This is a genomic window from Methanohalophilus halophilus, assembly GCF_001889405.1.
Classification (GTDB): Archaea; Halobacteriota; Methanosarcinia; order Methanosarcinales; family Methanosarcinaceae; genus Methanohalophilus; species Methanohalophilus halophilus.
The window spans coordinates 1,321,402-1,377,168 of the sequence record NZ_CP017921.1; the positions used below are offsets into that span (position 1 = coordinate 1,321,402).

At 42.6% G+C, this 55,767-nt stretch carries 69 protein-coding genes and 1 tRNA gene (2 of these 70 cut by a window edge); 58 read left to right on the forward strand and 12 right to left on the reverse strand.

Going from position 1 to position 55,767, the window contains the following annotated elements; all coding sequences use genetic code 11:
* Together budA and BHR79_RS06800 are read left to right on the forward strand one after the other, a co-directional pair.
* On the forward strand, positions 1-437 hold the 3' portion of the coding sequence (gene budA / locus BHR79_RS06795) for an acetolactate decarboxylase (protein WP_072561642.1). 361 nt of this gene lie to the left of the window's left edge; only the last 437 of its 798 coding nucleotides appear in the window; its start codon lies off the left edge, out of view; it ends in the stop codon at positions 435-437.
* A gap of 105 nt (positions 438-542) precedes the next feature.
* Complete coding sequence (locus BHR79_RS06800; protein WP_072561643.1) at positions 543-1,700, forward strand: LL-diaminopimelate aminotransferase; 1,158 nt, start codon at positions 543-545, stop codon at positions 1,698-1,700.
* 16 nt (positions 1,701-1,716) lie between these two features.
* Here the strand turns inward: BHR79_RS06800 and aroC are convergent, their stop codons facing one another.
* The gene (gene aroC, locus BHR79_RS06805; protein ID WP_072561644.1) at positions 1,717-2,817 is read right to left on the reverse strand and encodes a chorismate synthase; all 1,101 of its coding nucleotides are present in this window, start codon (positions 2,815-2,817) and stop codon (positions 1,717-1,719) included.
* A gap of 38 nt (positions 2,818-2,855) precedes the next feature.
* The gene (locus BHR79_RS06810) at positions 2,856-3,737 is read right to left on the reverse strand and encodes a cation diffusion facilitator family transporter (RefSeq protein WP_072561645.1); all 882 of its coding nucleotides are present in this window, start codon (positions 3,735-3,737) and stop codon (positions 2,856-2,858) included.
* 92 nt (positions 3,738-3,829) lie between these two features.
* On the opposite strand from BHR79_RS06810, the gene BHR79_RS06815 reads away from it, so the two are divergent.
* Entirely contained in the window at positions 3,830-4,597 is a 768-nt protein-coding gene (locus tag BHR79_RS06815) for an ATP-binding protein (RefSeq protein ID WP_072561646.1), read from the forward strand.
* Here BHR79_RS06815 and BHR79_RS06820 read toward each other — a convergent pair.
* Complete coding sequence (locus tag BHR79_RS06820; RefSeq protein WP_072561647.1) at positions 4,594-5,910, reverse strand: tripartite tricarboxylate transporter permease; 1,317 nt, start codon at positions 5,908-5,910, stop codon at positions 4,594-4,596. The genes BHR79_RS06815 and BHR79_RS06820 overlap by 4 nt on opposite strands.
* A 130-nt stretch (positions 5,911-6,040) precedes the next feature.
* On the opposite strand from BHR79_RS06820, the gene BHR79_RS06825 reads away from it, so the two are divergent.
* A complete protein-coding gene (locus BHR79_RS06825; protein ID WP_072561648.1) occupies positions 6,041-6,958 on the forward strand; it encodes a TIGR00269 family protein in 918 nt (305 codons plus the stop codon).
* On the opposite strand, the gene BHR79_RS06830 is transcribed toward BHR79_RS06825, so the two are convergent.
* The gene (locus BHR79_RS06830; protein WP_072561649.1) at positions 6,959-7,867 is read right to left on the reverse strand and encodes a DUF7847 domain-containing protein; all 909 of its coding nucleotides are present in this window, start codon (positions 7,865-7,867) and stop codon (positions 6,959-6,961) included.
* Between the two features lie 115 nt (positions 7,868-7,982).
* On the opposite strand from BHR79_RS06830, the gene BHR79_RS06835 reads away from it, so the two are divergent.
* Positions 7,983-8,444 (forward strand): DUF523 domain-containing protein, encoded by a 462-nt coding sequence (locus tag BHR79_RS06835; RefSeq protein ID WP_072561650.1) that lies wholly within the window; start codon positions 7,983-7,985, stop codon positions 8,442-8,444.
* Between the two features lie 223 nt (positions 8,445-8,667).
* Here BHR79_RS06835 and BHR79_RS06840 read toward each other — a convergent pair whose 3' ends face one another.
* The gene (locus tag BHR79_RS06840) at positions 8,668-10,701 is read right to left on the reverse strand and encodes a sodium-translocating pyrophosphatase (RefSeq protein ID WP_072561651.1); all 2,034 of its coding nucleotides are present in this window, start codon (positions 10,699-10,701) and stop codon (positions 8,668-8,670) included.
* A gap of 289 nt (positions 10,702-10,990) precedes the next feature.
* Here BHR79_RS06840 and BHR79_RS06845 point away from each other — a divergent pair, with 289 nt between their 5' ends.
* The 13 genes from BHR79_RS06845 to BHR79_RS06900 all read left to right on the forward strand — a co-directional run bounded on the left by BHR79_RS06845 (position 10,991) and on the right by BHR79_RS06900 (position 20,454).
* Positions 10,991-11,434 carry a hypothetical protein gene (locus BHR79_RS06845; RefSeq protein WP_143743575.1) on the forward strand — a complete coding sequence of 148 codons (444 nt, stop codon included), beginning with the start codon at positions 10,991-10,993 and terminating at the stop codon, positions 11,432-11,434.
* 109 nt (positions 11,435-11,543) lie between these two features.
* Positions 11,544-12,041, forward strand: a complete 498-nt coding sequence (locus BHR79_RS06850) for a DUF134 domain-containing protein (RefSeq protein ID WP_072561653.1) — start codon at positions 11,544-11,546, stop codon at positions 12,039-12,041.
* A gap of 49 nt (positions 12,042-12,090) precedes the next feature.
* On the forward strand, positions 12,091-12,171 hold the full coding sequence (locus BHR79_RS10885) for a DUF5320 domain-containing protein (protein ID WP_159429235.1): 81 nt from the start codon (positions 12,091-12,093) through the stop codon (positions 12,169-12,171).
* A gap of 88 nt (positions 12,172-12,259) precedes the next feature.
* Positions 12,260-12,451, forward strand: coding sequence for a hypothetical protein (locus BHR79_RS06855; RefSeq protein WP_143743573.1), 192 nt, complete (start codon positions 12,260-12,262; stop codon positions 12,449-12,451).
* 32 nt (positions 12,452-12,483) lie between these two features.
* Positions 12,484-13,470: a radical SAM protein gene (locus BHR79_RS06860; RefSeq protein WP_072561655.1), complete on the forward strand. Its 987-nt coding sequence runs from the start codon at positions 12,484-12,486 to the stop codon at positions 13,468-13,470.
* Positions 13,471-13,549: 79 nt separating this feature from the next.
* Complete coding sequence (acs, locus tag BHR79_RS06865; RefSeq protein WP_072561656.1) at positions 13,550-15,490, forward strand: acetate--CoA ligase; 1,941 nt, start codon at positions 13,550-13,552, stop codon at positions 15,488-15,490.
* Between the two features lie 28 nt (positions 15,491-15,518).
* A complete protein-coding gene (gene pyrF / locus BHR79_RS06870) occupies positions 15,519-16,166 on the forward strand; it encodes an orotidine-5'-phosphate decarboxylase (protein ID WP_072561657.1) in 648 nt (215 codons plus the stop codon).
* Between the two features lie 114 nt (positions 16,167-16,280).
* Positions 16,281-17,417 (forward strand): adenosylcobinamide amidohydrolase, encoded by a 1,137-nt coding sequence (locus tag BHR79_RS06875; RefSeq protein WP_072561658.1) that lies wholly within the window; start codon positions 16,281-16,283, stop codon positions 17,415-17,417.
* Positions 17,418-17,456: 39 nt separating this feature from the next.
* Positions 17,457-18,344, forward strand: coding sequence for an HD domain-containing protein (locus BHR79_RS06880; protein ID WP_072561659.1), 888 nt, complete (start codon positions 17,457-17,459; stop codon positions 18,342-18,344).
* Between the two features lie 25 nt (positions 18,345-18,369).
* The gene (locus BHR79_RS06885) at positions 18,370-19,149 is read left to right on the forward strand and encodes a helix-turn-helix transcriptional regulator (RefSeq protein ID WP_072561660.1); all 780 of its coding nucleotides are present in this window, start codon (positions 18,370-18,372) and stop codon (positions 19,147-19,149) included.
* Between the two features lie 92 nt (positions 19,150-19,241).
* The gene (locus tag BHR79_RS06890; protein WP_072561661.1) at positions 19,242-19,445 is read left to right on the forward strand and encodes a hypothetical protein; all 204 of its coding nucleotides are present in this window, start codon (positions 19,242-19,244) and stop codon (positions 19,443-19,445) included.
* A 59-nt stretch (positions 19,446-19,504) separates the two neighbouring features.
* Positions 19,505-20,053 (forward strand): Hsp20/alpha crystallin family protein, encoded by a 549-nt coding sequence (locus BHR79_RS06895; protein WP_234970437.1) that lies wholly within the window; start codon positions 19,505-19,507, stop codon positions 20,051-20,053.
* Between the two features lie 29 nt (positions 20,054-20,082).
* Positions 20,083-20,454: a response regulator transcription factor gene (locus BHR79_RS06900; protein ID WP_072561663.1), complete on the forward strand. Its 372-nt coding sequence runs from the start codon at positions 20,083-20,085 to the stop codon at positions 20,452-20,454.
* On the opposite strand, the gene BHR79_RS06905 is transcribed toward BHR79_RS06900, so the two are convergent.
* Entirely contained in the window at positions 20,451-21,476 is a 1,026-nt protein-coding gene (locus tag BHR79_RS06905) for a methyltransferase domain-containing protein (RefSeq protein WP_072561664.1), read from the reverse strand. The two genes, BHR79_RS06900 and BHR79_RS06905, sit on opposite strands and share 4 nt — an antisense overlap.
* Before the next feature lie 116 nt (positions 21,477-21,592).
* Here BHR79_RS06905 and BHR79_RS10520 point away from each other — a divergent pair, with 116 nt between their 5' ends.
* The 30 genes from BHR79_RS10520 to BHR79_RS07050 all read left to right on the forward strand — a co-directional run bounded on the left by BHR79_RS10520 (position 21,593) and on the right by BHR79_RS07050 (position 37,931).
* Entirely contained in the window at positions 21,593-21,790 is a 198-nt protein-coding gene (locus tag BHR79_RS10520; RefSeq protein WP_143743571.1) for a hypothetical protein, read from the forward strand.
* 90 nt (positions 21,791-21,880) lie between these two features.
* Positions 21,881-22,894, forward strand: coding sequence for a 50S ribosomal protein L3 (locus tag BHR79_RS06910; protein WP_072561665.1), 1,014 nt, complete (start codon positions 21,881-21,883; stop codon positions 22,892-22,894).
* A gap of 5 nt (positions 22,895-22,899) precedes the next feature.
* The gene (gene rpl4p / locus BHR79_RS06915) at positions 22,900-23,661 is read left to right on the forward strand and encodes a 50S ribosomal protein L4 (RefSeq protein WP_072561666.1); all 762 of its coding nucleotides are present in this window, start codon (positions 22,900-22,902) and stop codon (positions 23,659-23,661) included.
* Positions 23,658-23,906: a 50S ribosomal protein L23 gene (locus tag BHR79_RS06920; protein WP_013037805.1), complete on the forward strand. Its 249-nt coding sequence runs from the start codon at positions 23,658-23,660 to the stop codon at positions 23,904-23,906. Before rpl4p ends, BHR79_RS06920 begins: the two co-directional genes overlap by 4 nt.
* An 11-nt stretch (positions 23,907-23,917) precedes the next feature.
* Positions 23,918-24,631, forward strand: a complete 714-nt coding sequence (locus BHR79_RS06925; RefSeq protein WP_072360003.1) for a 50S ribosomal protein L2 — start codon at positions 23,918-23,920, stop codon at positions 24,629-24,631.
* A gap of 13 nt (positions 24,632-24,644) precedes the next feature.
* Positions 24,645-25,058, forward strand: coding sequence for a 30S ribosomal protein S19 (locus BHR79_RS06930; protein WP_072561667.1), 414 nt, complete (start codon positions 24,645-24,647; stop codon positions 25,056-25,058).
* 11 nt (positions 25,059-25,069) lie between these two features.
* On the forward strand, positions 25,070-25,525 hold the full coding sequence (locus BHR79_RS06935; protein ID WP_072561668.1) for a 50S ribosomal protein L22: 456 nt from the start codon (positions 25,070-25,072) through the stop codon (positions 25,523-25,525).
* Between the two features lies 1 nt (position 25,526).
* A complete protein-coding gene (locus BHR79_RS06940; RefSeq protein WP_072561669.1) occupies positions 25,527-26,471 on the forward strand; it encodes a 30S ribosomal protein S3 in 945 nt (314 codons plus the stop codon).
* Complete coding sequence (gene rpmC / locus BHR79_RS06945) at positions 26,471-26,674, forward strand: 50S ribosomal protein L29 (RefSeq protein WP_072561670.1); 204 nt, start codon at positions 26,471-26,473, stop codon at positions 26,672-26,674. The genes BHR79_RS06940 and rpmC overlap by 1 nt, the downstream gene beginning before the upstream one ends.
* A gap of 1 nt (position 26,675) precedes the next feature.
* The gene (gene rnp1 / locus BHR79_RS06950) at positions 26,676-26,984 is read left to right on the forward strand and encodes a ribonuclease P protein component 1 (protein WP_072561671.1); all 309 of its coding nucleotides are present in this window, start codon (positions 26,676-26,678) and stop codon (positions 26,982-26,984) included.
* Between the two features lie 5 nt (positions 26,985-26,989).
* On the forward strand, positions 26,990-27,319 hold the full coding sequence (locus BHR79_RS06955; RefSeq protein ID WP_072561672.1) for a 30S ribosomal protein S17: 330 nt from the start codon (positions 26,990-26,992) through the stop codon (positions 27,317-27,319).
* On the forward strand, positions 27,316-27,714 hold the full coding sequence (locus tag BHR79_RS06960; protein WP_072561673.1) for a 50S ribosomal protein L14: 399 nt from the start codon (positions 27,316-27,318) through the stop codon (positions 27,712-27,714). Before BHR79_RS06955 ends, BHR79_RS06960 begins: the two co-directional genes overlap by 4 nt.
* A 10-nt stretch (positions 27,715-27,724) precedes the next feature.
* Positions 27,725-28,078: a 50S ribosomal protein L24 gene (rplX, locus tag BHR79_RS06965; protein WP_072561674.1), complete on the forward strand. Its 354-nt coding sequence runs from the start codon at positions 27,725-27,727 to the stop codon at positions 28,076-28,078.
* 4 nt (positions 28,079-28,082) lie between these two features.
* Positions 28,083-28,793: a 30S ribosomal protein S4e gene (locus BHR79_RS06970; protein ID WP_072561675.1), complete on the forward strand. Its 711-nt coding sequence runs from the start codon at positions 28,083-28,085 to the stop codon at positions 28,791-28,793.
* A gap of 4 nt (positions 28,794-28,797) precedes the next feature.
* Positions 28,798-29,295 carry a 50S ribosomal protein L5 gene (locus BHR79_RS06975; protein WP_072562333.1) on the forward strand — a complete coding sequence of 166 codons (498 nt, stop codon included), beginning with the start codon at positions 28,798-28,800 and terminating at the stop codon, positions 29,293-29,295.
* On the forward strand, positions 29,295-29,447 hold the full coding sequence (locus tag BHR79_RS06980; RefSeq protein ID WP_013037793.1) for a 30S ribosomal protein S14: 153 nt from the start codon (positions 29,295-29,297) through the stop codon (positions 29,445-29,447). Before BHR79_RS06975 ends, BHR79_RS06980 begins: the two co-directional genes overlap by 1 nt.
* Before the next feature lie 11 nt (positions 29,448-29,458).
* A complete protein-coding gene (locus BHR79_RS06985) occupies positions 29,459-29,851 on the forward strand; it encodes a 30S ribosomal protein S8 (RefSeq protein ID WP_013037792.1) in 393 nt (130 codons plus the stop codon).
* Positions 29,852-29,869: 18 nt separating this feature from the next.
* The gene (locus BHR79_RS06990) at positions 29,870-30,400 is read left to right on the forward strand and encodes a 50S ribosomal protein L6 (RefSeq protein WP_072561676.1); all 531 of its coding nucleotides are present in this window, start codon (positions 29,870-29,872) and stop codon (positions 30,398-30,400) included.
* A gap of 14 nt (positions 30,401-30,414) precedes the next feature.
* A complete protein-coding gene (locus BHR79_RS06995; RefSeq protein ID WP_072561677.1) occupies positions 30,415-30,840 on the forward strand; it encodes a 50S ribosomal protein L32e in 426 nt (141 codons plus the stop codon).
* Between the two features lies 1 nt (position 30,841).
* A complete protein-coding gene (locus BHR79_RS07000) occupies positions 30,842-31,288 on the forward strand; it encodes a 50S ribosomal protein L19e (RefSeq protein WP_072561678.1) in 447 nt (148 codons plus the stop codon).
* 46 nt (positions 31,289-31,334) lie between these two features.
* On the forward strand, positions 31,335-31,856 hold the full coding sequence (locus BHR79_RS07005; protein WP_072561679.1) for a 50S ribosomal protein L18: 522 nt from the start codon (positions 31,335-31,337) through the stop codon (positions 31,854-31,856).
* Positions 31,857-31,865: 9 nt separating this feature from the next.
* Positions 31,866-32,501, forward strand: a complete 636-nt coding sequence (locus BHR79_RS07010) for a 30S ribosomal protein S5 (RefSeq protein ID WP_013037787.1) — start codon at positions 31,866-31,868, stop codon at positions 32,499-32,501.
* A gap of 2 nt (positions 32,502-32,503) precedes the next feature.
* On the forward strand, positions 32,504-32,965 hold the full coding sequence (locus BHR79_RS07015) for a 50S ribosomal protein L30 (RefSeq protein ID WP_072561680.1): 462 nt from the start codon (positions 32,504-32,506) through the stop codon (positions 32,963-32,965).
* Positions 32,966-32,969: 4 nt separating this feature from the next.
* Positions 32,970-33,404, forward strand: a complete 435-nt coding sequence (locus BHR79_RS07020; RefSeq protein WP_072561681.1) for an uL15m family ribosomal protein — start codon at positions 32,970-32,972, stop codon at positions 33,402-33,404.
* 87 nt (positions 33,405-33,491) lie between these two features.
* Positions 33,492-34,970 (forward strand): preprotein translocase subunit SecY, encoded by a 1,479-nt coding sequence (gene secY / locus BHR79_RS07025; protein WP_072561682.1) that lies wholly within the window; start codon positions 33,492-33,494, stop codon positions 34,968-34,970.
* Between the two features lie 17 nt (positions 34,971-34,987).
* Positions 34,988-35,638, forward strand: coding sequence for an adenylate kinase (locus tag BHR79_RS07030; RefSeq protein WP_072561683.1), 651 nt, complete (start codon positions 34,988-34,990; stop codon positions 35,636-35,638).
* Between the two features lie 21 nt (positions 35,639-35,659).
* Positions 35,660-36,289, forward strand: coding sequence for a DUF106 domain-containing protein (locus BHR79_RS07035; protein WP_072561684.1), 630 nt, complete (start codon positions 35,660-35,662; stop codon positions 36,287-36,289).
* Positions 36,290-36,829: a (d)CMP kinase gene (gene cmk / locus BHR79_RS07040; RefSeq protein WP_072561685.1), complete on the forward strand. Its 540-nt coding sequence runs from the start codon at positions 36,290-36,292 to the stop codon at positions 36,827-36,829. It abuts the gene before it with no gap.
* Positions 36,810-37,838 carry an RNA-guided pseudouridylation complex pseudouridine synthase subunit Cbf5 gene (locus tag BHR79_RS07045; RefSeq protein ID WP_083433126.1) on the forward strand — a complete coding sequence of 343 codons (1,029 nt, stop codon included), beginning with the start codon at positions 36,810-36,812 and terminating at the stop codon, positions 37,836-37,838. The genes cmk and BHR79_RS07045 overlap by 20 nt, the downstream gene beginning before the upstream one ends.
* Positions 37,839-37,848: 10 nt before the next feature.
* Positions 37,849-37,931, forward strand: a tRNA-Ser gene (locus tag BHR79_RS07050).
* Between the two features lie 51 nt (positions 37,932-37,982).
* Here the strand turns inward: BHR79_RS07050 and BHR79_RS07055 are convergent.
* Entirely contained in the window at positions 37,983-38,477 is a 495-nt protein-coding gene (locus BHR79_RS07055; protein WP_072561686.1) for an inorganic diphosphatase, read from the reverse strand.
* Between the two features lie 178 nt (positions 38,478-38,655).
* On the opposite strand from BHR79_RS07055, the gene BHR79_RS07060 reads away from it, so the two are divergent.
* The gene (locus BHR79_RS07060; RefSeq protein ID WP_072561687.1) at positions 38,656-41,313 is read left to right on the forward strand and encodes a cation-translocating P-type ATPase; all 2,658 of its coding nucleotides are present in this window, start codon (positions 38,656-38,658) and stop codon (positions 41,311-41,313) included.
* On the opposite strand, the gene BHR79_RS07065 is transcribed toward BHR79_RS07060, so the two are convergent.
* A complete protein-coding gene (locus BHR79_RS07065; RefSeq protein ID WP_072561688.1) occupies positions 41,303-42,448 on the reverse strand; it encodes a pyridoxal phosphate-dependent aminotransferase in 1,146 nt (381 codons plus the stop codon). The genes BHR79_RS07060 and BHR79_RS07065 overlap by 11 nt on opposite strands.
* 370 nt (positions 42,449-42,818) lie before the next feature.
* On the opposite strand from BHR79_RS07065, the gene modA reads away from it, so the two are divergent.
* The 3 genes from modA to BHR79_RS07080 are packed head-to-tail and all read left to right on the forward strand — an operon-like array spanning position 42,819 to position 45,572.
* Positions 42,819-43,670 carry a molybdate ABC transporter substrate-binding protein gene (modA, locus tag BHR79_RS07070; RefSeq protein ID WP_072561689.1) on the forward strand — a complete coding sequence of 284 codons (852 nt, stop codon included), beginning with the start codon at positions 42,819-42,821 and terminating at the stop codon, positions 43,668-43,670.
* Positions 43,671-43,718: 48 nt separating this feature from the next.
* Complete coding sequence (locus BHR79_RS07075) at positions 43,719-44,507, forward strand: ABC transporter permease (RefSeq protein WP_072561690.1); 789 nt, start codon at positions 43,719-43,721, stop codon at positions 44,505-44,507.
* A 21-nt stretch (positions 44,508-44,528) separates the two neighbouring features.
* Positions 44,529-45,572, forward strand: a complete 1,044-nt coding sequence (locus BHR79_RS07080) for an ABC transporter ATP-binding protein (RefSeq protein WP_072561691.1) — start codon at positions 44,529-44,531, stop codon at positions 45,570-45,572.
* Positions 45,573-45,668: 96 nt separating this feature from the next.
* On the opposite strand, the gene gpgS is transcribed toward BHR79_RS07080, so the two are convergent.
* Positions 45,669-46,901, reverse strand: a complete 1,233-nt coding sequence (gene gpgS, locus BHR79_RS07085) for a glucosyl-3-phosphoglycerate synthase (protein WP_072561692.1) — start codon at positions 46,899-46,901, stop codon at positions 45,669-45,671.
* A gap of 398 nt (positions 46,902-47,299) precedes the next feature.
* Between gpgS and BHR79_RS07090 the strand changes: the two genes are divergently transcribed.
* The 5 genes from BHR79_RS07090 to purQ all read left to right on the forward strand — a co-directional run bounded on the left by BHR79_RS07090 (position 47,300) and on the right by purQ (position 49,601).
* Positions 47,300-47,572, forward strand: coding sequence for a tetratricopeptide repeat protein (locus BHR79_RS07090; protein WP_072561693.1), 273 nt, complete (start codon positions 47,300-47,302; stop codon positions 47,570-47,572).
* Between the two features lie 102 nt (positions 47,573-47,674).
* Positions 47,675-47,926 carry a tetratricopeptide repeat protein gene (locus tag BHR79_RS07095; protein WP_072561694.1) on the forward strand — a complete coding sequence of 84 codons (252 nt, stop codon included), beginning with the start codon at positions 47,675-47,677 and terminating at the stop codon, positions 47,924-47,926.
* A gap of 79 nt (positions 47,927-48,005) precedes the next feature.
* On the forward strand, positions 48,006-48,593 hold the full coding sequence (locus BHR79_RS07100) for a CDP-alcohol phosphatidyltransferase family protein (protein WP_200796366.1): 588 nt from the start codon (positions 48,006-48,008) through the stop codon (positions 48,591-48,593).
* Positions 48,594-48,660: 67 nt separating this feature from the next.
* A complete protein-coding gene (gene purS / locus BHR79_RS07105; RefSeq protein ID WP_072359950.1) occupies positions 48,661-48,912 on the forward strand; it encodes a phosphoribosylformylglycinamidine synthase subunit PurS in 252 nt (83 codons plus the stop codon).
* Complete coding sequence (gene purQ / locus BHR79_RS07110; protein ID WP_072561695.1) at positions 48,909-49,601, forward strand: phosphoribosylformylglycinamidine synthase I; 693 nt, start codon at positions 48,909-48,911, stop codon at positions 49,599-49,601. Before purS ends, purQ begins: the two co-directional genes overlap by 4 nt.
* On the opposite strand, the gene rnhB is transcribed toward purQ, so the two are convergent.
* From rnhB to BHR79_RS07125, 3 genes are read right to left on the reverse strand one after another with little or no spacing between them, the layout of a single operon-like run.
* Positions 49,602-50,249 carry a ribonuclease HII gene (gene rnhB, locus BHR79_RS07115; protein WP_072561696.1) on the reverse strand — a complete coding sequence of 216 codons (648 nt, stop codon included), beginning with the start codon at positions 50,247-50,249 and terminating at the stop codon, positions 49,602-49,604.
* A gap of 14 nt (positions 50,250-50,263) precedes the next feature.
* Positions 50,264-52,468, reverse strand: coding sequence for a type II secretion system F family protein (locus tag BHR79_RS07120; protein WP_234970436.1), 2,205 nt, complete (start codon positions 52,466-52,468; stop codon positions 50,264-50,266).
* A 16-nt stretch (positions 52,469-52,484) separates the two neighbouring features.
* The gene (locus tag BHR79_RS07125; RefSeq protein WP_072561697.1) at positions 52,485-54,638 is read right to left on the reverse strand and encodes a type II/IV secretion system ATPase subunit; all 2,154 of its coding nucleotides are present in this window, start codon (positions 54,636-54,638) and stop codon (positions 52,485-52,487) included.
* A 192-nt stretch (positions 54,639-54,830) separates the two neighbouring features.
* Between BHR79_RS07125 and pheT the strand changes: the two genes are divergently transcribed.
* Positions 54,831-55,767 carry the 5' portion of a phenylalanine--tRNA ligase subunit beta gene (gene pheT / locus BHR79_RS07130; RefSeq protein WP_072561698.1) on the forward strand. It continues 683 nt past the right edge of the window, so 937 of the gene's 1,620 nt are visible here — the first part of the coding sequence; it begins with the start codon at positions 54,831-54,833; its stop codon lies beyond the right edge, outside the window.

The following is a 55,767-nucleotide window of genomic DNA, read 5'->3' on the forward strand; positions in this document are numbered from 1 at the left end:
CAGGTAAAGATTATGCGTCTCTCCAAGCCACCATTAAAGAAACGGTTCCCGGCCCAAATCTCATGTATGCACTGAAAATAGAGGGGACATTTGAAAATATAAGTATACGAAGCGTACCTGCCCAAAGTAAGCCATATCGGCCTCTACTGGATGTGGTGGCAGAAGAGGAAGCTGTGTATAATCATGAAAATATAAATGGTACTATGGTTGGTTTTCTTCTCCCTTATTATATTGAAAATATCAATGTGCCGGGCTATCATTTCCACTTCATAGATGCAAACAGAACAATCGGAGGCCATGTGCTTGCATGTAATCTAACCTCTGGTTCAGTTGAACTGGACTATACATACGATTTCACCCTGTCCATTCCTGAATCATCATCGTTCTCTGATGCATCACCCGGGGATAAAGATGCCCTTGAAGCCATTGAGCAATAAATACCTTTTTTCTTTTTTACCACCCATGATTCTTAAATAGCTTCATTACAATATGACTACCGATATTGATATATCGAAATTTTTGATTGTAATTCAGGTGAAGCAATGTACTCAGACAGAATAAATGCACTACCACCGTATTTGTTTGCAACGATAGATGAAGCCAAAGCCAAGGTCAAAGAAAGAGGTGTGGATGTAATAGACCTTGGTGTGGGTGACCCTGATCAACCTACTCATCAGCATATCGTCGATTCCATGTGTGAGGCTGTCCGCGATCCCTCAACCCACAGGTATCCATCCTACTCTGGTATGCCGGCTTTCAGGGAGGCAGCAGCCCGTTGGTGCAAGGAGACAAAGGGAATCGATATTGATCCGGCTTCAGAAACCCTCACAATGATTGGCTCCAAGGAAGGTGTAGCACACATCCCTCTTGCTTTCCTCAATCCGGGAGATGTAGCCCTTGTACCTGATCCCGCATACCCGGTGTACAAGATAGGTACCCAATTTGCAGGCGGTGTACCACATATAATGCCTCTGCTTGAGGAAAATGATTTCCTTCCTGACCTGGATTCGATTCCAAAGGATGTACTTGAGAAAACCAAACTCATGTTCATGAATTACCCCAACAATCCTACTTCAGCCACAGCAAGCCTCAAGTTCTTTGAAGAGGTTGTGGATTTTGCACGGGAAAATGATGTCGTTATTGTCCATGATAATGCTTATTCCGATATGGTTTATGATGGTTATGAGGCTCCAAGTTTCCTGAGTGTTGACGGTGCGATGGATGTTGGTGTTGAATTCTATTCCCTTTCCAAGACTTACAATATGACAGGCTGGAGGATTGCCTTTGCCGTGGGTAACAAGGATATAATCACCGGCTTTGGAAAGGTCAAGTCCAATATAGACTCAGGTGCATTCGAGGCAGTTCAGAAGGCAGGAATTACTGCACTGGACAGTTCCCAGCAGTGTGTCACAGATATGAATGATGTATACAAGCAAAGACGTGATGCTCTCCTCAAAGGTCTTGATGCTATGGGTCTTGCTGTGAATCCACCAAAAGCCACCTTCTACGTATGGGCTCGGGTTCCTGAGAAATACAGTTCAATTGACTTTTCTTCCCTCCTTCTTGAAGAAGCGGGAATTGTTGCGACCCCTGGTGTAGGATTTGGCGACTATGGTGAAGGCTATATCAGGTTTGCTCTCACCCAGACAGTTGAACGTATAGAAGAAGCCGTAGGAAGAATGGAAAAACTGGATTTGTAATCCTTTCTTTTCCTTTTTATTTTTCAGGTAGTATACTATCCGGATTTATACGGCCGCTTTGTATCATATGATCGGCCAGTACAATTGCCATCATGGCTTCGGCGACTGGTACCATTCTCGGCGGGATAGTCGGATCATGTCGGCCCTTTATTTCTATTATTTCTTCTTTTTTGGTCACCAAATCTGCCGTATGCTGGGGTGATGAGATTGACGGGGTGGGTTTTACAGCACAGCGGCATATTAGTGGCATGCCGGTGGTAAGTCCTCCGAGCACACCGCCTGCATTGTTGGTAAGGGGTTTTATTGTTTCGTTGTCAACTTCAAAGGCATCGTTCATCTCACTGCCCCTCATCCGGGCTGCCTTGAATCCTGCACCAAATTCAATTCCCTTGACTGCACCAATACCCATCATTGCAGCCGCAATATCGGCATCTATCTTATTGAATACCGGTTCTCCCAGTCCTGCAGGTACGCCTGTGGTGAGGATTTCCACAATTCCTCCGGTGCTTTCCCCGCAGCTGCGCATTTTCTCTATCATTTCAAGCATTTTTGCCGCAGCTGCCGAATCTGCGCAGCGTACAGGATTCTTTTCGATTGCGGTTTTGATATCCGGATCGATATTTTCTGCCCGGATTCCTCCGAGTTCGATCACATGTGCAACCACTTCGATACCATATGCTTCAAGTAATTTTTTTGCAATTGCTCCAGCTGCTACCCTGCCAATGGTCTCACGGCCCGACGACCTTCCTCCTCCCCTGTGGTCCCTGTGGCCGTATTTTTCCATATAGGTCAAATCCGCATGGCCGGGTCTGGGTTTATTACGCAACTTGTCATAGGAACCGGAATTTGCATCCTTATTGTAAACAATCAGTGATATAGGGGTTCCTGTTGTGATGCCCTCAAACACTCCCGACAAAATTTCTACCCGGTCCTTTTCTTTGCGGGGCGTTGCGGCAGCACTTTGTCCCGGTCGGCGGCGATTCAGTTCCTTCTGTATGTCCGCTTCATCAAGGGGCAACCCCGCAGGAGTCCCGTCCACAACGACTCCCAGGGCTTTTCCGTGGGATTCTCCCCAGGTGGTTATCCTGAATGAATGGCCAAAAGTGTTTCCTGCCATGCTATTATGTTACACACTCCGTTATTTATCAATTTGCTTCAATCCTGTTTTTCATGTGGCTCCATATGTACAACCACGTCCTTTACACCCTCGATGTACTTCTTGATTTTATCGCTCACCTGGTGGGATATGCCGTGTGCCTGATCAACCGGCATTTTTGGGTCCACCTCTATATGCAGGTCGATATAATATTCTCCTTTTGTTCCTCTTGTGCGTATCCGGTGGCATTCCATGACCCCATCTACTTCAAAAGCTATGTTACATATTATATCTTCATCAAGTCTTGATTTGTCGCAGAGGGTTTTGCTGCTGCTTTTTATAATATCGATCGCCGCACGTATTATGAATATGGAAATGATGACAGCGATTACCGGATCGATAAGTGGGTATCCACCTTTTACGGCAAGCAGGCCTGCGATGACTGATAGGGATACGTAGATGTCACTTCTCGTATGCATGGAATCTGCAACCAGGATGTCACTTTTCAGTTTCTCCCCTTCTCTTTTTTCGTATATTGTTACAAAGAGGTTGACTGCAATGGTAACTAGCATTACAACAAAACTTAATGTGGTGATCTCCGGTGTGGATGGTGAGATAAAACGATCAACTGACTTGGAGATTATTTCCACCGCTACTATGAACAGCAATACTGCAATAAAAACCGAAGCCAGAGATTCATATTTTTGATGTCCGTAGGGATGACTGCGATCAGGCGGCTTTGCTGCAATCTGGATTCCGAGAATACCTATTATGTTGGAGATACCATCAAAAAGGGAATGATAACCGTCGGATTCCATACTTAAGGTGTTAGTAAAACCACCATAGCCGATTTTGGCAAAGGATACAATCAGGTTAAGTACAAGTATCTTAACAAGTATCGATCTTATTAACCGGTATTTATCTTTAGGAGAATCCAGCATAATAATTTAAGTCCTGTTTGTTGTATTTAGATACTACTTTAATGAAGAAGTATATTGGCTTTCCGTTATTTCGTTAACAGGGTGACTATAAGATGTTCAAAGTTGCGATTACAGGCAAAGGCGGTGTGGGAAAAACCACCATTTCAGGTACGATTGCACGTTTATTGGCCAGGGACGGGTATGATGTACTGGCAATAGATGCGGATCCGGATATGAACCTTGCATCCTCTCTGGGTATAACCTCTCCTCCTAAACCATTGACCGAATACAGAGAAATGATCGAGGAGCGTGCGGGGCAGACAGGAGGCATGTTCAAATACAACCCGAAAGTGGATGATGTAGTTGAAAAATTCGGGGCAGTGGGCCCGGATAATGTAAAAATGCTTGTCATGGGTACGGTGGAACGGGGCGGAAGTGGCTGTATGTGTCCTGCATCAGCATTTTTGCGCGCCCTGCTGCGGCATGTGGTGCTCAAGGACAGCAGTGCTGTCATAATGGATATGGAAGCTGGCATAGAACATCTGGGCAGGGGAACCACAAAAGGCATTGATTTAATGCTGATTGTTGTGGAGCCGGGCAGACGTTCCATTGAAACGGCGTCACGTATAAAGAAACTTTCTGATGAGATCGGTATCAGGCATATCGCTGCGGTTATTAATAAGGGTAATGAAGCTGACATGTCAACTGTGCTGGAGGATCTCGGTGTCCCGGTACTTGGCGAGATTCCTTTTTCCCCGGACTTTATAGAAGCCGATCTGCAGGGTATGTCACCAATTGATTTAGGTGGGGATGCATTGGATTCTATCAAAAATGTCAGGGATAATATGGTGGATATGATTACATCCTTTAATGATGATTAAATGAAGTAAAGGATCACAGGCAACAAAATCACTCCCATAAGATGACTCCTCCGGATTTTCATGAAAGGGGGGAGCATGCCTATTGTGGTGGCTGTCAAAAACAGCAGTATTCCGAATATCCCGGTAAGCAGGGCAACCATTATGGTAAGTCCGGTTATGACAGCAAAACACAGTTTCCTGTATTCTATTTTCTTCAGGACATGATGTACGTTGTTTCCAATAGTTATGGTCGATAGGTAGGATAGCAGGGCTGCTGCAACGATTGCTATCAGGAAAAGAAGTATTGAGCGACTTTCAATGGTTGCAGTATCAAGTAAACGGTTGACTGCTACCATCGCACCGCTTCTTGTTTTTCCGATCATCGCCAGGGCAAAAAGGCCAAAAATAGAATTTGCCGTATTAACCCCGGATATGGATACGATAAACTCTTTTGAATCTTCCAGTTCATCTTCAATATTATCCCTGTCAATTTCTTTTGGAATAGTAAATCTTGCAACCACTGTGGCAATTGAAGCCGATATACCGGGCAGCCACGCAACAATTGAACCAGCAAAACTCCCGGATATTATGCCACGTAATATTCTTTTTACTGAAAGTTGCATGCGGGATATATTTTCAGAAGGGATGTGCGAGTCTGACATCAGGCTGATTGCTAGTTGGGAGGCACCGAATAATCCGCTCAAAATAGGTAATAGAATGGACGTTTCACCATATTTTAAGATTGGTGTTGCCAGGTATTCCATCTCAAATGCAAAATATCCCAGCAATCCGCTTAGTATAAAGAGACAAAGAGCATAACCTTTGTATCTAAATGAAGCAAGTGATCCCTGTCCTGTGACATATTCTCCTTTCTCGGTCAGTATAAGTATGGCTGATATGGCTATGAGTATCCAGGCCATATTTTCCTGTATAGTATCATAGGCATTTGTGAAGAAAAATACCAGGGGATATGCCATTATCAGGGCAAAGGCAACAGAACCTGCACTTCCCAGGGCAGAAAGCCTGACAGCTTCGGCCCCATATCCATCCAGGAGCAACCTGTGGCCGGGCAGGACTGCAAGGGCCATGTCATCGTTAGGTGCACCCAGGAAAATGGCGGGTATAATATCGTGGAATGTGTGAGATATGGAGTTGGATAATACAATTATTGCTACGTAAAGAGGTTCGACTCCCTGATTAAGAAGAACAGGACTGATTCCTACCAGTATCAGGGCGAAATTGTTTGTATGTATGCCCGGGATAAGGCCGGAAACAATTCCCAGCAAAAATCCTGCAAGGATTGACAACAGTATCAGGGATATTTCAACGGTCATGATTGCCCGTTATTCATTCATAACAATATTTATATTTTTGTTTATGTTAGTATTTTATTAGTTTGTTATTTTTATTTGTATTCAATGTGTGACGTAAGTATTTATACGAGATCAAATTGAATGTGGTCACATGCCCGTAGAAAAAACCAGGTGTATGAAATGCAATCATGAAGCTATCATTTACCAGCCATATTCCGGTATGCACCTGTGCAAAAAACATTTTTCAGAAGATGTAGAACGCAAGGTCAAGCTTACGATTCGCAAGAATTACAATATTGGTAAAAACGAAAAAATTGCAGTTGCCTTGAGTGGTGGTAAGGATAGTTGTGTGGCCCTGTATATTTTGAACAAGATTTTTGGCAAACGCAGGGACCTGGAACTGGTTGCAATTACAGTTGATGAAGGTATTTCTATTTACAGGGAACGCTCAATAGGATATGCCAAAAAACTGACTTCTGAGATTGGTGTAAAGCATCTTATCCATAGTTTTGCTGATGAATATGATACATCACTTGATGAGCTGGCAGCAAAGGAAAGGGTACATGGTGCATGCAGCTATTGTGGTGTGCTGCGTAAATCCCTGGTTAACAGGATAGCTCTTGACATCGGGGCAAAACGACTTGTGACAGGCCATAACCTCGATGATGAAGCCCAGACGATAATGATGAATCATCTGGGGGGTGATGTGGAGCGGATGATACGTCTCTCTCCGCCAAGAGAACTCGAAGGGCTGGTCCTCCGTGCCAAACCCTTGCGCAAGATCCCGGAAAATGAAGTGGAATTGTATGCAAAGGTCAATGATATTCCGGTAGATATAAGCCTGTGTCCTTATAAACATGAGGCCTTGCGTAACGAAGTTAGACTGATGCTTGATGATTTTGAGCAAAAACATCCTGGTACGAAATATTCACTCCAGAAGGGTTTTGATAAAATGGTAGGGATACTTGCAAAGGAATTCCCTCAGGCGGAAATTAAAAAGTGCACAATTTGCGGACAGGCCTGCACTTCTGATGTCTGTCAGGCATGTCGGCTTCTTGGCAAGGACTGATCAACGCTGAAATTTCAGGTAGTCATCAATATCATAAAACTGTGTGTTTTTGCCGCCTAAATACATTCTTGTCCACCACAATACTGTCAGGGGCTGGATTACTGCAAAGGACAGAACAAAATCGGCAAAGGACCAGAATGTGCTGAGTATTTCAATGGAACTCAGGACTTCTCCTGCTACTCCTGTGAGTATTGACAGGCCAATCAGAATCAACCAGAGGATGACTGTATCAAGTTTATTGTTCATGAAAAATGAGAACCCTTCTTCCAGGGCTTCCAGGGGCTCCAGTCCACCGACAACCAGTGCATATTCTGCAAAAGTAAAAACCAGCTTTACCACGATAGCATAGAATATCCAGACAAATATTCCAAAAACAAGGATCAATGTTCCAGATAGTGCTTCTTCAGGATTTTGCATCAATATGCTCAGATCCCCGATTGCCAGTATTCCGGGGACTACGAAGATTATTCCTGCGAGGATAATCAGCATTACTATGAATCTGGTAAGGAAGAGGTTGATAAGGTTCTTTTTTCCTGATTTAAACATTTCATTGATGCTGGTGGACCCGTCTTTAAGAGCTTTTTTTGCCATTCCTATGGCTCCGCCGTAAAAATAGGAACTTATCAGGGTGGATACTACGAATGCTACGATAAACAGGAGTATGAACAATCCCATATTTTCATAAAAGGCGGCTGTGAGGACTTCAAATGCCATTTCAGGATTGATATTTGTGGGATCTGTTGTAATTTCCTGCATTGCAGGCATAACAAATATAATGACCGCAACCATGAATATAACAAACATTGCAAATATGCCTGCAAATATGTTCAAAAAGAATGGGATGCAAATATTGAGATTGTGTGTCCAGGTCTGAAAGCCTTTTCTCAGAACCGTATTTATATTTTCCATTAAATATTATCTCCCGATTTTCATATCGTGATAGTTATATGGAAGTTTCTTTATGGATATAACTGCGTTTCCATAAGTCTTCTTATTGTATAAAGATTCTCATACAGGTGATTCAATGGATGCCGAAAATGATAAAATTATGGTAGTTTCCCACTGTCTTCTCAACCCTGAGTCACGTCTTGCAGGGATTAAAAAACCGGGAAAATTTTCTCCTGGAAAAAATAATGTAATCCAACTTCCCTGTCCGGAACTGATATATTTTGGTTCAAGTCGCCGGGAAATTACCAGGGACCAGTTAATCCACCCGGCCTACAGGAAATTCTGCAGGCAATTATTCGCCCCTTTTGCAGATATGATCGAGGAGTTTTATCGCAGGGGCTTTTCCATTGAATTTGTGGGTGTGGGAAAAAGCCCCTCCTGTGCTGCAGATCTCACAACCGTGGCAGGTCCTGCAGGCCGGGTGTCAAATTTCACACATGAACATGTTGCTGGCAGGGGTGTTTTTTTTGAAGAAATTGAAATTGAAATGGTCAGACGTGGGATATGCTATAGTATGCAGGATTGTCACACACAGTAAGGTATATATAACATGTAGTCATCACGGGGTTTGCTGACGGGTTGTCTTTCTTTTCCTAAACCCCCCACTCCCCAAATATTAAACCCCCCTTAAAACCCGTCAGCTTTTCCCTATTAGTAATTATCAGCAGGTTAATCTCTATTATCTTTATAACAAATAAGTGTAGGATTGCTTATACTGTTTTATTTTATAAAAAAAAGAGAAAATGAAGGTCAGGAGACCTTCAGAATATTCCTGCCCCGATAAACAGGGAGGAGAACAGGATTGCAACTACGTTTACTACTTTTATCAGTGGATTTATTGCAGGTCCTGCCGTGTCCTTAAATGGATCTCCTACGGTATCTCCCACAACAGCTGCTTTGTGAGCTTCGGAACCTTTTCCACCATGGAATCCGTCTTCGATAAGTTTTTTTGCATTATCCCATGCACCTCCTCCATTATTCATTGTTAATGCAAGGAGTAATCCGGAGGCGATAATTCCTATAAGAAGACCTCCCAAAGCCAGCGGTCCAAGAACGTAACCTACAATCAATGGAGTAGCTACAGCAAGGATTCCTGGAATTGCCATTTCTCGAATGGCTGTGGCGGTAACAATGTCTACACATTTTCCATATTCGGGTTTGGAAGTACTTTCCATTATGCCGGGAATCTCTTTGAACTGACGCCTGACTTCATTGATAACTGCAAAAGCCGCTTTTCCGACAGCCTGCATTGTTACTGCACTGAATACGAACGGCAAAAGAGCACCTATGAACAGGCCTGCCAGAACGACCGGATTATCAAGAGCAAGTTCTCCCATTTCCAGATTTACTTTGTATCTGTAATCTGCAAAAAGAGCCAATGCACCAAGGGCTGCTGAACCAATAGCATATCCTTTTGTTACAGCTTTTGTTGTGTTACCAACTGCATCCAGGGCATCAGTAACCTCGCGTATTTCATTAGGGAGGCCTGCCATTTCTGCAATACCACCGGCATTGTCGGTGATTGGACCGTAGGAATCCAGAGTAACAATCATTCCAGTCGTGGAAAGCATTGCTGCTGCTGCGATTGCTATTCCGTAGAGTCCCATTGCGGGGTCCACTGCCCCGCCGTCAAAAAACCCGCCGGCAACAAAAAAGGAGCCCAAAATACCACTTACTATTAATAAAAGGGGTAGCGCAGTACTTTCAAGTCCCATTGCCAGGCCCGCAATTACATTTGTACCTGCACCGGTTTCAGAAGCTTCTGCTACTTTTTTAACAGGCCTGTAACTCGTTGAGGTATAATATTCGGTGAAGAGGACCATAAGTACCATTATGAAAACACCTACAAGGGATGCATAATAGATGTTGATGTTACCGATAAGCATGTCTGTTACGAAATAGAATGCAACAAGACAAAGAATTGCAGATACTGCCACTCCCTTATAGAGTGCTTTCATTATCTTATTGTCATTTCCTATACGTATGAAGAAAATTGATATGATGGATGCAAAAACAGCTACTGCACCGAGAATTAATGGGTAGATCACTGCGTTGGGATATGCTTGCAGAACCTGAGTACCAAGCAGCATAGCTGCAATTACGGTAACTACGTATGTCTCAAAAAGATCTGCTCCCATGCCAGCACAATCCCCTACATTATCTCCTACATTATCGGCAATTACACCAGCATTTCGTGGATCATCTTCAGGTATGCCTGCTTCAACTTTACCTACAAGATCTGCTCCAACATCAGCGGCTTTGGTGTATATACCGCCACCAACCCTGGCGAAGAGACTGATAAGACTTGCACCAAATGCAAATCCAATTATCTGGTCCACATCACCGAACATGATGTAGAATACACTGGTACCAAGCAGAGCCAAACCTACTACTGCAAAACCTGATACTGCACCACCATGAACTGCGACTTGCATAGCTTTTTTCAGTCCTTCTGATGCAGCGTGTGCTGTTCTTACATTTGCTCTTACAGATACATTCATTCCGATATATCCTGCAGCAGCGGAACTTATAGCTCCTACTATGAATCCGATAGCAATTTTTCCACTGTTTTCTTCCAGCAATACATATATCAGAAAAGCCAATATTACAGCAACTATAGCCACTGTTTTATATTGGCGGTTCAGATATGCCATGGCCCCTTCCTGTATCGCGGTGGCAATTTCCTGCATTCTTTCGTTACCTGTTCCTTCCTTGAGGATACGGGTTGCGAAAAATGCAGCAAATATCAGACTTACGATACCTGCCAGAGGGGCGAGGTATATTATATCCTGCATTATTGTTCTCCTAAATTTGTTTGATTTTTATGATAATGCTATGATGGGTTATCAGACAGATGGAAGTTCCAGCTGCCCTTTCCCTATAATTATTAATCTTTAGTAGTGCCACAAAGGCAGATTGAAATAGAACACACCTAATAAGAAATTAACGTTTCAAAATTTTTAGATTGATGTGTGCCATGTTCGATTTGCCCTAACATATTTTTGTTAGTATTAATGTTTTCCCTTTTATGTGCACTACAGAGATGAATAGACATATTAATTATAGCGTATTTATCCTATGACAATGAGAATTTCAGGGCTTATACTCGTAACTTTGCTGCTGTTGTGTTCCGTATCAGGGGCATTTGCGGCTGAGGATGGCGGGGATTATATACATATTTCAAGTATGCAGGTTCGCTTTTCAGGTAATGATGCCACAGTTGATCTATTCTATGACCTGGATTTTTTCGGGGATATGTATATTTTTGCATTAGGCAGTCGTCACCTTAAACCTGAGTTTGAAGCCTTTTTTTATGATTTTGAAGAATTTAGGATTGTAGAACTCGGAAGGGCCCACTCCAGATTTTTACTTAAAAATGTATCCCGGGAAAGTGATAATTTCTATCTTCATGATGAGAAGAAACTTGGCAGACAAGTTGGTTCTCTTGTAGTTATTTATCCCGCAGGCCCTTCAAAGGCTATGGGTAGTATGGATTCGATCCCAAACCTGTTTTATGAAAAACAATGACTCCACAGTAATTAATTATGTTTATTTGGATGTCCTGTTTTTCTTGTGTTTCGCACCCACTCTGTTCTTACAGTTAAATTTATATAGTTATGCATTATGATGCATTATTATGGTGCGTCCCAGGAAAAAAAGAATGGTAGGCTTCCATCACAGGTGTCGGCGTTTCAATCCCGATGACACGAATGAAAGTATGCCTGTTGTTGATGTCGGTGTAGATGAACTGGAATCCATGAGATTGAATATTTTGGAAAAATTGTCTCAGGGACAGGCAGCACAGAAAATGGGTGTCCATCAGTCTACATTTCAGAGAACCCTTCGCAGGGGTCTTGAAAAAGTTACGGATGCACTGGTCAATGGAAAAAGTATTTCTTTAGAAGGAGGTGAACTTAATATGCCTGGAGGAGATGGCACAGGCCCAGATGGAAATGGTCCGATAGGGGCCAGAGGACAGGGTCGCAGAGGTGGTGGAAATCGCCCGGGGCGTGGAGCTGCAGTTCCACAGAATTGCAGGTGTCCTTCATGTGGACATCTCGAACCACACCAGTCGGGTGTACCGTGCAGTCAGGCCAAATGTCCTGAATGCGGTTCCCAGATGGTGCGTGGTTGAATTTATAGACTGGAAACAATGCTAGACAGACAAAGGAGGCTGTATTGATATGCCAGGTGGAGACAGAACAGGTCCCCGGGGAATGGGGGCTATGACAGGAAGAGGCGCAGGTAACTGCAGTATAAAATGAAGTGGTTGGATGGCAGAAGCGTTTATATGTTCATAATCCTGCCAGAGGAAGATTCCAAAGGTTTGGTGGTTTTTTACGGGGTAGAGGTATGGGAAATTATGCTCGAAGTTCTCTCACACAACCCGTGTATGAATCCGGAACCAGTTCATCTTTAAAATTTGCATCTGCAAATGCAAAAAAGGAACTTGAAAGTCTTGAAAAAGAAAAGGAATGGATTTGTCAGCGCATAGGACAATTGAAAGAACAGCTTACAGAAACAGGATCATTATCTGAGGATTAATGGTCCCTTTTTAATTTTTGATGGGATTTTAGATGACCAAACGCAAATCAAGGTTAATTTATGGGCCAATCCTTTCACGAAGGTTGGGCAGATCATTGGGTATAGATGTCATAAGCAATCCTTCCAGTCGGAAAAACTGTAATTTTGATTGTATTTACTGTCAGCTGGGCTCTGTTCCAAACAAGATCCAATCAGTAGAGGATGTTATTGGATGTGTCTCATCTCCTGAAATTGTTGAAGGGATAAAACATTATCATCGTAATATCGAAGACATCGACTACATTACCTTCTCGGGGACATGCGAACCTACACTTAATCCTGAACTGGGGGAAATGATCGATGGCATCCGACAAATATCTTCTGTACCCATATGTGTGATAACTAATTCTTCTCTCACAGGCAGGGATGATGTACGCCACAGTCTTGCAAAGGCCGATCTTGTGGTTGCTACCCTGGTTTCAGGTTACGATAAAACCTTTGAAAATATAAACAGGCCTGCTTCCGGTATCCGGCTGGATGATATTATAGAAGGCCTTGCATCACTTTCCCATATGGGCACTTGCAGGCTCTCCATTGAAGTCATGTTTGTCGACAGTGATAAATTTGGATACAACACATCGGATTCTGAAATCTCTCGTCTTGCCGACATTCTGGAATATATCAATCCGGATGAAGTTGAGGTACTTACCATTACCCGTCCGCCCGCTGAATCTTCCTTAAAGGCTGTCGATGAAATAAGATTGAAGGAAATTGCCAGTTATTTTGACAGCAGGCTTGGCAGAAAGAAGGTGCGTTTGGTACTGCGTGGTATCAGGAAAGGGCGCTCCACTATCAAGCATGAGAATATTGAAGAAGAGGTTTATGACCTAATCCTGCGTCGTCCCTGTGCCACAGAGCAGGTGATTGCCTCCCTTGGTCTTAATATGGAAACTCTTATTCCTGTTCTCGAGAATATGGAATATGAGGGAAAGATTGAGTCGGTCCGGGAAGGCAAGACCTGGTATTATAGAGTTTTGTGATTATTCTTTCCTGCGACCACTAAATATATACATGAATAATCGTTATATATTCGTGTTATTTTAGGGGATGGCATAACCTATGAAGGAAACAATAGAATCGTCACTTGCAGAGGAACGTGTTTTTGAACCATCTGAAGATTTCAAAGCCCGGGCCAATATGAATGACCCGGACATTTACCGTAAAGCAGATGAGGATCTTGAAGGATTCTGGGGAGATCTTGCGGAAAATATTGACTGGTTTGAAAAATGGGATCGGGTACTTGAATGGAATCCTCCTCACAGTAATTGGTTCCTGAATGGTAAGGTCAATGCATCATATAATTGCCTGGACAGACATCTTTCTGCAAAAGGGGATAAACCAGCCATTATATGGGAAGGGGAGATGGAGAATACCCGCACCTACACTTACAATGAACTATTTTATTCCACCTGCCGCTTTGCCAACGCATTGAAAGAATTGGGAGTTCAGAAAGGGGATATTGTTACAATATACCTGCCGATGATCCCCGAAGCTGTGATTGCGATGCTTGCCTGTGCAAGGATTGGTGCCCCTCATAGTGTGGTATTTGCCGGTTTTTCCCATGAGGCACTTGCTCAACGTATTGAAAACGCAGGCAGCAAATTTGTCATTACATGTGATGGTTACTATCATAAAGGTAAATTAATAGATCAGAAAGAAAAAACCGATATGGGACTGGAAAAAACAGAGGGAGTGGAACACGCCCTTGTTGTAAATCACACTGCAACCCCGGTAAATTTCATTGAGGGGCGGGATGTGTGGTGGCATGAGCTTGAAAAAAAGGTTGATTACCAGTGTCCTGCAGAACATATGGATTCTGAAGATACGCTTTTTTTAATGTATACCAGTGGAACCACAGGGAAACCCAAGGGGGTGGTTCACAGTACAGGCGGTTATCTTGTAGGTACCTGTATTACTGCCAGCTGGGTATTTGATCTGAAGGATGATGATATTTACTGGTGTACGGCAGATGTGGGATGGATTACCGGTCATTCCTATATTGCATATGGTCCCCTTCTCAACGGCGCAACAGTGCTACTTTATGAAGGAGCTCCCGACTATCCCGAAAAAGGGCGGTTTTGGGACATTATTGAAAAACATGGTGTTACAATATTCTATACGGCACCTACCGCTATCAGGACATTTATGAAATGGGGCGAACATCTGCCTCTTAAACATGATCTCTCCTCCCTTCGTTTGTTGGGTAGTGTCGGGGAACCTATCAACCCCAAGGCTTGGTTGTGGTATTATGAGAATATCGGAGGCAAGCGCTGTCCTATAGTGGATACCTGGTGGCAGACAGAAACAGGTATGATAATGATCACACCCCTTCCAGGCATTACTTCGATGAAACCCGGTAGTGCTGTCCGTCCGTTCCCGGGAATCAAGATCTCCATACTCGATGAAGAAGGAAATGCTGTTCCAGAAGGTCAGGGAGGTTATCTTGCAATTGAAAAACCCTGGCCCAGTATGATCCGGACCATTCACGGGGATGAAGAACGTTTCATTAAAACTTACTGGAGTAAATGGGGCACTGATATCTATATGTCCGGAGATGGTGCCCGTATTGATAGGGATGGTTATGTCTGGGTACTTGGAAGACTTGATGATGTGATCAAGGTCTCCGGTCACAGACTGGGTACCATGGAAATTGAAAGTTCCCTTGTGTCCCATCCGGCCGTTGCAGAAGCTGCTGTTGAGGGGAAAGAGGATGAAATTAAGGGGGAGGTAATAGTTGGTTATGTTGTGCTTGAAGCCGATGTTCCTGTCAGCGATGAGCTGAAAGAGCAACTTAAGGGTCATGTTGTAGATGAGATTGGGCCGATAGCCCGTCCGGCGGCGATAGTTTTTGCCGAGGATCTGCCAAAGACACGTAGTGGAAAGATTATGCGTCGAGTCCTGCGTGCAATAACAAATAATACTGATCCGGGGGATGTGACAACTCTGCAGAATCCTGAAGTGGTTGAAGAACTCAAAAGAAAAGTTCATCTATCAGATTAACATTCAAACTGCTAGAGGTTTAATTTTCATGGAAAGGAATACCGGCCTTATAGTTGCAATGGATGTTACGCGTATGGATAGTGCCGTCGAGATTGCCAGCGAAGTTGCTGAATGTGTGGATGCCATAAAGGTGGGTTATCCTCTGGTGCTCTCAGAAGGTTTAAGTGTAATATCCCGGCTTGCCGATTATGCTCCTGTCATTGCTGACTTTAAGGTTGCCGACATTCCAAACACGGATGAACTTATCTGTGAGCAGGTATTCAAGGCAGGTGCCAGCGGTGTAATCGTACATGGTTTTACAGGTGAAGATAGCCTGAAAGCCTGTATAGATGTGGCCCGACGTTATGATGGGGATATTTATGTAGTCTCTGAAATGAGCCATCCGGGTGGTGCGAAATATTTCCAGCCGATAGCCGATGAAATTGCTTCAATGGCGTATGAATTCGGTGCTACCGGTATTGTCGCACCGGCTACCCGGCCCGAAAGGGTAAAGCACCTGCGCTCTATAATAGGTGATGGCCTTTCTATTATCTCCCCGGGTGTAGGTGCACAGGGAGGTAAAGCATCTGATGTAATTGAAGCAGGTGCGAACTGGATTATTGTGGGTCGAAGTATTTATAATTCAGAAAACCCCAAAGAAACAGCCATGGAACTTGTTACCGGGATCGGTATTTAAGGATAAAAGCCAGTGATGATATACTCTTCTGAGATAATGATGAGCCCTATGAGTTCTGAGGCTTTTGCTTTTTACATTTGGGTCCGGTGTTGATTTATATTCAGGAGAATGTGCATGGCCAAAAATGAGTTGACCATAAATTGTCGGGATGGGGATTGTGAACCTCTTCTTGAAACATCTGCCGGTGAAAAAGTTTTCAGGTCAGGCACAGATTCCGTTATAGTTACACTACCAAAAGACAGGAGAATAATTTCCAATTCCTGGCTCAATGGTGGTATCCGTGATGATATTAATGTCCTCCTAAATCAGCGAATAGGAAGGCATGTTGGAAGTGAGGGCGATTTAGAGGAAGGAAGTGTTGAAGGCTATCTAGCCCATGAAGCGGAGCAACTTGGCTTTTCTGCATCAAATGCATCTGCATTGCTAACTGCTGCAAGTATGGAAAATGTTGCTTTTGTCACTCACTCTTTCCGTGGGCTTGAAGTAACAGCAATTGCAACCGCAGGCGTTGAAGTAAATGCATGCAGTCCTGCAGATCCTGCTTCCTATTATCAGGAAAGGGGTAAATGGAAATCCTTTGGCGGGACTATAAATATGATTCTTCTAATAGATGCAAATTTGCCGTCATATGCTCTTACGAGGGCCTGGATGACTGCTACTGAAGCCAAATCAGCAGTTCTGCATCAATTAATGATTCCAAGCCGTTTTTCTGAGGAATTGGCTACCGGAACCGGGACTGATATGATGGCAATTGTATCCAACGATTCTGCCTCACTGGAATTGACTGACGCAGGTCCTCATTCAAAACTTGGTGAGCTGATATGCAAATGTATAAAACAAGTCCTTGTAAAAGCCCTGGACCAACAATCGGGTGTATCAGCTGTTTCCCAGAGGGATATGCTGGTAAGGCTTGATAGGTTTGGAATTGATGAAAAATATTTCTGGAAAGTTTCGACATCCCTTGAAGGGGAAAACAAAAAAGGTCCTTTTTATGCCAATCTCAGGAATATTTCACTTAATCCTGCTATTGTTGCATTGATTTCTTCTATTCTCCATCTTGTCGATGAAGTGAGGTGGGGTTTGGTTCCTGAAAACAGTGCAAAGAAAATAGCTTTATGCCAGATGCGTCAACTGGACAACATTTTGAATTTGAGTGTGGATGTCCCTTACGATTATTTGCTGGATCCGAAAGAATCAATCATTGAGAACTGGGTAAGAGTTACTTCCTGGATTGTAAAAAGAAATGTTTAATTCCTTTACTATAATATTAATATAAAAACGGGGTTTACCATGAATCTGAGAAATTATATAGCCACTTATTGTACCGATTCTAAGAAAAAGCCAACAGGTGTCATAGTTCATAGTGCAGATATAGGAGACGAACTTCCTGAGATGCCGGATCGCTTTTTCTACATGGCTGAGTGGTCTGATTTGCCTTCCAGGCGTATATGGAAAAGTGAGCCTTATCAGTCAGTATTGATTCATGAAAATGGCCAACTCATCATACACGAACACCTAAGGAAAGCTAACTTCCGGATTCATTTGCTGGAACTGGAAGAGAAATACGAGACCTCCTCTAGAGCGGGACATTTCGTTCTTTCAGTCCCTGAAGCTTTCGAGTTTGCCTATAATGCACACGGGGATACAGCAAGACGATGTTCAAGGACGCCCTATATCTCTCATCCAATGGACGTTGCATCCATCCTTTTAAAGAACAGTGCCCCTGATATAGTTGTAATTGCCGGTCTGCTGCATTCGATCAAAAAAGAGTCTAAAATCGATATGGTTGAAGTGGAGAATAAGTTTGGGGAGACTGTTGTAAATTTTGTAAGGGCAGTATCTGAACTGGACCAAACGGATGATCCTTCCTTGTTACCTGTTGATGCAAATATGTGGAAGGAGCACAATGAAGCCTGCCTGAAAGCACTTGAAGCTGTTGGAAGGGATGTCAAACTCTTATTCTGTGCAGACAAACTTGCCAGCATAAGGGATATGGGGGACGAGGAAAATATTCATGGAAATATAATATGGAACAATTTTATAGTAGGAAAAGAATCTCATAAATGGTATTATGAACAATTGCTACGTTCCTTTGAATCCCAACCTCATAGTATTATCGACAGCCCAATGTATAAACAATTGAAAAGATGTGTCGAACAGTTCTTCAGTGATGCCTGATTTGTTTTTATTCTGTGGTACTAATATGGGTGTATCTATAATCGAGCTTGTATGTCGCTCGGAAAAACGAAAAAACTTGCTTGTCTATCTAAAAGATGGCCCTCGGAATCTGGCCGCTATCAAAAAAGCTCTTGATGTCACATCAACCGGTGTGCTCCCTCAGATAAAACTTCTTAAAGATAATGATATTCTTGTGCAGAAAGATGATGAATATGAGCTGTCTATTTTTGGTAATATTGTAGTGCAGAAAATATTGCCGATTTTTAAATTGACCAATACACTTGAAAAGAATCCTGAATACTGGTTTTCCAGGGATATTTCCGCCCTTCCAATGCAATTTATGGAAAGGCTGGGTTATCTGGGCGATTCAGAGGTCATTGAACCGGATATCAACTCTCTTTTTGATCCACCTCAGGAATTAATAGACCATCTACTTGTAAGTCAGCATGTTATAGCCATTACTTCTTATTTCCATCCTTATTATGCCAAGCATTTTATAGGGCTGGCTAAAAAAGGCGTGGAGATAAACCTGATTTTCACCAATGATGTCTATGAGCGCATTGCTGAAGATTATGGGGAGGATGCAGAGGTTTTTTTCGGGCTGGATAACACCAATGTATATATACACGAGGGTGATTTGCCGGTAGTTAGTATGGTATGTGCGGACGGCTTTTTCCTGTTGTCCCTACTTAATAAGAAGGGAATATATGATCACAATAAACTTATCAGTACCAGTGAAGAAGCTGTAAGTTGGGGGCATGACTTGTTCGAATACTGTTACCTTGAGTCACAAAAGAAGGAATGATTACGATTTGTCCTGCGTTCATTATTAATACATGAAACGAAATAGTATTTATATGATAACGGTGGACTTAAAGCTTGAAGAGTGGTGATTCGATGCCAAAAACCCTCGACATTGCAGAATTCAGGAATATGGTAGCAAAAACGAAAAAGTTGCACGAAGACCTTTCTTCCCTATCCCATAAGATGGATAATATGGACGATGAGGTGAAATGCAATAGGGATTATGGGTTGTCCCGGCGCTCTTCTGAATTATATTATAAATCTGATTTACTTTCTGCCTATAAACGCAAGGGTTAATAATCCTTGCTCATGTGCGGCTTTATGGCCGAATATATCTAAGTGACAAGTATTTATTTATGGAACGGGTCAATATGGCAGGTAAAAAGAAAGGAAACAATCCGTCTGGCAGTGATGATTCTTTCAGTGATATTACTGATATGATCGAACAGATGATACAGAGATTCGGAGTGGGTATAGAAGAATTCTCTGATGAACCTTTCATTTATGGTTTTTCTATTACACAACGTGCCAATGAGGATCCTGAAATCAGGGAATTTGGCAATATCCCATCTGATTATAATGATTTTGAAGAAGAAATTGATCCTTTGGATGGTCCCATATCCATAGATGAGAAAAAGCCTCTGATAGATGTTCTTGAAATGGATGGGGAAGTGTATGTTACCGCAGAAATTTCGGGCATGTCCAGAGATGATATTTCTGTATGTGCAACAGACCAGTACCTGGAGATCAATGCTTCCAATAAACATTATACATATTCCGAAACTCTCGAAATGCCTATTAAAGTAGATCCAAATAGTGCAAAAGCAACTTTCCATAATGGTGTTCTTGAGGTAATATTTTCTGTTATGGAAGAATCCGGGAAAGTAGATATTAAAATCAATTGACCTTTCTCATTTTTTTGGTGGTGCACCGGATGGGTAGTTTTGGGAAGAAAGTACTTGTAGTGGATGACGAAGCGCATTTACGTGACCTCCTTCAAAGTTTGTTGGAATTGAATGATATGTCTACATCGTGTGCTTCCAGCGGAGAAGAATGTCTTTTGATGCTTGAATCTTCCCTGCCGGATCTTGTCCTTCTTGATGTTATGATGCCGGGCATGGATGGATGGGAAGTTTTCCACCGTATTAAAGAAAAGTACGAAAATTTGCCGGTTGTTCTTCTGACTGTCAGGAATCATGATTTTGACAAAATGATGGGATTGGATATTCTCAAAGCTGAGGATTATATTACCAAACCCTTTGACAACGATGAACTCATAGAACGTGTTTGTAACCTTCTGGATTAATCTTTTTCAACAAGTGGCTCGCAGATAATTGCAGAGCTGTCAGTAATATAGAGGTGAATTGCTTTGTCGCCATTTAATCCGGCTTCTATACGATTACGGAAATTCCAGTAATTGTCAGGGTTGATTTTTCCTCTTATCAATGCATTTTTGGCATTTAATTCTTTAAGTTTCCTATTGATATCTTCAACAGAAACCTTTGTCTCTGCCAGCACAGTGTACTGGTTTTTAAGTAAAGGGGACTTCAATTTTTCATCAGATGTCATTAATGACCTTTTCGAATCAATTCGGAACAAATATGTCTTATTATCTCCCTTACTCATTTTTTCTGCAAGTTCGGGTAGAAGATCTGCTTTCACAACAGATGGTTCTGGTTCATATGCAAATTTTTTCATTATTTCTGATTCGGGGATTTCTCCTGTCCCGCTGCTACACAATGATTCCTCGGAAGGCAGTGTGATGGCGGATCGATTGCATCTTTTGAGATGGTTGAAGTATAATGTAAGACGATTGATTTTGCCATTAAGGGACAGGTATTCCATTTCACAATCAAAGGGAATCCTTTCTGGAGTCAGCTGAGGGGGTACTTCAAAGGCGAATCCTTTTGTCCGGGATGAATAAGCATTAATCATATCTTCTATGGATGGTGTAATGCTGGAAATTAAACGCCTCTCCTCTTTAGGGGGTCTTGCAGGATCAGAAAAAACGACATCGAGTTCAGGAAGTTTATGTATTATTTCAGGGTCAAGGGCGTCACCACAGATAAATTCGACATTGTCAACTCCATATAGTTGACAATTCTTTTTGGCATGTTCTATCTTTACAGGGTCGATTTCTATGGCATAGACTTTTTTGCACTCCTTTGCAAAGAAAATGGTCTGCCCGCCGATGCCACAACTTATATCCGCCAGAACATCACATTTAAGTCTACTGGCCCTGTACTTTGCTACAATTTCGGGAGTTGCAAAGCGCAATCCATCATGGTCAGAATTTATAGATTTGGTGAATTTGTCTTTGTTTTTCATTGAAGTCCAATGGTTTATTGTTGTTTTTAAAGGTGTTGTTTCCTGTATCACTGTTTTTGGTCCAAAGCATTTATATACCTAATATGACATCATACAGCCCAAGCTGAGAATATAGTATGTATATGGTACATACTTCGCAGGTAGGCAAAAAGTGTGGAAATGTAGGATTTAACATAGACCATCAGTGGGCCAATTCAATGAAAGCCCCCATGCATGCGCGTTGTGTATGTGTGGATGGTAGATGTGTAAATCTTTTTGTGATGATGTTGCAGTATTGCTGCTCCTATCCGCATAACGTAGAATATCCATGTTGAGCTCAAACCTTGATAGGTAGCCCAACACACTTTTTTGTTAATTCAACCTGCGTAAGCGATTGAACATAAAAAAATTCAAGGAGAATACAAGTGCCAACAATACACAGACCAAGGCGAGGTTCTCTAGCGTTCAGTCCACGCAAAAGAGCAAAGAGCCACATCCCAAGGTTCAGGTCATGGCCTGAAGCTGAAGGTGAGCCAAAATTGCAGGGATTTGCAGGTTACAAGGTCGGAATGACCCATGTAATTATGATTGACGATGCCAAAAACAGTTTGACTGAAGGCGCTGAGATTGCCGTACCTGTTACTGTTATCGAAACACCGCAGATTGGTATTGCAGCAATACGTGCCTATAAGGACACTCCTTATGGAGAAAAAACAATTTCAGAGGCATGGTCAGCAAATCTGGATGGCGACATTGGACGCAGGATAAAGACTCCCAAAAATTACGATACGGAAAAATCACTTGAAACTATGGCTTCCATTGTGGAAGAAGGGAACGTTTCCGAGATTCGTGTGATCACATATACAATCCCATCTTCTGTAAATGGAATTCCAAAGAAGAAAGCGGATATTATGGAAACTGCAATTAGCGGTTCCGATGTAAAAGCCAAGTTTGAGTATGCAAAGTACATACTTGGAAGCAAGGTTGGAATCTCTGATATCTTCTCGGAAGGCAATATCATCGATGTGGCCGCTATCACAAGGGGCTACGGTACTGAAGGGCCTGTGAAAAGATGGGGTATCCAGCTGGCAAAGAACAAACACTCTCGCCAGAGCAGTCTGCGTCAGGTAGGTACTCTTGGGCCGTGGAATCCACCACATGTAAGCTGGAGAGTTCCACAAATGGGCCAGGCCGGTTACCATCAGCGTACCGAGTATAACAAACGTATCCTGAAAGTATCTTCTGATGTGGATGAAGTAAATCCTGCAGGAGGCTTTGTGAACTACGGCCTTGTTGGTGGAGATTATATCCTTGTAAAGGGTACTGTCCCCGGTCCTTCCAAGAGACTTATCAGGCTCAGGGAACCAACCAGGCCAAAGACATCTGCTGTGGGAGAACCTCAGCTTATGCATATAAACACACAGTCCAGGCAGGGGTGAGATAAATGGTCACAGCAAATATTCTTGATATTTCAGGTAATTCCAAAGGTGAAATAACCTTACCCGATGTTTTCGAAGAGATTTACAGGCCGGATCTTATCAAAAGGACCGTGCTTTCTTCCCAGTCTAAAAGGTACCAGCCCTATGGTCCCAAGATGTATGCCGGAATGGAAACTTCTGCAGTATCCTGGGGGTCCGGTAGAGGTGTTGCTCAGATCCCAAGGCTTGTCAACGGAAGCCGGGTTGCAAGAGTGCCCCAGGCAGTAGGCGGAAGGCGTACCCATCCACCAAAACCTGAAGCTGACAGGACTGAGAAAGTTAACAAAAAAGAGAAACGTCTTGCAGTTCGCTCTGCAATAGCAGCTACAATTAATGCAGAACTCGTGAAAGGACGAGGTCATGTATGTGACTCTTCCCTGCCTCTTGTAGCAGAAAATGCCCTGCAGGATGTTGAGAAAACAGCAGAAGTTATTAAATTCCTCGAAGCAGCAGGTGCTTATGATGATGTCCTGCGTGCCAAAAACAGCCGTTCCATCAGGGCCGGTAAAGGTAAGATGAGAGGAAGGAAATACAAAAACAAAAAGAGTGTTCTGATCGTTGCCGGTTCAGAAAGTCCAATATTCCGCTCGGCACGTAATCTGCCAGGTGTGGATGTTACAACAGTAGATTCACTTTATACTGAATTACTTGCACCCGGTGCAAAGGCAGGACGACTGACGGTATGGACAGAATCCGCAATATCCAGTCTGGAGGACATGTTCATATGAGCGCTATTAAATTCCCGTTCATCACCGAAAAAGCTATGACGCATATGGAGGATAACAAACTTCAGTTTGTTGTCGATACCCGTGCCAACAAGAGCCAGATCAAGGAAGATGTGATAAAGATCTACGGTTTCCCCGTAAAGTCCGTTTGCACAACGACAACGATGAAGGGAGAAAAAAAGGCTCTTGTCACATTTGATGAAGTAGATGCAGCACACGAGATTGCTACACGTATTGGTTTGATGTGAGGTGTTGATTTATGGCAAGACGAATTATATCACAGAACAGGGGTCGTGGAACACCTACATACAGGGCACCTTCACATCGCTATAAAGCTGCTCTTAAGCATCCTTCAGTTGAAGAAGGCAGCACAATTTTTGCCGATGTGGTGGAAATTGTCCATGATCCAGCAAGATCTGCCCCCATCGCAAGGGTTTCCTTTGAAAGTGGCGAAGAACGTTTAATTCTCGTTCCGGAAAGTATCGGTATAGGAGATCGCATTGAGTGCGGTATCTCTGCAGAGATCAAACAGGGTAACATTCTCCCGCTGGCTGAGATTCCGGAAGGTGTACCACTCTGCAACATAGAATCCAAACCAAACGATGGTGGAGCTTTTGCTCGTTCATCCGGTGCCTATGCTACCCTTGTGGGTCATGAAAGGAATAGGACAGTTGTCCAGCTTCCTTCAGGTGAAATGAAATGGCTGAATCCAAAATGCAGGGCATCTATTGGGGTTGTTGCTGGTGGCGGACGTGCCGAGAAGCCTTTCCTGAAGGCCGGTAAGAAGTATCACAAATTGAGATCCAGGGCAGCCAAGTATCCGAGAGTTTCCGGTATTGCAATGAATGTTATTGACCACCCATTCGGTGGAGGTAACAGGCAACATCCCGGCAAACCAACTACCGTAGGCAGGAACGCCCCGCCTGGCAGGAAAGTAGGACAGATTGCAGCCCGGAGGACCGGAAAGCGTTAAATGAGGTGTATATATGGCTAAAAAAACTTCATCAAGGTTACCAAAGAGGAAAGGAGAATATACCTATCGGGGCAAATCTGTGGATGAGCTCAAGGAATTGAGTATTGAGCAATTCGCCGAACTTCTTCCCGCAAGGGAAAGGAGGACCATTCGCCGTGGGCTTCCCGATGGGCATAAAAAAGTCCTGGAGAAATTCAGGGCTGGAAAGGATAGTGTGCGAACCCACCACAGGGCAATGATAATTTTCCCTGAAATGGTAGGTAAGCAAATTGCGGTTTACAACGGTAAAGAATTCGTAAGTGTAGATGTACAGCCTGAGATGGTAGGTCACAGGTTTGGAGAATTCGCACAGACAAGAGGCAGAGTTTCCCACGGAAGCGCTGGTGTTGGTGCAACCCGTTCCAGTAAATTCGTACCACTTAAGTGAGGTGATTGTTAATGGCAAGAATTGATTATTCAACGGAACTTGAGCCAGCAACAAGTGCCAGAGCTATGGGTTCAGAGCTACATATCTCTCCCAAGAAGTCACGTGAACTCTGTCGGGAGCTTAAAGGAATGCGTTCTACATCTGCAAAGAATTATCTTGGAGAGGTAATCGATTTCAAAAGGGCTGTACCATTCAGGAGGCACAATGACAGTCTTGGGCACAAGAAAGGTCCAATGGCAGCAGGTCGTTATCCTGTAAAAGTGGCTGCAGAAGTTCTCAAACTTATAGAGAATGCTGAGAGCAATGCGGAATACAAGGGTCTTGATCCTTCTCACATGTACATAAACCATGTTTCTACAAAGAAGGGCAGGGTTATCCATGGAATGCGCCCCAGGGCTCGTGGAAGGGCTACCCCCAAGAATACGGAGACTGTAAATATCGAAATTATTCTGAGCGAGGTGCGCTAAAATGGCAGTAGAGAAGAAATTTGTTGAGGATGGCTATGTAAAAGCCTCGCTTGACGAATATTTCGCAAACCAGCTGAGCCGTGCCGGTTATGGTGGCATGGAGATCAATCGAACCCCGATGGGGACGCAGATTGTTGTTTATTCCGAAAAACCCGGTATGGTTATAGGTAAGGCCGGAAAGGTCATCCGAAGACTCACAAGAGATGTCGGGCGTCTTTATAATCTTGATAACCCTCAGATTGATGCACAGGAAGTAAAGAGGCCAGAACTGAATGCCCAGATGATGGCAACAAGGCTTGCTTCTTCCATTGAACGTGGCTGGTATTTCAGGAAAGCAGGTCACAATGCAATGCGTGCCATTATGAATTCCGGTGCTCTTGGGTGTGAAATAATCCTCTCCGGAAAGGTTACCGGTGCAAGGTCAAGAGTCGAGAAAATGGTAAACGGCTATATCAAACACGCAGGAAAACCTGTTGATGATATTGTGGACGAAGGGTTCGCAGTAGCCGTTAAAAAACTCGGTACAATTGGCTGTAAAGTGAGAATTATCCATCCGGGTGCTGTGTTGCCAGATTCCTACCACCTTAGAGAGGTTGTGGAAGAGGCAGTTGCAGAAGTTGCTCCTGAAGAAGCTGAAAGTGCTGGCGTTGAAGAACTTGTGGAAGCAGAAGCAACCGGTGAAGTTGCAGAAGCTGAAGATGTTGAATCCACAGAAGAAGCAACAGAAGCAAAAGCTGCTGAAGAAGTACCTGAGGCAGAACCGGAAGTTAAAGCAGAATTCGAAGAAGTTGAATCCACTGAAGGCTCTGAAGAAAATGTTCCGGAACCTGAAGATGAACAACTTCCAGGTGAGCAGCGCAGGCTTGTTGAAGGTGTATGGCAGCACAAGCATGAAGGACATGATTACTGGCATCCCATGGCACGTGTTCACAGGGGGGATAACTGATGGCAATCCTTCGTGTAAAGGAAATCAGGGATATGTCTCCCCATGAAAAAGTAGATGAACTTGAAAAACTCATGAACGAGCTTATCAAGGAACGTGCCCTTTCCTCTGCAGGTGGCGCGCCTGAAAATCCCGGTCGTATTAAGGAACTTAAGAGGACGATTGCGAGAATAAAAACAATCCAGAGGGAAATGAAGGAGATATAAATTGGATATATCACCCCAAAACCTGATCTATCACGAATTGATAGGATTGATGGTTGAGGTGGTTGATTCTACCAATCAATATCTTGCAGGCATTAATGGAAAAATAGTTGATGAAACACGTAACATGTTGGTAATCGAGGTCGAAGATATGTACGAAAAACAAGTACCAAAAATGGGTTCCACATTTGTGTTTCATCTTCCAGTTGGTTCTGGATGTTCCCCGGCCACATCAGTAGAGGTCGGGGGCACCCTCTTGCTCTCACAACCCGAAAACAGGACCAAGAATATCAGGAAATTACGCATGAGGTAATAATCATGGCACGAAACATTGGATTGGATGTTCCTGAGCCTTCCGAAGAATGTGACGACGTAAATTGTCCTTTCCATGGCACTCTTCCCGTAAGGGGACAGGTGTTGTCTGGAAAGGTAGTCAGTGACAGTATGGACAGGACAGTTGTAATCCAGCGAAAATATGATAAATTCATCAATAAGTACCAGCGGTACGAGAAACGTCAGTCAAAGATACATGCTCATAATCCTTCTTGCATTGATGCAAAGGAAGGGGACATTGTAACAATAGCAGAATGCCGTCCCCTGAGCAAGACCAAAGCTTATGTAGTTGTTAAGGCGGAGGCACAGGTATGAAAGGAATGCGTTCCAGTGTCCCCAAATGCCTCAACGCCGGTGCACGTATCGACTGTGTCGACAATACGGGTGCAAGGACTGTGGAAATTATTTCTGTCAAGAAATACCGTGGTGTGAAGAACCGTCAGCCAAAAGCAGGTCTAGGCGATATGTGTGTTGTTTCTGTCAAGAAAGGAACTCCTGAAATGAGAAGACAGATCCTCCACGCAGTAGTTGTCAGGCAGAGGAAAGAATTCCGCAGGCCGGATGGAACCCGGGTTAGCTTTGAGGATAACGCAGTGGTAATCACAGATCCCACCGGTTTTCCCAAAGGAACAGACATCAAGGGTCCCATTGCCAGGGAAGTTGCAGAACGTTTCCCCAAGATAGGGACTACAGCATCAATGATTGTGTGAGGTAATCAATATGGTGTCAAAACAGCCAAGAAAACAGAGAAAGGCACGTGGCACTGCCCCTCTCCACGTCAAACAAAAATATATGAAGGCTCCTCTTTCCCAGGACCTGCGTTCCAAGTACGGGCGCAACGCAACTGTAGCGGTAGGCGATACCGTACAGATAATGCGTGGTGACCATGCAGGAACAAAAGGATTGGTAGAAGGTGCTTCTCTAAAAAGTGGAATGATTGTGATTGAGGGCGTCTACGTCACCAAGGCAGATGGGACTGAAGTGCCCAGGCCGCTTTATCCGTCAAATGTAATGATTACATCACTGGATTTGAAAGATAAACAGAGAGAATCAAGATTATTAAAGAGCAGGTGATAGTGTGGGCAAACATCAAAAGAGAATATCTGTCCCGAAGAGCTGGCAGATATCCAAGAAATCTAGAAAATGGATAACCTCTACAAGGCCAGGCCCTCACAACAAAGACCAGAGCGTACCTCTTGCCGTAGTGCTTCGTGATATGCTTGGCATAGTGGATAACAGGGCAGAGGCAAAAAGAGTCCTTTCCGAAGGGAAAGTTCTGGTTGACGGTGTAGTACGGAAAGATGTTCGTTTACCCGTAGGGATAATGGATATTATTACCATTCCTTCCGATAACACTTCTTACAGGGTTTTGCTTGACAGAATGGGAAGGCTTTCCCTCCAGAAAATGGAAGGTATCGAGGAAAAGAAGCTTTGCAGGATTGACGGAAAGACCTGTATAAAAGGTGGCAGGTTACAGCTTAATCTCGACGACGGGTCCAATGTGCTTGGATCAAACGATTACAACAGGAAGGATTCTATTGTGATGTCCATTCCTGGTAAAGAGATCCTCAAGCACATCGAATACAAAGAAGGTAATCTTGCCCTGATTGTAGGCGGTAGCCACACCGGAGAGGTCGGAAAGATTGCCGAGATAAACACCGTTCTCAGTTCCAAGAAGAATACGGTCTCCATTTCAGGAGCAACCGATTTCGAAACAATTGAGGATTATGTTTTTGTAATTGGCGAAAACGAACCTGAAATTGCAATGGGTGGTGAGCTGATTGACTAATCCCATGAGAGATCCCAGGGTTGACAAGGTAATTGTCCATATGGGTGTAGGAGAGAGTGGTCAGCATCTTGTTGATGCAGAAGGAATATTGTCAACTATCACCGGACAGGGAGTTGTCAGATGTTATTCCAGAAGAACCATGCCTTCCTTTGGTATCAAAAAGCATGAGCCAATAGGATGTAAAGTAACCCTCAGGGGAAAGAATGCAGAAGATTTTCTTTCAACGTCGATTAACATCATTGAGAAAAGACTTTCTGCTTCCCAGTTTGATAATGATGGAAACGTGGCTTTTGGAATAGAGGAGCACACTGATTTCCCTGGAATGAGATATGATCCGAATATCGGTATCTTTGGAATGGACATAAATGTCATAGTAAACCGTCCGGGTTACAGGGTCAAGAAAAGGCGTGCTTCAAAACATAAAATCTCCAGTTCACATAAAATAACAAAGGATGATTCAATTTCATTCTTCAAGGAGAAATATGCGGTGGAGGTCGTATAATGGTACAAACCAAGAAAAGTTTTGGACGTGGTGCCAGCGAGTGCAGAAGATGTGGTCGTAAGCAGGGATTGATCCGTAAATACGGCATCTACCTTTGCAGGCATTGTTTCAGGGAAGTAGCCCATGAAATGGGTTTTGAAAAATATACATGAGGTGATTGATTATGGTATTATTAGATCCTCTTGCAGATGCTCTGTCGGTAATTAAGAATGCAGAATCCGTAGGTAAACAGGAATGTACCGTCAAACCTGCATCAAAACTGATTGGCAACGTCCTGAAAGTAATGAAAGAATCCGGATATATCGGTGAATTTGAGTTTGAAGATGACGGCAAAGCTGGTCTCTATAAGGTTGAACTTGCCGGAAGGATAAACAAATGTGGTGCTATTAAACCCAGACATTCAGTAGGTGCTGATAACCTCGAAAAATGGGAAAAGCAATTCCTTCCTGCAAGAAACTTCGGTACATTAATTCTCACTACTCCTGCTGGGGTAATCTCCCAGTACCAGGCACGTGAGCAAAATGTCGGAGGTCAGCTCCTTTCGTTTGTCTACTGAAGATAAGGGGAAGTTGATATGGTTAAAGAAACGAAAAAGGCAATCCCAATCCCTGAAGGTGTGACAGTTTCTTATGAAAATAAGGCATTCACCGCCTCAGGAGAAAAAGGTACCAACACAAAGCGTCTCTGGTATCCCGGGATCACTATTACCGTTGATGAATCTGAAGTAACTGTGGATTGTCAGTCCGTAAGGAAAAGGCAAAAAGCAATGGTTGGAACCTTTGCTTCTCACATACGCAATCTTATGGATGGTGTTGTCAATGGTTTTGAGTATAAGATGAAAGTAGTTTACTCTCACTTTCCAATGCAGCTTAAAGTTGAAGGAGATAAATTGCTTATCAATAATTTCCTTGGTGAGAAAAGAGCAAGGGTTTCCAGAATAATTGGTGAAACCAAAGTCAAAACCAGCTCTGATGAAGTGACAATTACTGGCATCAACAGGGAAGATGTAGGACAAACTGCTTCCAATATGGAACAGATTACCCGCATCAAATCTTTTGATCCCCGTGTATTCCAGGACGGATTATATCTTATTGAGAAGAGTTGAGATAGGTGGTCTTAATGGAAGAGAATACTGATTTAAAATGTGGGCTTTTCGAAGATGCCGAATGTAAAAGGCTTTTTAAGGCACGCAAAATCCAGAAAAGTAAAAAACCCACTTTCAAAAGAGCGGGTTCCCACAAATTCAAGCGTCTTGATTCCAACTGGAGACGTCCCAGAGGTTTGCAGGGCAAACTGCGTAGACATTATGTTGCAAAGGGTGCTATCGCACAGGTAGGTTATGGAAGTCCCAAAACAGTAAAGGGGTTACATCCATCCGGCTTTGTAGAGGTGCTTGTGCACAACCCGGCTGATGTGGAAGATATCGATGCCTCCATACAGGCAATCCGTATATCCGGCAAAGTCGGCGGCAGGAAAAGAGCTCTTATTGAATCCAAAGCGGATGAAATGGGTATAAAGATATTCAATCGCAAAGGAGGTCAGTGAGATGACAAATCTCAACAACCAGCGCAGGATCGCATCTAAAGTATTAGGGTGCGGCCTGAACCGTGTCTGGCTTGACCCCGAAGCATCGGAGGATATCGCTGCTGCGATCACAAGGGAAGATATTCGTGAACTTGTTGAAAGTGGTAATATTAAGTCTGCACCGGTAAAAGGTGTAAGTCGTGGCAGGGCTCGTGCAAGGGATGCCAAGAGGAAATATGGCCACAGAAAGGGTCATGGATCCAGAAAAGGTAAGAAAGGTGCAAGAAACCCTCGTAAAGAGCAATGGATGAAAAAGATCCGTGCACTTCGTCGCAGGCTCAAAGAACTTCGTGATGATGGTACACTCGACAGATCCACCTATTGTAAGGTTTACAGGAAAGCCAAAGGTGGGGAATACAGAAGTGTTGCTCATCTTGAAGCTCACCTGGATATCGGAAAAGATGAATGAGTATTGATTAAAATGAATTTACATATTATATGTTGGAGGATAAATCATGGCAACAGGCCCCCGTTATAAAGTTCCTTTCAGAAGACGAAGGGAAGGGCGTACTGATTATCACCAACGTCTGAGACTGCTCCTTTCAAAAGAAAATCGTCTTGTTGTTAGGAAAAGTATTAGGAATGTCAGGATACAGCTGGTAATTCCAAATAATGAAGGAGACGAAACTCTTGTCTCCGCAATTTCAGGCGAATTGGGCAAATACGGTTATGAGGGATCTACCAGCAACACCACTGCAGCTTATCTTACAGGCTTGCTTTTTGGAAACAAAGCGCTTGCTGAAGGCTATGAAACAGGTGTTCTGGATATTGGATTACAATCTCCCTCTGCCGGTTGTAAAGTCTATGCAGCTCTTAAAGGTGTAGTGGATTCCGGAATGGATATCCCGCACAATCCTGCTGTATTCCCATCAGATGAGCGCATAAGTGGAGAACATGTGGCAGAATATCTTGAAGGATCAAATCTGCCAGAGGTTTTCGAGGCGACAAAAGAAAAGATCCTTTCGGATTTCAATTAAGGTGGTTATATGGCATATCAATATGAAGAAGATTGGGTTCCTCTTACAAGACTTGGCAGTCTGGTAGCTGAAGGACAGATAACTTCCATGGATGAAGCTATTGAGTCAGGTTTGCCAATCAGGGAATCTAATATTGTGGATATACTGTTACCCGGTCTTGAAGATGAAGTACTTGATATTAACATGGTTCAGAGGATGACTGATTCTGGAAGACGTGTCAAGTTCAGGGCAACAGTTATTGTAGGAAATGGTGACGGGTATGTAGGTCTTGGTCAGGCCAAAGACGGACAGGTTGGACCTGCTATCCGCAAGGCAATTCGCAACGCTAAGATGAACATTACTCGTGTAAAACGTGGCTGTGGTTCCTGGGAATGTGGTTGTGGACTTCCACATACTGTTCCTTCCGAGGTGCGTGGCAAAGCAGGCAGTGTTAATGTAGAACTCAAACCAGCTCCCAGGGGTCTTGGTCTTGCTGCAGGGGACACTGCAAGAAAAGTGCTTGAAAAGGCCGGTATCAAGGATGTCTGGACAAGGACCGAAGGTCAGACCAGAACTACCCTCAATTTTGCCAAAGCAACTTACAATGCTCTCAAGCATACCGGTACAATTAGGGAACCTCTCAAAATGGAATGTAAGGAGGCCTGAAAATGTATGCGGTTATAAGAATGCGTGGAAATGTTAATGTCAGGAAAACAATTTCTGATACATTAACTATGCTTCGCCTGAATCGTATAAATCACTGTGTGATACTCGATGAGACACCCAATAACAGTGGTATGATCCAGAAAGTGAAGGACTACGTGGCTTATGGTAAGATTGACGCACAAACCCTTGCCCAGATTCTTGCCAATCGTGGTAAAGTTGAAGGTGGGATTTCCCTTACCGATGAATACATTGCTGAAAATACAGATTTTGATTCGATTGCTTCTTTTGCAGAAGCTGTTTCCGAAGGCAAAGCCAGTTTTTCCGCAGTTCCAGGTCTGAAACCCGTATTCAGGTTGCATCCTCCAAGGAAAGGTCATTCAGGTATCAAGAGACCTACTCAGAAGGGTGGGGTACTTGGTAACCATGATGAAAACATCAATGTTCTTCTTAACAAGATGAGGTGAGATCATGGGTAAAACTCAAACAAAGAAGTACAGGGGTTCCAGAACCTGTGGTGGCGGTACTACCAAAAACAGGCGTGGTGCTGGAAACCGCGGTGGGCGTGGCAGATGTGGCGAAGTGAATCACCACTTTGTCCTTGCACTCCAGGGTGGTTACACCCACGGTAAGTATGGATTCAAACGTCCTTTGAAATCAATTCATGAAGTTTCCATTGTAAATGTGGGTGAACTTGATGAACTTGCAGACCAGCTTGTAGTGGATGGTCTTGCAAATGTTGAGGATGGTGTCTATAAGATCAATCTTGCAGACCTGGAAATTGAAAAAGTTCTGGGCTCAGGAAAGGTTAACAAAAAAATGGAAATTACAGCATCCAGTTTTTCCGGATCTGCTCGATCAAAGATCGAGGAAGCCGGCGGATCATGTGTTGCTATAAAAGAGTAATGTCTAAATGACATTACTCTTATTAACCTGTCCGATATATTTACATTTATATATTACAATATTGGAACCCGGCAAAAGGTGTAATTGATGAGCTTTAAGGAAAGTTTAGAACCGTTTTTTAACAGATTACCTGCTGTGGCAAGTCCGGAAGGGCATGTTCACTTCAAGAATAAACTGCTGTGGACTCTGGGGATCCTCATGCTGTACTTTGCTCTTGCAAATGTACCTCTGTTTGGGCTTTCCTCGGAATCCATTGACCTATTCGAACAATACAGGGCTTTCTTTGCTGGAGCTTCTGGTTCTTTGATGCTTCTTGGTATTGGGCCTATTGTTACTGCATCCATTGTTCTTCAGCTTCTCACAGGTGCAGATATTATAAAACTGGACATGTCAGATCCCCGGGATCAAGCATTTTTCCAGGGTGCCCAAAAGTTCCTAGTATTCGTTATGATTGTACTTACTGCGCTGCCTCAGATTATTGGAGGTTACATTCAGCCTGATGCAGGTATTGCCGCATCTCTGGGAGTGGGTCTGGGAGTAATTACATTCCTGATATTCCTCCAGATATGTGTGGGTGGAGTATTGATCCTCTTTATGGACGAAATTGTTTCCAAATGGGGTATTGGATCTGGTGTAGGACTTTTCATTGTTGCGGGTGTTTCTCAGCAGATTGTGACTGGTTTAATTAACTGGGTACCCGATTCATCAGGATTGCCTTCCGGTATTATTCCCAAATGGCTTTATATCATCCAGAATGTAGGAGCAGATTATCTTTTCTCCGGTGATGGTTTCATGTTTATCCTGATACAGGGTGGGATATTGGCGCTTATCACTACAGTTGCAATCTTCTTTTTGGTCGTATATGCAGAAAGTACCCGTATTGAAATTCCTCTTGCACATAGTTCTGTGAAAGGGGCAAGAGGTCGTTTCCCTGTGAAATTGATCTATGCTTCAGTTCTGCCGATGATCCTTGTCAGGGCACTACAGGCAAACATACAGTTAATCGGTCTTATGCTTGCAGGTCGGGGTATTACAATTTTTGGAGAATACTCCGGTTCAACCCCTATAAACGGGTTAATGTATTACTTGGCTCCTATCCATAGTCCTTATGACTGGATTCCTTCTTTAGTACAGGAAACCTTTACAGGTTATGGTGTGGCTGCCCCTGAACTCTGGCAGATTGGTCTCCACGTAATTGTGGATGCAGCCTTCCTGATTGCCGGTGGTATCATATTTGCGCTGTTCTGGATAGAGACTACAGGAATGGGTGCCAAACCCACGGCCAGAAAAGTGTTTAATTCCGGTATGCAGATTCCCGGTTTCAGGAGAAATATTGGCAGTATTGAAAAGGTAATGGACCGCTATATTCCCAAGGTTACTATAATAGGTGGTGCATTTATCGGTGTTCTGACATTGGTTGCCAGTTTGCTTGGTACCATTGGTGGAGCAGGTGGTACAGGTCTTCTGTTGACTGTAAGTATTGTCTACAGGTTGTATGAAGACATCGCTTCTGAACAGATGATGGAAATGCATCCAATGATGCGGTCTTTCTTCGGACAGGAGTAATATTAGGAAGTAAAAATATGAATGTGGTGTTATTTGGGCCACCGGGTGCCGGAAAAGGCACCCAGGCCAAAGAACTTTCCAGATACTATGATATTCCCCATATCTCTACGGGGGATATCCTCAGGGCCAATGTAAAGCAAGGAACCGAACTGGGCAAAAAGGCGGAGCATTACATGAACCGCGGAGAACTTGTGCCCGATGAAGTTCTGATAGGTATTATTAAAAATCGTCTGGCAGAACCTGATTGCAAGAAAGGTTATTTGCTGGATGGTTATCCCCGTACAATACCACAGGCTGATGCCCTGGATGGTATTCTTGATGAAATCGGAATGCCACTGGATGTCGTGCTGAATATTGATGTTCCGGATGAAGAACTTGTAGGACGCCTTTCCGGTCGTTACATGTGTAAATGTGGTAACAGTTATCACATAAAGTTCAATCCTCCAAAAAATGAAGGTCTCTGTGACTCCTGTGGGGGACAACTGTACCAGCGTGATGATGATAAGGAAGAAGTCATTCGCCAGCGTTTGGAATCCTATAAAAATAAGACACAGCCATTGATAGATTATTATGCTAACAAGGATTTAGTGGTGCATATCAATGGCGAAAAGGACATAAAGGATGTATTTGATGATATTCGTGGTGTCCTTGATAAATATGTGAATTGAATTTAATGAAAAATGTCGGTGATGGTTGCCTTGGAAAATGCAAAATTAAAACAGCTGCTTGAAAGATTTGTCATAGCTGTAGGTATATCTCTTATGCTTGGAATCGTTCTGATTGGCGAGGAAGGCAGGGAAATAATCGGATCGATTGTGGGAATTATAATGGACCCAATCATCATGCTGGTTGGTGAGAGTAATTTCCATGTTATGCTTTTTATCATGGCTGCCATTACTGCTCTTTATGCTTCTCTTATCCAGAAATATACTATTGACTGGGAACTTATGCGCAGTACTCAGGAGCGTATGAAATCTTTCCAAAAGGAGTATCGTGAAGCGCAGTTGGCCCAGAACAATTACATGATCAATAAACTGGATGAGCAGCGTAAGGAAATGATGTCTGACCAGATGGAAATGTCCAAGCAGCAGTTCAAGCCAATGGCCTATATTAGTATTATATCCCTTCCACTTTTCATGTGGGCATATTACTACATAAGTGAACATGGTAGTGCTGTACTTACATTCCCCTTCATGGGTGAGACCCTTCTGACAACTCCTATAATCGGGCCTATCCAGTACTGGATATTCTGGTATTTTATCACTTCTCTGGCTATCAGTCAGGTTGTGCGAAAGGCTCTGGATATCGGTGGCGTGTGAATGCTTCTTACTATAAGCGGTCTTCCGGGCAGTGGAACCACCACCGTGTCCCGCATGCTCGCCTTGCATTATGACATCGAAATGATTTCAGCAGGTGACGTTTTCCGCAATCTTGCAAAAGAACATTCCATGAGTCTGGGTGAATTTGGAAAACTTGCCGAATCCGATCCTGCAATAGACAGGATGATTGATGAGAGACAGCAAGATATTGCTTTAAGCCGGGATAACATAATTCTGGAGGGCAGGCTTGCCGGTCATATGGCAGGTGATGAAGCACTGTGTATATGGCTCAAAGCATCCCGAAAGGTCCGTGTTGAACGTATCGTTGGGCGTGAAGGTTCTTCTTTTGAAGCAAAACTCAACGAAACAATAGAAAGGGAATCTTCCGAAGCTTTGAGATATCGCGAAATATATGATATAGATATAAATGACCTTTCAATCTATGATCTGGTGATCGAGTCAAACCGCTGGAACCAATACCAGATATGTGATATATTAAAGGCCGCAATTGATAATCTGGGTGGGTTTTTTAACGAATAATATTAATGCTGATTACGATTTAACCCGACAAAGGGAATATATTCTCAAAGCAGCTGCTCATACAGATCCGTCTTATGGTTGTCCTCCTCTTAAGCGTCCTCTCTCTTTTTACATCAGGATGGGAGTGGTAAACCTTGACAAACCTGCTGGGCCTACAAGTCATGAGGTCACTGCGTGGGTCAGGGATATGCTTGAACTTCCCAGAGCAGGCCATTCAGGGTCCCTGGATCCACGTGTGACAGGGGTCTTGCCGATTATGCTGGGTAAGGCAACAAAAGCTGTCTCCGCACTTCGTCTTTCAGCCAAGGAATATATCTGCCTCATGCGCCTCCATGAAAATGTTCCTGAAGAACGTGTGCGAAAGGTATGCGATGAATTTACCGGTCCTATATACCAGACCCCTCCTGTAGTTTCGGCAGTCAAGCGTGCTATCAGGACGCGCAATATTTATTCCTTTGATGTTCTGGAAGTCGAAGACGATCTTGTACTTTTCAGGGTTAGATGTGAGGCAGGAACCTATATACGCAAACTCTGTCATGATATCGGGCTTGTGATTGGCTGTGGGGCCCATATGCAACAGCTCAGAAGGGTTGGTACAGGACCATTTGATGAGTCATCGCTTGTCACTCTGCATGACCTGAAAGACGCTTTTGTATTCTGGCAGGAAAATGGTGATGAAGACCATTTGCGTCGTATTATTAGGCCAATGGAGGAAGCCCTTGTACACTTGCCGCACATCACAATCCGTGATTCCGCCGTGAGTGCGATTTGTCATGGGGCAGCACTTACAGTACCGGGTATTGTCGGTCTCGATTCTGATGTCCAAAAAAAGGCTGATGTTGCTGTTTTTAGTTTGAAAGGTGAAGTTGTTGCTCTTGCAAAAGCATCAATGGACTCATCTGAGATCCTGGATTTATCCAGCGGAATTGCTGCTATCACCGAAAGAGTAATAATGGATGCCGATGTTTATCCGAGTCGCTGGAATACAAAACGTATGCAGCGTACATGAAATCATATTTGCTGAGGTAGTCTAGCGGTACGGCGCAAGCCTGGAAAGCTTGTGGGGCTTGACCCCTCGGGAGTTCGAATCTCCCCCTCAGCGTCTCTCTTTTTCAATAGGTGTTAAGATCTAATAGGGATTATTTGCAGAAAGTTACTTTTGGTTTATGTGTCTGTTTTTAGCTTCTTTAATTACATTGATTGCATTTTCCAGACTTTTCCATCCGATTATCTCCACATCTTTATTTTCTAAGTTTTTATACGTCTCAAAAAAATGAGTAATCTCCTTTAACAGATGAGGTGGGACCTGATCTATTATTTCTATGTGTATCCACAATGGGTCACTTTCCGGAACACATAGTATCTTTTCATCTCTGCCTTTATCATCCTTCATATCAAATAGTGCAACAGGGTGCACATCTATCAAACAACCGGGGAATGTGGGTTCCCATGTTAATACCAATGCATCTAAAGGGTCTCCGTCAAGTGCAAGGGTGTTGGGAAAGAAACCGTAATCACAGGGATAGACCATCGAAGAAAAAAGCATCCTGTCAAACTTTATCATTTCCTTTTCCTTGTCATACTCATATTTATTTCGACTTCCTTTTGGAATTTCTATAAGTACACTTTCAATTTGTCTTTTAACCATCTTCACACCTTGTTTTATTATATTTGCCTCTATTCTATTTCATCATGGTGCATATTTCAGTTACTTATACAAACATTGATAAAGATATCAATGTTAACCTATTATTCAGATGGGGATTTCTGGGGAGAGGTTTATTCAATCACAAAATCTTTAACTCCATAATTCCATTCCTTTTTTTATGAGTGGGGAGGTTAAGTGGTATCGTGCTAATGCAGAGGAGACCTTTTCTCTCCTTGAAAGCAATAAGGAAGGCTTAAGCGAAGATGAAGCATCTTTCCGATTATCTACTTATGGGTACAATGAAGTTGAGGCAAAAAAGAAACATGGTCCACTGTATCTTTTTGCCAGGCAATTTGCAAGCCCGTTGATCTATGTGTTAATCGCTGCTGCAATAGTCACGTTCTTCTTAAATGAATATGCAGATACTGCTGTGATTGCCGGCGTGGTCCTGGCCAATGCAATAATTGGTTTTGTGCAGGAAAAAAAGGCTGAAAACGCTCTGGAATCCCTTGCCCGAATGATGCGTCCCGAAGCTACTGTACTGCGCAATGGGCAGCGCAAAGTCATCCCCAGTCGAGAACTGGTGGTAGGGGATGTGGTGCTCTTTGAGGCCGGTGCAAGGGTGCCTGCCGATGTAAGGCTTTTCCAGGTCAAGAACCTGCGTATCGATGAATCAGCTCTTACCGGCGAATCCATGGCTGTTGAAAAGAAAACCACAACCATCTCCGGTGAGGATGTACCACTTGCAGACCAGAAAAATATGGCTTTCTCAGCCACTCTTGTAACGCAGGGTGTTGGATATGGTGTGGTGGTGGCAACCGGGCCTCGTACCGAGATAGGCAAGATCTCAGAACTCATCAAGGAATCGGAAAGTCTTTCCACTCCCCTTATACGAAACATAAACCATCTGGGGAAATTACTCTTTGTTGTAATCCTCTTTGTTTCGGTCCTGACATTTATTATTGGACGTCTGCAGGGCTTTGAGAACCTGGAAATCTTTCTGGCTTCAGTGAGTCTTGCAGTTGCGGCTATTCCTGAAGGTTTGCCAGCTCTTATCACCATATCACTGGCCATAGGGGTAAAATCCATGGCATCAAAGAATGCCATCATAAGGAACCTGCCTTCAGTGGAAACATTGGGGTCAGCTACTGTAATATGCTCCGATAAGACAGGCACCCTGACTATGAACCAAATGACCGTAACAACCATATACACCTCTGAAGGCTGGTTTGAGGTTACAGGTGAAGGCTATTCGCCCAGAGGGGACTTTGCCAGCGAAGGAGTGCAAGTTTCCCCTTATGATTATGGTTCCTTGATGGAGACCCTCAAGGCAGGTTCCCTGTGTAACGATGCGTATCTGCGTGAAGAAGGAGGTGTTGTTGGTGATCCCACAGAAGGGGCATTGTTGGTATCCGCTTTGAAAGCATCGTCTTTCCATTTGCCTCGTATTGATTCACTGCCTTTTGAATCTGAAAAGCGATTTATGGCAACCCTGCATGAAAAGGATGAAAAATCCAATGTAATTTTTGTAAAAGGCTCACCTGAAACAATAATTAGGATGTGTTCCTCAAAGTACGGAGATGATGAGGCTTTTGATCCGAGCGAAATACTTGAAGCTGCTTCACAAATGGCATCTGAAGGCCTGCGGGTTATTGCCATGGCATACCGGGAAGTGGGAACTGACAGGAAAGAATTAAAGGAAGAGGATATCGATGATCTTATTTTCCTGGGGCTGCAGGGAATGCGTGATCCTCCCCGGGAAGAGGTCAAGGATGCCATCAAAAAATGTAATACAGCCGGTATCCGTGTAATCATGATAACGGGGGATCATGGACTCACAGGCCACAGTATCGCAAATCAACTTGGGATTACCACAGAAGGTGTACTTACAGGTTCAGAACTTGATAGCATGTCGGATGAGCACCTGCATGAAAAATTAGAACAGGTTTCTGTCTTTGCGCGTACTTCCCCGGAAAATAAATCACGTATTGTCAGGTTGCTGCAGGAGCAAGGAGAGGTTGTGGCTGTTACAGGTGATGGAATAAATGATGCACCAGCTCTCAAAAGGGCAGATATTGGAGTTGCAATGGGCAAATCCGGTACAGAGGTCGCCAAGGAGGCCTCGGACATGGTACTTGCAGATGATAATTTTGCTTCCATTGTAAATGCTGTGGAGGAAGGCAGGGATGTTTACGACAAAATCCAGAAGGTGATTTTATGGACGCTGCCCACCAATGCCGCTGAGGGGCTTGCTGTAATGGCTGCGGTGCTGCTGGGAATTACCAATCCTCCTCTATTGCCTCTACATATATTGTGGATTAATACTGTAACAGCAATCTGTCTGGGTGTACCAATTGTCTTTGAACCGAAGGAATCCCTGTTATTGAGAAGACATCCACGTCCTCCCGAAGAGCCGCTTTTACTGCCGGTTATAAAGCAAAGAATCGTTTTAGTTGCCCTTCTGATGGTAACAGCAACATTCCTGTTGTTCTTCTTTGAAATCAATGATCAGAAAACCTCAGTAGCTACAGCACAAACCATTGCGTTGAATACAATCGTATTCTTTGAGATTTTCTACCTTTTCAGTTCAAAATCCATTTATGAAAATATATTTGGCCGGCTATTTTCCAACATGTCAATGTTGGCCGGGGTGATTGTGGTAATCCTGCTACAATTGTTGATAACCTATAACCCGTTGATTAATAGTATCCTTGACACAGCACCTTTAAGACTCGTTGACTGGGTAATTATAGTAATAATTGCCAGTTCTGTGTTCTTTGTGATCGAAACAGAAAAGATGTTGCGTAAGCGCCAAAGCAGCAAGATTACCCGTTAAGGAAAGCATCAAGTCTTTCCATTCCTTTTTCTATATTTTCTAAACTGTTGGCATAAGAGAATCTAACGTGGCCTTCTCCGCAGGACCCAAAGTCGATTCCAGGTGTGATGGCCACTCCGGTTTCTTCCAGAACCTGTCTGCTGAATTCAAGTGAATTCCCGGTAAACTTACGTGCATCAGCCAGAATGTAGAAGGCACCATCTGGGGCGTAATTAACACCAAAACCGATATTTTTGAGTTTTTCCAGCATGTAAATACGACGTTTGTCATAGGTCTCAACCATTGATTTCACATGGTCCTGTGGACCTTTGAGCGCTGCAACTGCTGCGTGCTGGACAAAATTGTTGGCGCATATGAAAAAATTCTGCTGCATCTTCTGGATCAACCGGATCATGTTAGGGGGTACGATCATGTATCCCAGTCTCCAGCCGGTCATACAGTATTTTTTGGAAAAACCATTGAGTACGATTGCATTATCCGTGTATTCCAGTATGCTGTGGTCTTTTGCATCCCCGTAAACAAGTCCCTGGTAAATCTCATCGGAGATTATAGGAATCGTCCCTGCCACCTCAGCGATTGCCTGCATCTCTTTTGCTGGCATCAGGTAACCTGCAGGATTGGAAGGACTATTCATGAGAATAGCAGCTGTATCAGAATCAATATTTGCCGAGAGGTTATCAGAATTCAGGCAGTAGCCTTCTTCCTCTTTTGTAGGAACGAGGACTGCCTTGCCTCCAATGGCTTTGACGAAATTGGGATAACAGGCATAGTGGGGATTTGACATAGCGACCTTCATTCCTTCATCAACAAGAGCCATGAAACTCAACATCAAACCCGGGCTTGTGCCTGAAGTGACAACTACCTGAGAAGGATCGATATCAAGATCAAAACGTGTGTTGTAGTCGTCAGCTATTGCCTCTCTTAGTGCGGGTATCCCCTGGCTATGTGTGTAGGTTGTATTGCAGGCATCCAGGGCATTGCGGGCAGCTTCACATATATGTGGGGCGGTGGGGAAATCCGGTTCTCCAATCTCCAGATGAATAATACTTTTACCCTGTGCTTCGAGCTGCTGGGCCCTTTCCAGTACCTCCATAACGTAAAAAGGTGGTATGTTTGCTACTTTTTGGGATATCATGATAATGGTATGCTCTGTATTTGTTATTTAAACCTAACTTTTCAATCCCTTCGGGAAACCTGTTTCTGGATATGGACGGAGATAAAGATTTTATTTTTAATTAAATATATTTAACTATTTTTACAATAAATAAGACAAAATTTCATAGATACAGGAACTGTAAAAATTGTCTCACTTCTATAATGAAGTAAGGAATTCGCATATCCGAATCGAATTGCTTCCGGGATATCAGGTACATATATATAGCAAAAAAGAATAGGTATACCGTTATGTTTGGTGATACATAACGCGTAGTTGTCATAATCAGGATGAAACAATATTTGTCAATTCATAGAATAGGTCAAAATCATAATTTGTGAGAGGGTGTAGAATGAAGGATTCAATTTTAAAAGTTGTTGCAATATCTCTTTGCTGCATATTATGTCTCGGATGTGTTGGAAATCCAGAAAGCAAGATAAAAGATCAGGATTCAAGGAATAATAATCTTATTTCAGAAGGAAAGGTAAGCAATACTCCTCTCCTAGTCTACTGCGGAGCTGGGATGCGCCAGCCAATGGAGGATATTGGAGAATTGTTTGAAGATGAATACGGCATTGTTGTACAATACAATTATGCAGGTTCCAATACGCTCCTGACACAGATGGAACTCACAGGTGAAGGAGATATTTACATGCCCGGTGCAACCTATTATTTTGATGTTGCTTCCAAAAAAGGGCTGATTGATAATATAGATAAAGTCGCTTACCATGTACCTGTGATTGTGACACCAAAAGGAAACCCTGCAGAGATCGATAATTTAAGTGACTTCACAAATGAGGATACAAAAATAATACTTGGAGACCCTCAAGCCGCAGCCATAGGCGTTCTCTGCCAGAAAATGCTGACTAAAAAAGGAATATATGGCAATGTCGAGGAAAACGTCATTGCAAGAGGCGCCACTGTGAACGAACTTGTCACCTATGTTTCCTTGGCTCAGGCAGATGCATCCATAGTCTGGGAGGACCTTGTGATAAATGACGAGAGTTTCAATGTAGTCGAGATACCGAAAGAAGATAATATCGTAAAAATAATACCAATCGGTACACTCAATTTTTCCACAGATAAAGAAGCTGCAAACAAATTTGTAGATTTTATCGTTTCCAGTGAAGGGAAAGCAGTTTTTGAAAAATATGGATTTACCACCTATCCTGATGAAAAGTATGCATATTTAGAAAATAACTGAATTGGTTGAAATGTAAGTTATCCGTTAAATTGACGCAGGAGTTATTCTATGAAAAAGATAGGATTCAAGCAAATAACATTGCTTCTTATGCTTCTGCTTGTACTTTTTATTTTTGCACTAATTTTTGAAATAGTCACTCACTCCGATATCAGTAACCTTACTGCCAACATTGTCTCTCCAGAAATAAGATTTTCAATAAAACTCAGTCTTCTAACGGCTGCATTATCTACCCTTATGTGCATATTCGTTGCTATACCCGTTTCCTATGCACTTGCCAGGTATGATTTCCCTCTGAAAACACTTATCAACACAATACTTGATATGCCCCTTGCATTGCCTCCAATTGTGTCAGGACTTGGATTACTGCTGATTTTTGGGACATCTACTACCGGTCATTACCTTGCAAATATGGGACTTAAATTTGTATTCACGCCTGCTGGAATAATTATCGCCCAGTTCACCGTGAATATTTCACTGATGATAAGGATACTGCGTTCAACATTTGAAAGCATAAATCCAAGATATGAACATGTAGCCCAGACTTTGGGTTGCACACCTTTTCAGGCATTTATTAAAACAACATTGCCCCTTGCAAAGAACGGCATATTTGCAGGTTCCGTGATCACATGGGCAAAGGGAATGGGAGAATTTGGAGCTGTATTGATACTTGCAGGTGCCACCAGAATGAAAACTGAAACATTGCCCATTGCCCTCTACCTTAACATGTCCTCAGGAGAACTGGACCTTGCCATTGCAGCGGCTACAATATTGATATGTATATCAGGAATCACACTTTATCTATTTGAACGCAAGGGTGGAATGGCAACCCTATATTGAGCGGGGGTGTGCGGATAAAAGATGATAGAAACAAAAAACCTTTCAAGAAAAATTGGTAATTTCGCACTTGAAGCTGTAGATTTGAACATAGAGGAAGGGGAATATTTTTGCGTATTGGGGCCCACCGGCTCTGGTAAAACAATCCTTATGGAAACAATTGCAGGAATCTATAAACCTGATAATGGATCCATAATTATTAACGGAAAAGAAATAAGTTCCCAGCTTCCCAAAGAAAGGAACATCAGCATGGTTTATCAGGATTTCATGCTCTTTCCGAATATGGATGTGCGAAAGAACATTGAGTTTGGACTGCATTACAAAGGTTTTAAGAAATCACGAATTACAGAAATGGTCGAAAATACTGCTAAAATGCTTGGAATATCTCATCTGCTGGAAAGGCGGCCTTTAACATTAAGTGGTGGGGAGAAACAGAGGACTGCAATCGCAAGGGCAATTATCACCGAACCCGAATTATTGTTGCTTGACGAACCACTTTCATCACTTGACACAGGAACAAAGGACAGAATCGGACAGGAATTGTTAAGGATACATCAGTTGAAAAAGACAACAACTATTCACGTTACACATAGTTTTGAAGAGGCGTTTAGCCTCGCTGACCGAATAGCTGTCATGCATGATGGAAAAATCCTGCAGGTCGGCACAGCAGAAGAAGTTTTTAACAGGCCCAATTCCAGATTTATTGCCGACTTTGTGGGTGTGGAAAATCTGTTTCATGGTAAAGCATTCATTCAGGATAATCTTACAGAAATATATGTTAATGATCTTAAAATAATTTCAAGCACTCTTAAATCAGGAGATGTGAGTATTTCTATTAGGCCGGAAAACATACTGGTTTCGATAAACCCAATTGAATCCAGTGCCCGGAATTCATTTTCAGGTGTACTTACCCAAGCTACAAGAATGAAATCAATTGTTAACGTTATCATCAATGCTGGAATACCCTTCCGGGTAGTACTTACTAAAAGAACATATGATGATATGGAACTTTCAATTGGAAGGGAAGTCTATCTGACTTTCAGTGCGTCTGCCGTGCATATAATCTAATTCTTAAAAATAAAAAAAGGAATCAGTGCCATGTAAAAGTATATAAAATGACAAAGAATACACTGCTATCTTTATTTTTCAATTAGATTTTTAACGTTACTTATATTCAAAAACATGTCCGTTGAATTCCCTGGCATCCTCGCGTGCTGCATAACATATTTGTTCTCTGAGGTCAGGTATTGCGGAGAGGACTCTTGTCCAGTCTGGCAACAACATATCATGGGGGTTATCGAGATATTCTTCCCCGGATTTCATGATTACCTTTGAGAACATATCCACATAAGTTTCCTCTTCGTGGCGATTAAAGTTGAGGTCATTGAAAAGGGCATCCGTATAATATTTCCTAATAAGGTCCTGTCCTCTTCTCTTATATTTCACCTGTATACTATGCAAAAGTGGATGGGATATGGGAGTACTTGATGATTCTGTGATTATACGTAGAAGTGTTGAGAAAATATCGCCGGTCATTTTGCAGAGGCCTTCAGTGCGGTCCTGGCCAAGTTCTTTATGTTTATGATCGTAAAATCCAAGGTCTGTCTGGCATACCCTCTTGAAAGTGGCATTGCGGTAGACTTCTGCAAGCAATCCGACTTCAAGTCCCCAATCGGCCGGGATTCTTATATTGAGCGCAAGATCGCTTGTCATTGCAAATTCACCGGAGAGGGTGTAGCGGAAAGATCTGAAATAGTCCAGGATTTCTGAATCACATCGCAGTTCCTTGTGTAGGGTATCCATCAAGGGCTGGACAAAAAGACGATAAACACGTCCATGCATAGTTTTTTTGTCCAGGTTCACTCTTGCATAATAACCTTTGTTGAAAAAGAAATTCAGATCACGGCTGACTATAGGGTAAAGAAGTTTTAACGGAATGGCAGGTGTATAATTGACAATATCCGCATCATGCAGGGCAATTGCATAAGAATTCAGGCTGGCAACACCCAGGCCCAACCAGGCATCCATACCCTTGCCCCGGAAACCTGTAAGGTCAAGATCAATCTCTTTCATCTCATCAATGATCTTTTGGACCCTTTTGCCATTACACCATATGAGCATATGGTCGGTTTTTAACTGGCTGAAAAATTGTGCAGCTTTTCTGTATTCTTCAGGATTATCAGCTGCCATTGGAATAATTATCTGTTTAACACAGTCACATTTATTTAATGCCTCCACGATTTGCTGGAGGGGAAGTTTTTCGACTTCCTCGTATAATATCGGTATGATCAGGCAAGTAGGTCGCTTTTGTTCAAGTTGCTTGATTTTTTCTTCAAGTTTATTGATATCAATGCAAAAATCATGTATTGTAGTAATATCCTCTTGATGAAAATCCATTTAATACCCCCATTTATGGATTATGTTTTGTACTATGAATATATTTTTGTTATCCTGATTCACCCCCTCCATAAAGTTGAATCAGTGATTGGACGTCTATTCATAATTCCATTTTTGCTCTATATAATGGAGCCAAAAAATTTATAGTTTTCTATTTCCCTGCAATCTCCAATAAGAAAGGCGCAGAATATAAATTTGCCAGTTATATCACGTCAGTATTTCAGAAAAGTATGATAGTAGATTGCATTGGATATATGGTTGTAAATTCTACAAAGTTGAACTTTCGTGCTGTCCTTTTTGAATGATTATATGTAATAGATAATAAGTATTTTATACTACGAATAACCTTATATTTGTATTTATATTTAATATCTGGCGTGGTCAGGAGCACACTATAAATGGAAGGAATGGCGGCAGAAAAATGGTTTCAGCTTGGTTTTCATGCCGAATATCCTGAAGACAAGATTCGTTGCTACTCACGCGTTCTCGAAGTGGAAAAAGATTCTCTTATCTGGGATAACGAAGCGATTGCTCTTGTATGGACAAATAAAGGTATAGCTCACAGTGATCTGACAGAATACCAGGAAGCTATTCGTTGTTTTGATAATGCTCTTGAACTTAATGGGAATAATCCCGATATCTGGTACAATAGAGGCATAGTTTATTCCTAGTTGAAATAGCCAGAAAAAGCGATTGAATGTTTTGACAGATCCATCGGGATTGATCCAGATTATGATAATGCATGGCTGAATAAAGGCATGATGTTCTGTAGTATGGAAAAATATGAAGAGGCCCTTATGTGTTATGAACATATAAATGTCAGGGAAACTGATTCTTCTGAAAAGAGAACCATTTTGTGGAACTGTCGGGGGATATCACATTTCTTAAAAGGAGCATATGATGAAGCGACACGATGTTTTTCTCATGTATTAAATCTTGATCCGGAGTGTGAAGAAGCAAAAAATTACCTGAAAAAAGCAATATCCCTCCTTAATCAGCAAAAAAAACAAACATCCAATTACTAAGGACCCATTATTTGTGTTTAATTTTATATATGTGAAATCCCAATATCTCTACGATCATACTACCAATTTATGAAGAGGGATGGAAATACTGGGTAATTTAAAAAACTCTATACGTCATTCTGTATTGCCATTTGCATCCAGGATCCCCCTTTCTCCCGACACCATCACATACCTTGGGCTTTTTGTAAGTTTTCTGGCAGCTTTTGAATTCGCAAAAGGCGATCTTTTATACGGTGCCCTTTTTTTAATTCTTGGAGGGGTACTTGATGTTTTAGATGGGGCCGTTGCACGTGTAAGTGGTACAACATCGGCTTTTGGGGGGGTACTTGATTCGGTATGTGATCGTTATGCAGATGCTATTGTTTTTGCAGGCTTGATTTATGGTTTTATAAACAACACAATCCAAGGGAGCGGATTTTTTATAGAAGGGTGGATTTGGTGTATGTTTGCAATGATCGGTTCATATCTTGTCAGTTACACACGTGCACGTGCCGAAGCGGCAGGTGCATCCAAACTTGATATAGGGGTGGCAGAAAGATCAGAAAGAATTATAATTCTGATCATCGGCGCCCTTTCAGGTTTCCTCCTGCAGGCACTTGCACTTATTGCAATCCTGACCCATATTACTTTTATACAGCGGGTAATGGGGGCAAAACAGCGTCTATAGAAGAGATTATATAACACATCATTTATGTCTAGGTTGGACTACTTTACAATCACAGCTGAGGATTATTATGCTATATGAGGCAGAAGTCACCATCAATCTAAAGGCCGGTATGCTGGACCCTGAAGGAACTACCATTAAGCGTGCTCTGGGACACCTGGGCTATAATACAGAGAGTGTTAAAAGCACCAAAAGGTATGTCATTGAACTTAATGCAGAATCAGAAGAAAATGCCCGTGGACTTGTTGACCAAATGTGTCAGAAACTGATTGCAAACCCTATCATTCACGATTACTCGATTGACCTGAGGGAAATAGAATGACCGTTGCCATCATACAGTTCGGTGGAAGCAATTGTGATAATGATGTCCTGCATGTCTTGCAGGATGTACTTGGAATCGAAGCCGAACTTGTCTGGTATAAAGAGGAAAAACTCGATGGCTATGAGGCCGCTGTAATCCCGGGTGGTTTCTCATATGGTGACTATCTGCGATCAGGTGCTATTGCTTCAAGGACACCTATTATGGATGCCGTGAGAAAACTGGCTGATGATGGCAAGTCAGTGATGGGGATATGCAACGGTTTCCAGATACTCACTGAATCAGGTCTGCTTGATGGCGCCCTCACAACAAACAGTTATCCCAAGTTCAAATGTGAATGGTCGTATCTGAGGGTGGAAAATACGAATACGCCTTTTACTTCAAAGTATGACAAAGGTCAGATAATCCGCATCCCGATTGCCCATAAGGATGGCAAATACTACCATAATGACGCATCCCTGCAACAGCTGGAGGATAACAATCAGGTTGTATTCAGATATGTAGATGAAAACGGCAATCCCACCGAAGCTGTCAACCCAAACGGTTCACGTAATAACATTGCAGGCATCACAAATAGAACGGGCAATGTACTGGGTATGATGCCACATCCCGAAAGAGCATCGGAGACAATTATAGGTTCTGATGATGGTCTTTTGATGTTTAAGTCGATGGTTGAAACTGGCCGGAAATAATCATTTGCTTCCTTTTATTTTTGCAGCGGTTTTCCAGGAATGCCTGACAAAATCAGGTAAATTTCCATTTTTATCCATCCACTCCTGAAGGAATTTTTTGGTTTTGGGATCTGATGGATAACCGCTTCCAAAATCTTCATTGATAGCTGTTTTGATATTTCCGATAAGCTCATCTCTTCTGACTTTTGCAATAATGGATGCTGCAGATACTATCGGGTATATGTCATCGGCACGATGCTCGGAAATAATTTCTGGACTTTTTTCTCCTTCATGTTTCTTTTCATATGCAGCAAGAAGTCTATTGCCGAACCTTTCTGCGTTCACGTCTGCAGCATCTACATATGCCAGATCGGGTTTCAGGTTTTCGAGGACACTAGAAAAACCCCTTACCATGATATCATTCATGCTCATTATGTTGCGTAGTTCATCTATCTGGCAGGCTTCTATTTCCTGAATAAAGATCCCATCGGCATATTTACGTATTTGGCGGGCGAGATTTTCCCTTTTTTTAGGGGACAGTTTTTTTGAGTCAGCCACACCCAGGTTCTTCAGGGCGTTTATGTTTGATTCATCTATAATAACACCGGCAACACACATTGATCCGATTACCGGTCCTTTGCCAGCTTCATCGATTCCTGCAATTTTCATAGTTATCCTCATCTTCAGATAAACAAAGTAAAGATAGCATATGCAATTGTCATCATCACTATTGAATGTTTCAATCCGGCAAGGACTTTTCCTTCACCCATTGCTCCTGCCATCAGGCCGGAACTCAGTCCCTGTATCAGACAGGCATGTTTGAATAATCTCGTATACTCATCCAGGTTAAAACTCGAAAGGAAACTTCCCTGTGTTCCAGAAGCAGCCATTTTTGCACCCGCATCTGCCATTTCTGTCAGGAAGGTAGTGGATATTACATAGATAACACCTACAAAGACAAGAAAAGCAATGTAGATAATCACTATATAAATCATCATGCTCATTGAACGTTCCCGTTTCATATCCTGTTCAGATGATGCATCACGTGATGCTACAAGTAAAACCTGGCCTATATCTCCACTGGACTCATTGGCCTTGGTAATAAGGGTAAATGACCTTGCCACAACCTGCGTCCTCAGTCGGTTTGCAAACCTGACAAGACTGTCATTTATATTTACTCCCCAGGAAATATCCCTCCATACCTTTTTTATTTCCTTGCTGAGAGTATCAGTCTCCTTTCTTGACATAAGCTTTATTGAATCCTGTAAGGTCATCCCGGTTTCATTAGTGCTGGCCAGTTTTTTCAACAGGTCCGGAATATTTTGTTCCAGCTTCTTCTTGCGCCGATTTTTCTTTTCATAGAATATTGTCAGGGGGGCAACTGTTGCAAAAAATCCAAATACAAGATAATCATCGATAAAATCAATTATCCCGGTGGGTAATCCGCCATCATTCATATTGAGCAGGAGAGGAATTATTATTATACATGCACCAATCGGGCCCGTTATAATCAGTGTATATTCGGGCTTTTCAAGCATTGGCTTTAAAGGATTCCTTATATATTTCTTATATTGAAGGCCCTTTTTTGATTTGATGAAACTTTCAAAATATCCGCGTTTTTGTACTTTGTCCTCATTTTCATCTATAACTTCCCCGTTTTCGTCATAAACCGGCTGGAGATGTAGGGGTACTTCGGGAATTCCGTGATCATATGTATCATTGGTCTTGAGTAACTTTGGTTCCCCGAGCTCGCCAGGTGTTATTATGCTTATCATAACAACAAACATGAGGGAACCGATGGGTAGGACAGCATATATGATTGCATACACCATTGACTTTGAACCGGAACCCATTATTATCATCATAACTCCCATTATTATTATAAACAGTGGGCCGGCCACAAATGCAGTTACATATGATTCAGAAAGCAACGCCAGTGTTTCCAGGAAACCTTTCTGGTCCACCATACTTTTCTGCAAATACTGGTCTGATTTATCCTGGAAATATTTTGCAATATCTCCTCCACTATCTATAATTGTAACAAGATTGTATATCAAATCCTGAAACCGGTCTGAAGGGGTAGTGCTGGATATATTTGTCAGTGCGGTTCTGATGTCATGTCCGAAATATTCCATATCCTTCACAATGGTATCGACTTCAACAGCCACTTCCCCATAGGTATCTTCCGCTTTTGCAAGGGATTTGAATACATCCAGGATATTCATCCCGCCCCTTGTTAATGCGTACATAAAAGTTACTGCATAGGGGAGCTGTTGATCGATATTATTTTTCCTTTCGCCAGCCTGGAATGCAGGATAAAACATGAAAAGAACATAAGTTATACCTCCCAGCACAAGTGTCAGGAAAACTACAATAAAAAAGCCTATTATAATATCCCTGTAGGCCAGTAACCATTCAAAAGATGAATTGATCTGAATGCCGGTGAGCTGATCAGGTAATCCTATGATCGTGAAAATAAGATACGCAAATAAAAGTCCCAGCAATGCCCCAAAAAACCCGGCAACAACAGAATAAAATATCCCTGCTGATACATACATCTCATAAGACACAGGAATTCGTGCCTGTTTGAGCTGGAGCTGAAGGTTTGAATAACTGTCGCCTTTTTCCTTAACCCTTTCTCCCAGCAAGGCAAAAGGAATTTTTCTGGCAAGTTCAAAAACAATCTGACCATAATCTTTCTCTGAATTGCTTTTCCTGTTTAACTTGAAGCGTGTTTTCAAATGTCTGAAAGAATTTGTTATTTTTTGTTTGAGCGATATTTTATTGGTTTGAGTCAGGCGGGATGTTTTATTGACAGGATTCGCAGATTTCCCGGTTGAATTAGATTCAACTGGGGCGTCATTTTCTTCAGTTTGTGATCCATCCAAGCTTATCCCACCACTTTCATTTATCCATTCCAAATCTGGTAAGGGTCTTTTCAGGTGTTGCCTGGTACTCTTTAATGATGGTAGCAATCTCTTTAAAGTCCCTTATGCCATTGTCCAACATATATTCAAGTATATCTTGCCGGGTTTGCAGTTCTCGCTTTATATCTTCTTCTTTCCAGCCTCTTCGTAGCTTTATATCATTCAATGCTTTGGATTTGCCTGTATGCCTGAAGGAATCAGTAGATGAATCCCAGGTAAATATGTCGTTGGTTCGAATATTGCGAGTATTTGGATCTATATCGGTGATCTCCACAAGCTTCAGGTTCCTCCTGACACGTTTGCCTGCTGAAAATGTCTGTGCCTGAATACTCATTATGTCAAGGGCCTGGATCATATTCCTGGGTACACTTATAGGAGGATTCTCCAGCCTGTGAATTGCCGATGACACAGAATCAGCATGCATCGTGGAGAATGTGGTATGGCCTGTAGACATTGCCTGGAACAACGTCAGTGCCTCTTTGCCCCTCACCTCACCTACAAGCAGGTACTCGGGTCTCTGTCTCAAAGCCGCTTTCAGCAGGTCGTACATGTCAACAGCTCCCCTTTCATCTGCTGTAAATGAATCCCTGGTTACTCCCGGTATCCAATTAATGTGCGGCAATTTAAGTTCCCTTGTATCCTCAAGGGAAATGATTTTTGCCTTTTCTGGTATGAAGAGGGAGACTGCATTCAATGATGAAGTCTTACCTGAAGCCGTGCCTCCTGCATATATAAGGCTCTTATTATTTTCAATACACAGCCACAGGTATGCCATTCCTGCTGCAGAGAAGGTGCCCCACTCAAGAAGGTCAATTGGTGTAATCGGGGTTTCACTGAATTTACGGATGGTGAATGTACTGCCGTGAGTGGTTACAGTTGTACCCAGAGTCATCTGGATACGGGACCCATCAGGCATTGTAGCATCTATCATTGGCTCGGCTACAGATATATGTTTACCACTTTTTTGAGCAAGCTGGATTATAAAAGAATTGAGTTCATCTTCATCAAAGTAGATATTAGTTGAAATATTGCTGTATTTTTTGTGGTAGAGAAAAACAGGCTTATCATGTCCATTACCTGATATATCTTCTATTCCATCGTCATACATCAGTGGATCTATTTTCCCCAGTCTGACAAAATCCCTTTTTACATAATAAATGATTTTTCCCAACATCAGAGGGGTAAATTTTATAGCATAATCCGTAAGGATGATCAGTATCTTATCTTCCAGTATCTTTTCTTTGTCCGCCAGTCTGTCAATATTTTCCACGAGTAAAACATCACGCAAACGATCCTTTATTTCTGTCAGGAAAACTTCTTCAAATTCATCCAATTTTGGCTCAACGATCTGGTACAGATAATCATTGAGGAGTTCATTATAAAGAATAACTACAAAACAAAATGGCTCATCAAGCCAATATCTCTCAATTTCTTCATAATTTGCTATCCCTTCAAAATATGTAATGGGACCATGGATAGCAGGGTCATACTGTTCGATTGGTTCTATTTCTCTTTCAAGGAGATTACGTATTTTCTGGACGAAATTAATATTTTTGAAACTCTTTTTTATTTTAGTTTGTGAATCAGTCTCTTCGCCTGATTCTTTATTTTCCTCTTCCAGCTCCTTTTCCAATAAATTTTCCGTGTCATCAGTTGCAGTAGGAGCTTGAGATAAGGACGTCTTCATCATACCGCTGTCATTTAGGTCTTCAGATTCATCGGATTCAGTTGTTTTTTCCTGTATTTCTTCAATATCTTTGTCAGCAGTTTCGTTTTCTGGATGTGGAGTGAAGAGATTTGGCAAACTTTCTTTAGAATAGGACGTATTTGATTCTCCACCGGATAGTTTACTTTGGTTTTCATTATTTTCGTTTGCAGACGGATTATCTCTACGTATTGTTTTTTCACCTTTGGAAGGTGTGAAAATAATTTCATCCTGTTTTTCTTTAACAAACAAGGTATCTTTTTGAGAGGATTTTTCATTTTTACGGAAGGATCCGGGTTTGAAAAGTTTTGGTTCTATCACTCCCGATTCTTCTTGCTTGCCAGTGGATGAGTTTTTATTGTTCTTTGAATTATCTCTCTTGCTTGAATAATCCATGCCCCTTTTTACGGAATCTTCATCACTCATTTTGTCACCGGAAATTAATATTATTTATGGGTATTATGGGCCTAAATGCAGTGTACATATATATCATTAATAATATTATAATCATTATTATAGTTATGGATATCACTCTCCTCTGTCCTATCCATGAAAAACATTAAATCTTAGATACCCATTACTTTCCAAGCATACAGACCAACTTTACGGAAGATCCCCATGCCCATTATAACACTGGATTATGAAGACCTTGAAAAACTTACAGGTACTGACCGGGATAGCATAATAGATAGGGTTCCCATGATCGGAGCAGATATCGAACGTCTTGAAGAGAAATCCATTGATATCGAATTCTTCCCCGACCGTCCCGACCTATATAGTGTCGAAGGTGTTTCCAGAGCAATGCGTGGGTTTATGGATATCGAAACAGGGCCTGTAATATATGATATTAATGATTCAGATGTTGAAATATCTCTGGATGAAGATATAAATAATATCCGTCCTGTGCTTGCTTGTGCGATTGTCCGCGGAGTCAAATTCACCGAATCCTCAATAAAATCCCTGATGGACCTGCAGGAATCCCTGCATTGGGGATTGGGGAGAGATCGTAAGAAAGTATCCATCGGAGTTCATGACCTCTCCGGGATCAAACCACCTTTCAAGTATATCGGTGCGGACCCATCAGTGGAATTTGTTCCTCTCGATTTCACCGAACCCATGAACCTGGCAGACATTCTTGAAAAACATCCCAAAGGCACACGTTTTGCCCATCTTCTTGACGGCTATTCAAAATATCCCCTTATACTTGATGCTAAGGATCAGGTGCTTTCCTTCCCACCTATTATAAACGGAACGCTAACAATGGTGGACAAAAATACCACCGATCTTTTCATAGATGTAACAGGCCTGAGCGCGGAGGTTTATACAGCCCTTAACATTGTTGTGGCTGCACTTGCCGATCGAGGAGGCAGGATTGAATCTGTTAAGATCAATTATCCCGACGGGGAATCAAAAATAACTCCTGATCTCTCACCGGAAAAACATATTATTTCAATGGATGAAGTAAAATCCCTTGTTGGTATGGACTTCACATCAGAGGAAGTGGCAGGCCATTTGAGAAAAATGCGCTATGCAGCATCACCTGCAGACACCAATA

Coding starts and splice junctions, on each gene's coding strand:
- BHR79_RS06800 (WP_072561643.1), top strand. CDS start 543: ATGTACTCAGACAGAATAAATGCACTACCACCGTATTTGTTTGCAACG.
- aroC (WP_072561644.1), bottom strand. CDS start 2,817: ATGGCAGGAAACACTTTTGGCCATTCATTCAGGATAACCACCTGGGGA.
- BHR79_RS06810 (WP_072561645.1), bottom strand. CDS start 3,737: ATGCTGGATTCTCCTAAAGATAAATACCGGTTAATAAGATCGATACTT.
- BHR79_RS06815 (WP_072561646.1), top strand. CDS start 3,830: ATGTTCAAAGTTGCGATTACAGGCAAAGGCGGTGTGGGAAAAACCACC.
- BHR79_RS06820 (WP_072561647.1), bottom strand. CDS start 5,910: ATGACCGTTGAAATATCCCTGATACTGTTGTCAATCCTTGCAGGATTT.
- BHR79_RS06825 (WP_072561648.1), top strand. CDS start 6,041: ATGCCCGTAGAAAAAACCAGGTGTATGAAATGCAATCATGAAGCTATC.
- BHR79_RS06830 (WP_072561649.1), bottom strand. CDS start 7,867: ATGGAAAATATAAATACGGTTCTGAGAAAAGGCTTTCAGACCTGGACA.
- BHR79_RS06835 (WP_072561650.1), top strand. CDS start 7,983: ATGGATGCCGAAAATGATAAAATTATGGTAGTTTCCCACTGTCTTCTC.
- BHR79_RS06840 (WP_072561651.1), bottom strand. CDS start 10,701: ATGCAGGATATAATATACCTCGCCCCTCTGGCAGGTATCGTAAGTCTG.
- BHR79_RS06845 (WP_143743575.1), top strand. CDS start 10,991: ATGAGAATTTCAGGGCTTATACTCGTAACTTTGCTGCTGTTGTGTTCC.
- BHR79_RS06850 (WP_072561653.1), top strand. CDS start 11,544: ATGGTGCGTCCCAGGAAAAAAAGAATGGTAGGCTTCCATCACAGGTGT.
- BHR79_RS10885 (WP_159429235.1), top strand. CDS start 12,091: ATGCCAGGTGGAGACAGAACAGGTCCCCGGGGAATGGGGGCTATGACA.
- BHR79_RS06855 (WP_143743573.1), top strand. CDS start 12,260: ATGGGAAATTATGCTCGAAGTTCTCTCACACAACCCGTGTATGAATCC.
- BHR79_RS06860 (WP_072561655.1), top strand. CDS start 12,484: ATGACCAAACGCAAATCAAGGTTAATTTATGGGCCAATCCTTTCACGA.
- acs (WP_072561656.1), top strand. CDS start 13,550: ATGAAGGAAACAATAGAATCGTCACTTGCAGAGGAACGTGTTTTTGAA.
- pyrF (WP_072561657.1), top strand. CDS start 15,519: ATGGAAAGGAATACCGGCCTTATAGTTGCAATGGATGTTACGCGTATG.
- BHR79_RS06875 (WP_072561658.1), top strand. CDS start 16,281: ATGGCCAAAAATGAGTTGACCATAAATTGTCGGGATGGGGATTGTGAA.
- BHR79_RS06880 (WP_072561659.1), top strand. CDS start 17,457: ATGAATCTGAGAAATTATATAGCCACTTATTGTACCGATTCTAAGAAA.
- BHR79_RS06885 (WP_072561660.1), top strand. CDS start 18,370: ATGGGTGTATCTATAATCGAGCTTGTATGTCGCTCGGAAAAACGAAAA.
- BHR79_RS06890 (WP_072561661.1), top strand. CDS start 19,242: ATGCCAAAAACCCTCGACATTGCAGAATTCAGGAATATGGTAGCAAAA.
- BHR79_RS06895 (WP_234970437.1), top strand. CDS start 19,505: ATGGAACGGGTCAATATGGCAGGTAAAAAGAAAGGAAACAATCCGTCT.
- BHR79_RS06900 (WP_072561663.1), top strand. CDS start 20,083: ATGGGTAGTTTTGGGAAGAAAGTACTTGTAGTGGATGACGAAGCGCAT.
- BHR79_RS06905 (WP_072561664.1), bottom strand. CDS start 21,476: ATGAAAAACAAAGACAAATTCACCAAATCTATAAATTCTGACCATGAT.
- BHR79_RS10520 (WP_143743571.1), top strand. CDS start 21,593: ATGTATATGGTACATACTTCGCAGGTAGGCAAAAAGTGTGGAAATGTA.
- rpl4p (WP_072561666.1), top strand. CDS start 22,900: ATGGTCACAGCAAATATTCTTGATATTTCAGGTAATTCCAAAGGTGAA.
- BHR79_RS06920 (WP_013037805.1), top strand. CDS start 23,658: ATGAGCGCTATTAAATTCCCGTTCATCACCGAAAAAGCTATGACGCAT.
- BHR79_RS06925 (WP_072360003.1), top strand. CDS start 23,918: ATGGCAAGACGAATTATATCACAGAACAGGGGTCGTGGAACACCTACA.
- BHR79_RS06930 (WP_072561667.1), top strand. CDS start 24,645: ATGGCTAAAAAAACTTCATCAAGGTTACCAAAGAGGAAAGGAGAATAT.
- BHR79_RS06935 (WP_072561668.1), top strand. CDS start 25,070: ATGGCAAGAATTGATTATTCAACGGAACTTGAGCCAGCAACAAGTGCC.
- BHR79_RS06940 (WP_072561669.1), top strand. CDS start 25,527: ATGGCAGTAGAGAAGAAATTTGTTGAGGATGGCTATGTAAAAGCCTCG.
- rpmC (WP_072561670.1), top strand. CDS start 26,471: ATGGCAATCCTTCGTGTAAAGGAAATCAGGGATATGTCTCCCCATGAA.
- BHR79_RS06955 (WP_072561672.1), top strand. CDS start 26,990: ATGGCACGAAACATTGGATTGGATGTTCCTGAGCCTTCCGAAGAATGT.
- BHR79_RS06960 (WP_072561673.1), top strand. CDS start 27,316: ATGAAAGGAATGCGTTCCAGTGTCCCCAAATGCCTCAACGCCGGTGCA.
- rplX (WP_072561674.1), top strand. CDS start 27,725: ATGGTGTCAAAACAGCCAAGAAAACAGAGAAAGGCACGTGGCACTGCC.
- BHR79_RS06975 (WP_072562333.1), top strand. CDS start 28,798: ATGAGAGATCCCAGGGTTGACAAGGTAATTGTCCATATGGGTGTAGGA.
- BHR79_RS06980 (WP_013037793.1), top strand. CDS start 29,295: ATGGTACAAACCAAGAAAAGTTTTGGACGTGGTGCCAGCGAGTGCAGA.
- BHR79_RS06985 (WP_013037792.1), top strand. CDS start 29,459: ATGGTATTATTAGATCCTCTTGCAGATGCTCTGTCGGTAATTAAGAAT.
- BHR79_RS06990 (WP_072561676.1), top strand. CDS start 29,870: ATGGTTAAAGAAACGAAAAAGGCAATCCCAATCCCTGAAGGTGTGACA.
- BHR79_RS06995 (WP_072561677.1), top strand. CDS start 30,415: ATGGAAGAGAATACTGATTTAAAATGTGGGCTTTTCGAAGATGCCGAA.
- BHR79_RS07000 (WP_072561678.1), top strand. CDS start 30,842: ATGACAAATCTCAACAACCAGCGCAGGATCGCATCTAAAGTATTAGGG.
- BHR79_RS07005 (WP_072561679.1), top strand. CDS start 31,335: ATGGCAACAGGCCCCCGTTATAAAGTTCCTTTCAGAAGACGAAGGGAA.
- BHR79_RS07010 (WP_013037787.1), top strand. CDS start 31,866: ATGGCATATCAATATGAAGAAGATTGGGTTCCTCTTACAAGACTTGGC.
- BHR79_RS07015 (WP_072561680.1), top strand. CDS start 32,504: ATGTATGCGGTTATAAGAATGCGTGGAAATGTTAATGTCAGGAAAACA.
- BHR79_RS07020 (WP_072561681.1), top strand. CDS start 32,970: ATGGGTAAAACTCAAACAAAGAAGTACAGGGGTTCCAGAACCTGTGGT.
- secY (WP_072561682.1), top strand. CDS start 33,492: ATGAGCTTTAAGGAAAGTTTAGAACCGTTTTTTAACAGATTACCTGCT.
- BHR79_RS07030 (WP_072561683.1), top strand. CDS start 34,988: ATGAATGTGGTGTTATTTGGGCCACCGGGTGCCGGAAAAGGCACCCAG.
- BHR79_RS07035 (WP_072561684.1), top strand. CDS start 35,660: ATGGTTGCCTTGGAAAATGCAAAATTAAAACAGCTGCTTGAAAGATTT.
- cmk (WP_072561685.1), top strand. CDS start 36,290: ATGCTTCTTACTATAAGCGGTCTTCCGGGCAGTGGAACCACCACCGTG.
- BHR79_RS07055 (WP_072561686.1), bottom strand. CDS start 38,477: ATGGTTAAAAGACAAATTGAAAGTGTACTTATAGAAATTCCAAAAGGA.
- BHR79_RS07060 (WP_072561687.1), top strand. CDS start 38,656: ATGAGTGGGGAGGTTAAGTGGTATCGTGCTAATGCAGAGGAGACCTTT.
- BHR79_RS07065 (WP_072561688.1), bottom strand. CDS start 42,448: ATGATATCCCAAAAAGTAGCAAACATACCACCTTTTTACGTTATGGAG.
- modA (WP_072561689.1), top strand. CDS start 42,819: ATGAAGGATTCAATTTTAAAAGTTGTTGCAATATCTCTTTGCTGCATA.
- BHR79_RS07075 (WP_072561690.1), top strand. CDS start 43,719: ATGAAAAAGATAGGATTCAAGCAAATAACATTGCTTCTTATGCTTCTG.
- BHR79_RS07080 (WP_072561691.1), top strand. CDS start 44,529: ATGATAGAAACAAAAAACCTTTCAAGAAAAATTGGTAATTTCGCACTT.
- gpgS (WP_072561692.1), bottom strand. CDS start 46,901: ATGGATTTTCATCAAGAGGATATTACTACAATACATGATTTTTGCATT.
- BHR79_RS07090 (WP_072561693.1), top strand. CDS start 47,300: ATGGAAGGAATGGCGGCAGAAAAATGGTTTCAGCTTGGTTTTCATGCC.
- BHR79_RS07095 (WP_072561694.1), top strand. CDS start 47,675: ATGGAAAAATATGAAGAGGCCCTTATGTGTTATGAACATATAAATGTC.
- BHR79_RS07100 (WP_200796366.1), top strand. CDS start 48,006: ATGGAAATACTGGGTAATTTAAAAAACTCTATACGTCATTCTGTATTG.
- purS (WP_072359950.1), top strand. CDS start 48,661: ATGCTATATGAGGCAGAAGTCACCATCAATCTAAAGGCCGGTATGCTG.
- purQ (WP_072561695.1), top strand. CDS start 48,909: ATGACCGTTGCCATCATACAGTTCGGTGGAAGCAATTGTGATAATGAT.
- rnhB (WP_072561696.1), bottom strand. CDS start 50,249: ATGAAAATTGCAGGAATCGATGAAGCTGGCAAAGGACCGGTAATCGGA.
- BHR79_RS07125 (WP_072561697.1), bottom strand. CDS start 54,638: ATGAGTGATGAAGATTCCGTAAAAAGGGGCATGGATTATTCAAGCAAG.